Origin of the sequence: Pseudovibrio sp. Ad46, from assembly GCF_001623065.1 — a bacterium.
Classification (GTDB): Bacteria; Pseudomonadota; Alphaproteobacteria; order Rhizobiales; family Stappiaceae; genus Pseudovibrio.
Window position 1 is genome coordinate 285994 of the sequence record NZ_LMCG01000041.1, and the last position, 57004, is coordinate 342997.

Here is a 57004-nt window from a genome sequence, read left to right on the forward strand (position 1 = left end):
TTAGGCTTGCCCGTAAAGTCGTCAGGCTTCCCCCACCCCACTGGAGAATGCTTGTTCAACACCGCATCCAGACGTTTTCCGCAGTTGAAGATGTAAAAATTGCCATCAATCGGCTCACCTGTTTTCTTAAACAGCTCAAGTGGGAGAAACTGATGAACTCCCGGCTCAAACTCTTCCACCCGATCTTTGAAGCGCTGAGAGACTGCATTCAGTCCTGGCATGGAAAAGATATCGGGAATAACCTTTTTCTTTGTTTCCTCTTTTGCTTTGGTCGGGAAACGATTGGGATCAAGAATATTTCCACTGCTAAGCCCAAAAAGTGGCATATCTTGAGGTTCATCCAGAAACTCAAATTGAGGTTCTCTGCTGTTGTAATCTAAATTAATCAGGTAAGCCATTTACGCATTCCCCCGGTATGGTAAAACTTGGGCGCACCTGTCTTCTGGGCGCGCTGTATAGTATAAACGGATGGCCAATAAGAGGTTTCGGAACTCCCTACTTCAATAAATATGTTCTACCATAATACTTGCATTGTTAGGATAATATGGTGCGAAGCAGAAAGAAAAGATCATCTCTGATAAAGCGGTTTGCATCCAGCTGTTGCATTCTCTGCGGAATAAGATCAACTCGCGGCCTCTTTGGCGAAATAACTTGATTTCACAACGCTTTCTGTTTCCGAATGACTCGGAACGACTGTCGCAAATCCCTTGATGACCTCGCTACTGAACTTTCTGAGTTCCACCATTTCCTCTGAGTTATAGAAGGTCAGAGCAGCCTCAAAACTCTCGAATCTGTACATCACCATATTCGTGTAGGATGTTGATCCCGCAAGGGTTTTTATTGGGGTTGCGACGATCAACTCGCCACCATATTTTTCGATAATAGGAAGGGATCTGGGGCCGAGTTCCTCAATGCGCGACCTGTCGATAATATTGTAGTGGTGAAGAACATAACCAGCCATTTAAAGTATCCTGAAATTATAAAGTGAGGCGACGCCTACATAACTGCGCCTGTTAAGCAAATCTGGCCCATCTAAATGGTGTCGACCAGAACGGTGACTGTCTCTTCCAGCTCTGCCAAGGGCGTGCCACCGCGCACCATGACGCGCAGGCCGAAGTAACCTGCAGCCAATAGAATGGACTTTTGCTTTCGCAAAGCATCATCACTCTTGTATGGCTCGGAGACGGCGAGGGCGGTGTTGAACAGGTCTTGCGTGCTCTGGATACCTTCCTGCGCGTTGAGCTGGATCTGCTGATCATCATGGGCGTGCTCAATGGCGGAGTTGCACAGGAAGCAACCGCTGCGGTCGCCGTTGCGCACTGGCTCCAGCACTGCTGCAAACAGATCCACAAATCGCTGTTTTGCGTCCGGGGCCTTGCAGATCACCTGTGCGAGGTGGCTGATGTCCCGCTCGTGATAGAGCTTCAGCGCGCGCGCGTACATGGCGTCTTTATTGCCAAATTCCCGGTAGAGCGACTGCTTCTTCAGCTCGGTTATCCTCTCCAGGTCCTGCATGGAGGTGCCATGATAGCCTTTTTCCCAAAAAGCTCTCTGTATTCTGTCCAACGCAGTTTTGGGGTCAAATTCCCGAGGTCTCGCCATCACATTAATTCCCGCTCACAACAATGTTACCGATCAGTCCGTAATTTATTATGGACACATCGGTCCGTAATACATATACCTAAGTGCACAGGCTGGCAAGACCCGCCGCAACACACTACCAAATTCAACACAGGAGGTTGAAATGACTGATCTTACTCACGCGTCTGCCACTCAATCAGATGACAACGCCGCCCTGGGTGCTTTGTTCTCCGATATCGCAAAAAACGGAATCTTCGCCGCCCTTATTCTCGTGTTCCTTTGGTTTGGTGGCATGAAGTTTACGGCTTATGAGGCCGGAGCAATTCGCGGACTGGTCGAGAATTCTCCCTTTCTTGGATGGCTTTACTCATTCCTGTCCGAAGGAGCTGTGTCCAAACTCATCGGACTTACAGAGCTGACCATCGCGGCGTTACTCACCACCCGCTTCTTCGCGCCTAAATTCGCGGTCTTCGGTGCGCTTGGTGCAATCGGTACGTTTCTGTTGACCTTCAGCTTCTTCTTTTCCACGCCGGGCGTGTTCATTCCGGACACTGGCGTGCTGGCGATCTCCGTTATTCCGGGGCAGTTCCTTTTGAAAGATATCGTCCTGCTGTTCGCATCCGTGTTCGCCCTGGGCAACGCCCTCAGTGCTACTGCAAAATAAAAAACTCCTCACTGTGCACTGAAATGGGGGCGTCTATGGCGCCTCCATTGGGCTACCCGCAAAACGCCAGCAAGTACCGGCTTTTACCGCCCGCCTGTCTTCATTCTACTCCCCAACGCTTCCAGTGAAACCTCGATAAGTTTGAAGATCTTCTCCTCGGGCATGCCGAACTTTACCATCTCGTAGAGCCCTTCAAAAATGAGCATAAAGTACCCGGTTAGCAGCTCGATCTCGCCCGGATCTTTGAGTTCATTCTGGCATTGAACGAGCTTGTCGCGGATCTGATCTTCCCAATTGAACTGCAGCCCCTGAAACTGCTCCCAGAGCTCTTTATCCACGTAACCAAGATCGATAAGCGTCAGCCAGAAGAGGCCTTTCTCCGCTTTGATCTCATCGCAGCACAGCTCGGTAAATTCCATGAAAGCTGCTTGCATGGCGGAGTAGATATCGGAATGCAGAGCCATAACCGATTGCATTTGCTGGCTATATTTGAGGTAGTACCAACTGAGCGCCGCGACGACCAAGCCCTGTTTCGATGTAAATCGGCCTTCCAGAGCGGCAAGAGAAACGCCCACCGCCTCCGACACGTCTTTCATCGTGGCAGCTTTAATCCCCTTTTCCAAAAACACACGAATGCTCGTATCAAAAAGACTTTCGAGTTCGGGAATTGGAATGTCCGGTTTAACTGGTTCGTCCGAGCTCATTTTGAAACTATAGATTATTCAAAAATGCCCTCAACACAGATGCTCGGTTTTAGAAAAAGAAACGCAAATCCAATGAGTTGGATACATTTCAATTTATGCCAATTCCGTTGAACTCCGCCAGGCAGACTGCACAATAGGGCAGTTTTGTGCTGTTTGCCTTTAAATATTCAAAATGTAAAAATCAGCCTGTTGTTCTGTTTGCCTATGTCTATCATAGGTTGACTTAAGGTTATAGCGCGTACGTAGGGTTATAATATTTCGTAGGAGGCTAAGTATAGCACCCAATTTACTTGCGGCTGTTTGAGGCCAACTATCACTCTATGAGGCGGGAAGGGTATTCTTTGCAACTCGACCTACAGGTGGGTGCTTTTCGCATTCTGCGCTTCATGAATTGAGTCAATTGGAGGTTCAGATATGTCTATCAAAACAGTCGTCACCCTTACCGACACGTCCGGTGATCAGGTCGCATCCCGCGTTGCCGTTGAACTCTCCAAGCTGACAGATGCCTATCTGATTGGCGTCGTGCCCAACTACGAGACCTCCTACTACCTGTGCACCGCCGGGCCAATGCCGCCAGACTATGAACAGCGCTTGCAGGAGCAGTCCGCCGCGACACTCAATAAGTCATTGGAAGGCTTCGCAAAACACTTTGAGGGCGCGTGCATAGATGGTGAAACACGCGTCACAGACATCATCCTTGGCGGCACGTTTGACGAGCTGATGCATCTGGGGCGTTTGAGTGATGTTACCGTGATACGACAGGATGATCCTGCCAAGCCGGAACCGATGCGTGCTGCCATGATTGAGGCGATGGTGTTTGACACCGGTGTCGCGACGCTCATTGTGCCGCACGCCTATGAAAAAGCGTTTGCACCCAGAAACATAGCTGTGGCATGGGATGGCTCCGGCCCTGCCTCCAACGCAGCGCATGCCTCTATGTCCATGTTGCAAAATGCAGACACTGTCTCTGTTGTGATGATCACGCCGCATGACGAGCCAAAGCATTCAGAACTAACGGATATTCGTAGTTACTTCGAGCGCCATGGCGTCAATATCCATCTGGAAGTGATGAGCAACGTCTCCGGTTCCGTTTCAGCAGCTCTGCTGAGCACGATAGAACGTCTCAACGCGGATATGCTGGTGATGGGCGGATACGGCCACAGCCGGTTGGCGCAATACCTGTTTGGCGGGGCAACGCGCCGGGTGCTGCATGATATGAAGATCCCGGTTCTGATGACCCATTAAGGCATTTACCAAGGGGGCCTCACAGGCTCCCTTTTTTACTGCTGCATTCTCACTGAGTAGTTCCAATGATGTTTTCTACAAGCAATCCGGTGTGATTTTCCCAAAAGAACGCGGTTTGATTGCTTGATCACCGAAAACAAGTCAGTTTGGCGTCACCTTGTGCGGTCACCCTGCACCATACCTGACGACATAGACTGCGCGTGGCGTCGCGCGCTCAATATTGGAAGTTACACTGATGAAATTGAGAGAAACTGCCGGTTTAACGGGTCTTCTGGCAGTATTGATATTGATTGCTCTGCCAGCTCAGGCTGCCGCATTTTCCACGGCACAGGCCAAAGCGGACTTCCTTCACGGCCTCTGGCACCCGCTTGGCGGGCTGGACCACATCCTCACCATGGTTGGCGTCGGTGTTTGGGCTGCGCTGGTTCTGCTTAAGAAGCGCCTTGTCTGGCCGCTGGTGTTCACGCTGGTCATGTTCATGGCGTTCTGGGCTCGTTACATGGGTGTTGTTGTGCCGTATGTGGAGACGGGTATTCTGGCGTCTGTCATCGTGATCGGCCTGCTGGTGGCGTTCGCTCTGAAACTGCCTGTGGTGGTGGGTGCGCTGATTGTTGGCGTGTTTGCTGTGTTCCACGGTGCGGCGCATGCCACTGAGGCGAACGCGAGCAGCCTGTTGATCTATGCGCTCGGCTTTTCCGTTTCCTCTTTCGCGCTTGGCTTATCCGGCATCGGGCTTGGCTCGTTGACCGAATGGAACAGCGGACGCATGTTCCTGCGCGCGCTTGGTGCGGTTACAGCGCTGTTTGGCCTCTATCTGATGTTCGTTGCCTAGTGTCGCTTTAGGGCGACAGTTTTCAAGGGATTGCCCCGGTTTTGTGGCTTTCCCTTCGCAAACACACTCAGTTCTGCTTTCTTGAAGGTGCGGTTCCGACCGCGCCTTTTTTAATGCTGATTTTTTATGTGTGATTGCGAGTTTCAATGAGTGATGGCCGTTTGACGATAGCGCCCGAGGTGGTGCGCAAGATGCTTGATGAGCAGTTCCCCGCGTGGGCCGCCCTGCCTCTCAAGCGTGTTGAGAAGGATGGCTGGGACAACAACACGTTCCGCCTGGGCGATGAGCTGAAGGTTCGTTTGCCGTCTGCTGCGGGCTATGTTCCGCAGGTCGAGAAGGAGTTTAACTGGCTGCCAAAACTGGCAAAATACCTGCCCGTGGCGGTTCCTGCACCTGTTGCCCTTGGCAAACCAAATGCAGATTACTCATATCCGTGGTCGGTCTATCGCTGGATCGAGGGAGAGACAGCCTCTGCTCATTCTGTCCGTGATATGAACGAGTTTGCGAGAGATCTCGCGACCTTCCTGCATGCGCTCTGGGCTGTCGATACCACAGGAGCACCGGAAGCCGGAGATCACAACTGCTACCGTGGTGGTGATCTCAGCGTCTATGATGAGGAGACCCGTTTTTGCCTTTCTGGTGTGACTGACCTGATTGATGCCGACGCAGCGCTGATGATCTGGGAGCAAGCGCTTCGGTCCAAATGGGAGAAGCCTGCAGTTTGGGTACAGGGAGACCTCTCAAACGGTAATATCCTCACACGGGATGGCTGCGTCAGTGCCGTCATTGATTTCGGCTTATGCACGGTTGGCGATCCCGCCTGCGACTTAGTTATCACCTGGAAGTTCTTTTCCGGCGTCAATCGCGAGATTTTCAAAACTGCGGTCAACATCGACCAAAAAACCTGGGATCGCGCCATAGGCTGGGCTCTCTGGAAGGCAGTTCGCACGCTCTTCTACGCCAGAAAAGACAATATCGCTGAGGAACAAAGAGAAGCAAAAGCAGTGATTGAAGCCATCTTCTCAGATGCAAGACTTGTTACCACGAAGACTTAAGGTCCTGCCTTTAGGCTCTCTCTGATCTTGTGCAGTCAAACAGGAAGAGCAGCAATGGAAAGAGACTTTGAGTTGTTGTTGACCCAGCGCATGTGGGAGGATCCGGCATTCGCGAAACTGGCACAGCGCGATGCAGCTGCTGCGCTTAAAGAGCTGGGAGTGAAGGTTGATCCCAGCGTTAAAGTCCGGATCATCCAGCAGCGCAAAGACACGCTTTATCTGACTATTCCACCTGCCAAACAAGAGGGTGCACTTGATACAACATTGGATCTCAACCAGATGGATTTGTGGTCCAGCGGGGAGATGTTTGTCTGGGTTGCCTCGGTTTATAACAAGGTCAAGCTGCTCGGCATCCGCTCTTCCATCGCGAAAGGGAAGAGGGAAGCATGACAGACCGCGACAACAGCGATTTTGCGGAGCAAGACTACCGACGGATGATCAACGATCCTGCGTATCGCCAGCGTCTGATTGCAGATCCGAAAGGAACGCTTGGCGAAACAACGGGTTATGAGTTTGATGCAGGCGTACGCGTTGAGGTGATTGAGCAAGAGCCCGACACCATCTGCATGATGATCCCAATTAAGCCGGAGGGCTCTGCTGATGAGGTTGAGCAGGCGCTGCACAAATCTACCGAGCGCACGTATGACCTGCTGTTTTCCTCTGGCATCGGCGGGTATTTCATCCCGAGTGATGAGCTGAAATGGACTCTTCGAGTTGTGCGCCACAGTTGGATCAGCAAACTGGGGCTCAAGTTATGATCCCCAGTACACAAGCACATCAGTTCTGCAAGTTGGACTGATAGAGGGATCTCAGGTGCGGGATGAACTCGGTGCAGAAGGAGATGGAGACCTCCTCAGGATCGTAAAACGCGTTCGGCTCGCCACAGCTTTCCACCTTTACGATGACCTCGTTGGGCAGAGACATATCGTCTTTCAGGCTTTTGATTTCCTCAGAAAGCACGTGATTGATGACTTCTGCGTCCGCGCCAGTGCCCGCTTGAAAAGTCATCGCAACGCCGGAGCCTGGCTTCATCTCATCAAACACAGCGCCCCAACTGCTGGCAGCTTGCTCGTACTCAAACGGGCACATTTCTGCCCGGTCTTCCGGCAGCTCCAGGTCTGTAGCCAATTCCGCGCGCTTGTCCGGATTTGCTCCATAAAACAGGCAGATATGGTTGTAGTAGCGCTGCTGATCAGGTCCATGCAGATCCCACCACGCCACCTCTTCTTCTCCTTCGGGATCGTTGATGTAGCCAAACGCGCTGTCAAAGGCGAGCTCCTGCGCGGCCTCTTCCTCATAAAGCCAGTCAATCATCAGCACTGAGAGCACATCTGCGGCGTCTTCCTCCTGCCCGAAGATCGGCACCTGCATTTGGTCAATCACCGCATGGCCAACCTCGTGGTAAAAGATCGACAGGATGTTGGCCTCCACAAAGGCGTTCTCTGCTTCATCAGCCTGTGCACCAAGAGGAGACAGCAGCGAAACTGCGCAAGTCGCGGTGAGAAGAAGAGAACGTAGCATTGGCGGCCTTCCGTATGAGCACTTGAAATCTCTGAATAATCATTCCAATGCCATGTTTACGCAGGTTCGCCAAATCCTTTGTGCTTTGTGATACATCTGAAGGCCGTTAGCAGTGGAAGTTGAGCTTGTTGCCATCCAGATCGCGGCAGTAAGCTCCATAAAATGCTTCACCGCGCGGGCCGGGAGGGCCTTCATCTTTGCCACCCAGTTGCAGGGCGAGTGTATGCAGGGTCTCGACGGTTTCGCGATCTTCCACCCGCAAAGCCACCATGGTGCCGTTGCCAACGGATGCGTCTTCGCCATCATAAGGCGTGTTGAGGACGATGAGCGGTTTGCCCTCGCCAAAGCTCCAGGCATAGAGCCGGTTGTTTTCAAAGACCCGTGTTGCACCCATCTTCCCAAAAATGGCGTCGTAAAATGCACAGGCACGGTCTAAGTCGTTGGTACCTAAAGTGATATAGCCGATCATATGGTGTTCTGGTCCTAATAGATTGCAGTAAATGACAGAGTGTTCAAAATCAGCAGAGGTGAAGGTTTCGTTCCCCTGAGTAAACTACAGGGCAGGCCCCAAGTAAATGCAGAAGCGGTACAACCTGCCGCGCTTCGTCGCCCTAGGTGAAATACCTATTGCAATTCGGCAGGATCGCTGTTTGTTTCGGATTATCTAATATACGTTGAGCCTGGGAACTGCTGCATGCGAGGCTTTCTTCAGCGCATTGTTTGTGTTGTACTTTTTCTTGCTGTGCTGGTTGTACTCCAACTGACGGCCAGTCCGGTGTTTGCGCGCTCTGACATGGTGCGTGTTGGCATCCTGTCCTATCGCGGCAGTTTGGAAACCCAGCGCACATGGGCGCCGACCATTGAGCATTTACAACGTGAGCTGCCGGATGTGGAGTTCTCCTATCTGCCTCTGACCCTTCAACAAATCGCTGAACAGGCCGACCAGCTGGACTTCATCATCACCAATCCCGGCCACTCGTTTCAGTTGGAACGGATTGCGGGCGTCAGCCGCATCGCCAGTGCACGCTCTCACGTCAATAAGAATGAGATGCACGACCTCGGGTCGGTGATTTTTACGCGAACGGACAGTGGCATCACGGGGCTGACAGAGCTGAAAGGCGCAAGTGTGGGCGTGGTCTCGACAGAAGCTTTTGGCGGATATCTTGCTGCCAAACACAGCTTACAGCAAAGCCTAGGTGATGAGCCTGACTTACGCGTTAAACCACTGGGCTTTCCGCAGCAAACGGTGGTGGAGGCGGTGGTGAAGGGAGACGTGCAGATCGGCATTGTCCGCGCCTGTCTGTTGGAGAGCATGAGCGCTGCTGGCAAGCTGGACAAAACGCAAATTCGTGTTCTTGGTCAGCAGTATGACCCGGAGTTCGCCTGTGCCAGAACCACGGAACTTTATCCGGGTTGGGCGTTTTTAAAGGTGCCCGGCGTTTCGCCTCAGCTGGCAACGCGCATCACGCAGGCCTTGCTTTCTATGCCGGATGGCGCCTGCACGGATGAATGGCTCGGCCACGCCAATTGGATTGCGCCGGTTTCCTATGCTGCGGTTGAGCGTGTTTACCGGGATCTGGCGCTTTATCCCTACAACAAGGACCTGCGACAGATCCTGAAGGACTGGGTGGAGCGGAACTACTTTCTGCTTGGTGTGATTATCCTGCTCAGCGGAGCTTTTCTGCTGCATGTAGGGCACGTGGAATTTCTGGTCCGTCGTCGCTCACGCCAGCTGGAAACGGCCAGTGACAAGCTGGCGAACGCTCTGCAACGCAACCTGATGCTAGAAAGCGAGCTGGCCCATGCCGGGCGTGTTTCTTCCATGAACATCCTTGCCAGCAGTCTGGCGCACGATCTCAAGCAACCGCTTGGGGCCATCTCCACCTTCGCCCACAGTCTGCGGCAGCGGTTGGACCGTGGCACGGCGGATGAAGAAACGCTGCAAAAACAACTGACCCGCATCTCCGAGCAAGCCAATCGGGCCTCCGACTTCATCAACTCCATGCGTAGCTTCCTCAACAAGCAGCCAGAGACGCGGCGGCGTGTGGACCTGCGCGATTTGGTGGATGAAACGGTGATGCTGATGCGCACCTTCGCCGCCAAACATGCCTGTCAGCTGCAATGGCACTCTCCGCAAGAGCCTGTGTTCGTCTGCTGTGATGATGTGCAATTGCGGCAGGTCATGGTGGTTCTGCTGCAAAACGCGCTTGATGCTACGGTGGAAGCTGGCCTTGAGGACGGAGTGATCTCCATTCAACTGGAACAGACCGCAGAAGCCTGTGAGCTTAGGGTGTGCGATCAAGGGGCTGGTATTCCAAAAGAGCTGGAGGAGAAGGTGTTTGAGCCGTTTTATTCCAGCAAGGGCAGTCTGGGTTTAGGGCTGGCCACCGCGTTTAGCATTGTTGACAGCCACGATGGGGAGTTGACCCTGAAACCGATGCTTGATGAAGGCACATGCGCAACAGTGAGGCTGCCATTGAGCCGCTCACAAACTGAGGGAAACCATGACACAACAACCAGTTAAACCGCTTTATGGACCAGAGGCTGAGCCTGTGATCATCATTATTGATGATGATGACGCCATGCGGGAAGCGCTGGTGTGTCTGGTAGAGTCCGTCGGGTTGAAGGCTGTTGATTTTGAACGTGCTGATGATTTTCTGAGTTCTGATCTACGCCCTTGCGTTGGCGTCATCATCACCGACATGCGCATCCCCGGCACCAGTGGCCTCGGGCTTTTAGAGAAGCTGCGTGCCTCGGGCCAGCACTTGCCGGTGATCGTCATCTCTGCCTTCGCGAACCTGCGTGATGGCGTGCGTGCCATGAGCCTTGGTGCTGTCGATGTGTTGGAAAAGCCGTTTGATGAGCAAGGCCTGCTTGACAAACTGCAAGACCTGATAACAGAGACCCGAAACCGCGCCAGCCAATGCTGCCTGACAGCGCAGGCCAAAGTGAAGGTAGACCGCCTCACCAACCGCGAACGCGAGGTGATGGGTTATCTGGCACAAGGCCTGCAAAACAAAAGCATTGCCAATGCATTAGGCCTTAGCGTCAAAACCGTAGAAATCCACCGCCACAACGTCCTCACCAAACTGGAAGTGCAAACCCTCGTCGACGTTTACCAGCTCACCCAAAGTGCCGACCGCGCAACAGGGTCTGGCCGGTGTTGCGGCGTGGAAGAGGCTTAAAGGCGGATTTCGGAGCTTTGCGGTGCAAACTTTACTCAAAGTTTCAGGTTAACTTCAGGATAGCGTGGTGAGGTGCCGGGGTTACGAGGCGGCAACCAGGCGGCGTTTAAGACGCGCCTGAAGCACAACTGCAAACAACAAGTTGCTGCCATAAGAAGAACTGGCAGAAACTATGACTGATCAACAATATGTGCGCTCCGCCCGGATCCTTCACTGGCTAATGGCCCTTGGCTTTTTATCCATGTGGGTGACCGGCTACATCATGAAGCTGGACTCTCTGGAAGATACCCCCTTGGAAGAAAGTCTGTTTGACCTCCACATCTCTATGGGCGTGACCCTGCTGGGCCTGTTGTTGCTGCGCGTGGCTATCCGCTTGGTCAACAAACCGCCTGCATTGCCTGCGGGGCTGACTTCATGGGAAAAAATCGGCTCCCATCTGGGTCACCTGGGTCTGTACCTTCTGCCGCTCGTCACCATGCTGGTGGCATGGGCTGAGGTTGATTTTGGCGGGCACGGCGTAAAGTGGTTCACCATTGCAATGCCAAAGATTTTCCCAACAATGGAAACCCTTGCTGGTATCAATCTGGAAGACACCACGGCAACGGCGCATGAGCTGCTTGCATGGTCCTTGCTGGCGTTGGTTGCCGTTCACGTGGCTGCTGTTCTCAAGCACAAATACTGGGATGGTCACGACGTCATGGGCCGCATGAGCTTGCTCAGCAAAAAATAACAGGACGCGGGGGAGGGCTGATCGCAGCCCTAACGCCGAGGGCGCATTGGGGGCAGTCCCTCGGCATCCGCGTCACTTCCCTGCAAACCTGCTATGCTGTGTGCAGCGGAGAGGCTGGCAGATGATGCAAGGGCGGGTTGTGTTGCTCAATGGAGCACCGAGGTCTGGCAAAAGCTCGATTGCATCTGCACTGCAAAAGCAGGCAGATGAGCCCTGGATAAATCTCGGTGTGGACGTTGTCGTCAAGCACATGACCCCGGAACACATGAAGCCGGGGATAGGTCTGCGTCCGGGAGGGGAAAGGCCTGGCCTGGAAGACTTTGTCTCCCACTCCTATCACGCGCTTTACAAAAGCATCGCAGCTCATGCTGAGCTGGGCTTTGATGTCATCGCTGATCTCGGCCACCACAACAACTATGCGACGCTGGACGGCAACTGGGGGCATTATCTGAAGGAGTTGGAAGGGTTGGACGTGATGATCGTCGGCGTCTTTTGCCCACTGGCAGAGATTATGCTGCGCCGAGCTGGCAGTGATGGGAACTATCTCACGGCCAATGAGGAAGGCAAAATCCCGTTACCCGTCCTTCGCTGGCAGGAAGAGGTTCATAAGCCGGGGATTTATGATCTGGAACTGGACACTTCGGCGCTGAGTGCGGAAGAGTGTGCGGAACGAATTTTGAATGTGATTGCGTCAGGCGCAAAGTTTAATGCCAGAGACAAGCTTATAGCATCGCAGATATGAGCTGCTTCGTCTGCTGATCGACCGAGGTCAAGCGGGGGATGGCACTGTCGGGTTTGAGCAAGGTGCCAGGAGCGAGGACTGAGTTTGCGCCGACCTTGCTGTTGTCACCGATCAGGGAGCCAAATTTTCTCACACCTGTCGGTATCTCGTTGCCATCCTGAAGGAGCGTAATCTCTTTCCCAGCCCATTCATTGCGGTGATTGGCAACCACAACGCCGGCTTCCAGATTGACGTTTTCGCCTAAAATGGAATCTCCCAGAAACCCGAGACGGGCGAGTTTGGAGCCTTTGAACATGAAGCTGGACTTTACCTCACAAAACGGGCCAACCGCGCAGCCTTCATCCAGAAACACGCCTCCGCGCAAATAACTGCGGGAGGACACAAAGGCGTTGGGCCTGATGATCACTGCGTCTTTCAGTGTCGCCCCATCTTCCACCACGGCGCTTTCGTGAATAGCGATGCTGTTGGTGACGCGGTACGAGCTATCAAGGCGAGAGATCATGCCCTGAATGATGCTTGCAGCGTTTGTCGTCATTGCCCACGGTGTGTGTTCAAGTCCTGCGAGTGGTGAGTTCTCCCAGTTTGCAATGTAGTCACGCAACCGGATCATTGAGCCTTTCCTTGTGGCGGCATCTTGAGAACCAGCGCTGCAAGGAGGAAGCCGATCATAAGGCCGTTGAGCAGGTGCCACATGAAGTGGGTGCCGAAAGCGACGGAGAAGCAGAGGGCCATGTCCACGGTTCGGAACATCAAAGAGACTGCAAAGGTTGCCGTGGCGAGTGTGATATAGGCCCGAGCCGGGTGTTTGCGCAGGTGCATCAGCAGGGTTGCGATGAGCAGAGCGACCATAGCTGGCAGGTATTGCAGGGAACCGTTGAACGGATCAGGTCCAGCATCGATATCCGTCAGTACAGCATCCGAGCTGAACCAGAAAATGGCTGCTGTGATGCCCACAGCAATGGCACTGGCACGCAAGGTGCGGAACAGGTTTTCGCCGGTCGCACGATAGATCACCGTGACGATGTAAAAGGCTACAAAACTCCAGATCGGGACAACGTCCGCCAGCTCTGACCAAGTGTTCGCAAATGTATGAAACAGGAATGAGCCAACGCCAATAGCCGCTGCAAGCGCGATCAGCACCAGCTCTGCGATGCTCGGGTTGCCCCGTTTGCGCACCAGATAAAGCGCGATCAGAGCAGCCACAATAAAGCTGAGATTGCTGAGCGCATTCAGCGGTTCATTCCAGAACCCCGGTGCGGTTCGCTCGCAGTAAAGGTCAATATAGTCAGCAGGAAGCATCGCAATGTCTCAATGAAAGTCAGAGGCTGAAAGAGCAGAAAGACTAAATCTGTAAGTGTGCCGATTGTAGGGTGCGACCTGCAATATTCAAGGCATAATCATGGAGATGCCGGAGCCTGCCAGAACCAGATCAATCATCCGGTCATGCTGCTTGGAGCTGAGCTTGTTCAATATGGTTTTAGCCGCATAGGTGCCAAGGGTGATCGACCCGCCCACCAGCGCCCCACCAATGAGGATGTCCGTGCTCATGACATTGAGATAGCTGAAGGTCGCAGCCTTGGAGCCAAACACGAACAGGGAAGCCGCCGCTTCTGTTGCGATCAACGCGCTTTTGACGAGGTCGAAAGAGGAAAATACGGCAAGGCTCAGTGGGCCGGAAGAGGCGACTAGTCCGGTGATGAACCCGATGAGCGTTCCGCCAAACACAAGGTGGATTGGCTTGGAGCCGATGTTTTTGGAGCGCAGCAGATAGCGCACAGGAATGAGCACCAGAAAGAACAGGCCAAGGATGGTGCTGCCAACGGATTCCGGTATGGCAATCAACAGGTTCGCACCCAGAGCAGCCATGGGAATGCTCGGCAGCGCGTAAAAGAACACCGCGCGCCAGTTGATCTCACTCCACCACACAATCACGCGCCCGCAATTGGCGATGAGTGCGGCAATTGCCATGATGGGAATGGCCGCTTTGGTGCCAAACACAGCCACCAGAATAGGCAGCAGGATGATGGATGACCCCGTGCCAACAATGCCGGACAATACCCCGGCAAGCATGCCAGAAACGGCAATAATCAATATGCTCAAATGAGGAACCCTTGGAGAAAAGAACATTCTGAAAAATCTTCTGATCTGTATAAGAGCGACTGCCTCATGATGCAATTTGCTTGAAGAGAAGCTGCATTAAAAAATACAGCTTCGCTCCTCTAAACGGTTAAACAGAGTTTAGGCGGACAGGGTTGGGCGAGAGCGGAGAGACGCGCGCCTGATAGGTGGAATGAACTGGCACAGTAAAACGACCAGAAATCGGGCGGTCACCAGCTCCCGGTGCGGATCGCACCAACGGTATTGAGGCAATTGATGTTTCGCGATCGATGTCTCTCCAAACACCAGCGACCTGATGTTGAGGTTGCCAGACGCCTGATGGCACGGCCTGCCAGGCGGCGGTAAGATTGATAGCGGGCATGTTTGTTTTCCTTTATTCACCACGATCATTTGTTTGTGCAGCATGCTTATGACTGCTCTCCTATGGACGAATGAGACGCGCATCTGTGATGACTAAGGGCTTGGTCTCTGGTGTTGCTCCATCCATCTAGGGGAACTCCCCTAAGCCCGCAGATAACCTCCCCAATATTTTTGTTGCTGGCCTCCCGGTAGCTTGGGAACAACCCAAACCGTGACACTCCGGGGGGAGACATGAATTCAAGACGTGAGTTCCTCAAACTGGCCATGGCAGGCTCAACAGCTGCAGTGGCGACGCATGCATCTGCAAGCGCACAGGCAAAGCCCAAGCGCTGGGGCATGCTGGTGGATCTGCGCAAATGCATCGGCTGTCAGGCCTGCACCGTGGCGTGCACCATTGAAAACGACGTGCCCGCAGGCCAGCACCGTACCGCTGTCCCTATATACGAGCTGGATGGCCCGGATGGTCCAAGTCAGGCCGTGTTACCGCGCTTGTGCAACCATTGTGACGAGCCGCCGTGCATTCCGGTGTGTCCGGTCAATGCCACCTATAAAACCGAGGAGGGGGCTGTTGTGGTGGATGCCGAGCAATGCGTGGCCTGCGGCTACTGCGTGCAGGCGTGCCCTTATGAAGCGCGCTTCATCAACCACAAAACCGGCGTTGCAGACAAGTGCACGTTTTGTGTGCACCGCACGTCCGTTGGCTTGCTGCCTGCCTGCGTTGAAACCTGCGTTGGCAACGCCCGCGTGTTTGGTGATCTGAACGATCCGGAAAGCGAAATCCGCAAGCTGATGGCCCAGCATGAAACCAAGGGCCTGCGACCGGAATTTAAGACAGGACCAAACGTCTATTACATTGGGCTGGATGACAGGCTTGCTTCAACCGTAGCGGTTGGTGGCGGTGCCCGTGATCTGCGCCAAGGTCTTGAAATGCCTGCACATGGGGAGGTGTGAGTTATGCCTGCTGTTGATCTGATGTCTTTTGATCATGAAGCCGTTTGGCGGCCCTGGGCGGTCGCTTACTTCCTGCTGGTTGGAACGGGCGCAGGGGCTGCTTTGCTGCTGGCTTATGCTCGTCTTGTGCGCGTTGCAGAAGCCAAAGGCGCCCTGATTGTCGCCACCAGTTTTGCATTGGCCTCCGGTTTGCCATTGCTGGCAGACTTGCACCAGCCTGCACGTTTTATGCACTTTTACAGTGGTGCTGCACCCGGTTCCATCATGTGGTGGGGCAGCTGGTTCCTGCCGTTGTTTATCGCCTCCACGCTTTTGCTGGCATTCATGACTGGCCGTCGTGGCAACGCGCCCATGTGTTGCGGTGAACGCATGCTGACCATGGTTGTTGGCGCTCTGGCCCTCTGCATTTTAGGGTACACCGCTGGTGAAATGAGCGTGGTTGCCGCGCGTCCTGTATGGAACACATTCGGCTTCCCCGTTGTGCTTATTCTGACCGCCCTTATGAGCGGTGCTGGTGCCACCATGACCATTGATAGCCTCAATGGTGAGAAGGGTGATGGCCGTTACATGCTGGTGGTGACAGGTGCCGCAACTCTGGTCGCGTTTGGCCTTTGGATGCTGACCGACACCAACCTCTCAACTCTGGCGGCAGACTATGCCCCTGTTGGGTTGTTCGGTGCATTCATCATCGCAGGTGTCGTGGTTCCAGTGGTTCTGGCTGTGAGTGCAAAGGCCTCTTTGCTGCTGCGCGGTGTAAGCGGGGCGCTGGCCGTGTTTGGGGCATTGGCTTTCCGCTGGTCCACCTTCAACGGGGCGCAACTCATGTCCAAAACCGAGACCGCATTTTACGGCCATGAAGCCGCTTTGTCTCAGGACGCTCTGCGGACGCTTGCCGGGTCTGCTGGCCTGCTGATCCTCAGCCTGATCTTTGTCACGCTTCTCATCAACCTGCTGGCCGTGCGTGCCAGCAAGCAAACTCAAGCCTAAGGAGAGCCAGTTATGACTATTTCTCGCCGTGGTGTTCTTCAAGGTGCAACCGCTCTTGGCGCAGCTGGCGCTGCCTTCTGGGGCTTTGCTGAAACGGGCAAAAACTTCTATCAGGGCGTGCTGGGGGATGCGAAAGCCAAAGGCATTTCCGGAGGGGCGCTGCCACCGGAATATAAGGTTGATCCAACAACCGGAGAGGTGATCCTTAACCCCGATCAACGGGTCGGCTACACAATGTGCATGGGCTGCACCAGCGTTTGCGGCATCCGTGTGCGGGTCGACAAAGCCTCCGGCGATATTCTGCGCGCCACCGGAAACCCGTACAGCCCACTCTCCACCAATCCGCACATTCCATACGACACGCCCATCAAAGACGCGATCACCGGCCTGTCTGCCTATGATGAGCAAGGCCTTGCAGGACGCTCCACCGCTTGCGGTCGCGGCAACGCTGCCATCGCCAAGCAAAACAGCAAGGAACGCATTCTCAAGCCAATGAAACGCGTGGGAGAGCGCGGCAGTGGCCAGTGGAAGGAAATTTCCTGGGACCAGTTGATTGAGGAAACCGTTGAAGGGGGAGACCTGTTTGGGGAAGGCCAGGTGGAAGGCCTGCGCGCGATCCGCGACCTGAAGACCCCGCTTGATCCGGAAAACCCTGAGTACGGCCCTAAAGCCAACCAGCTGGTGGTGATCCCGGTCTTCAAAAACGGTCGCCTGATGATGGCTGCCCGCTTCGCCAAAATGGCTTACGGCACCCGCAACTTTGTGGGACACCGCTCCTACTGCGGCCTGTCCATGCGCGCTGGTTATGCGGCCATGCTGGACAATCTGAAAAAGCAGCCACACCTGAAGCCGGACTATCGCCATGCCAAGTACATGCTGTTCATCGGCACGGCCCCGGGCAATGCAGGCAACCCTTACAAGCTGCAGGGCACACTGATGGGCGCTGCCCGTGGGCGTGATGGGGTCAAGTACGCGGTGGTGGACCCTGTTCTCACCAACTCTCAAAACCATGCGTTTGGCAAGGACAACACATGGGTTCCTATCAGGCCGGGCACGGATGGTGCGCTGGTGATGGGCATGATCCGCTGGATCATGGAAAACGAACGATATGACGCCAAGTTTCTGGCTCAACCGTCCGGCGCAGCAGCTCAGACGGCAGGGGAGGCCAGTTGGTCCAATGCAACGCATCTGGTCATTGATGATCCAGAGCATCCAAAAGGCGGCTCATTCCTGCGGCAAGGAATGGTAACAGCTGATCTGGAAGAAGATGCTCAAAAAGCACCAATGTGCCTTGATGCGCAAACGGGAGAGCTTTCTCCTGCAAAGGGCCGCCCTGCCACACTGTTCCACCAGGGAACCGTGATACTTCTGGATGGTTCTACTGTGCCCGTAGCCACCAGCCTGAGCTTGCTGCGCCGGGAGGCACTGCACAAAACACTCGCCGAATATTCTGCAGACTGCGGCGTGCCGGAAGAGCGTATCATCTCTTTGGCACGCGACTTTACTAGCGTTGGCAAACAGGCAGCTGCCGACTGCCACGGCGGCACCATGCATGCAGCAGGCTTTTACACCGCCTATGCCATCGTCATGCTCAACGCGCTGGTGGGCAACCTCAACGCCAAAGGTGGCACCACAGCTGGTGGCGGTCGCTTCAAAGATGTGCAGAAAGGCCCGCGTTATAACCTGCTCGCCTTCCCCGGCAAGGTGAAGGTGAAAGGCGTTGATGCAGGCCGCGGTGGCTTTGCCTACGAGAAAACCAGCGAGTTCAAGCGTCTGACTGCGGGCGGCAAAAACCCATATCCAGCACAGGCACCATGGCATTCCTTCACCCAGCCCATGGGTGCACAATGGCTCACCTCTGTGTTGGAAGGGTATCCTTACAAAGCCAAAGCCGTGATCACATGGTCCTCCAACCCGGTCTACGGTGTTGCGGGCATGGAAAACGACGTCAAAGAGAAGATCAAAGACACCAAGCGCTTGCCGCTGTTCATCGCCATTGATCCATTCATCAACGAGACCTCTCGTTTCGCCGATTACATCGTGCCGGACCGTGTGTTCTACGAGGCATGGGGCTGGGCATCCGCCTGGGGCGGTGTGCCAACCAAGGTCTCCACGGCCCGCTGGCCGGTGGTGGATTGTCAGACCGGCAAAACACCGGATGGTCGCCACATGGACATGGACAACTTCTTCATCGATGTCGCCAAACGAATGGATCTGCCGGGTTTTGGCGACAAAGCCATACCGGATGCAGACGGCAACCTGCACCCGCTGCACCGCTCTGAGGATTTCTGGATGCGAGCCGGTGCCAACGTGGCGTTTGATGGCGGTGCGGTGCCGGAAAGTGATGACGCCGACATGACGATCACCGGTGTGGATCGTATCCGAGCAGACTTGGAAAGTACCCTGAAGCCAGACGAATGGCGCCGTGTTGCTTATGTTTACAACAGAGGTGGCCGCTATGAGGATGTGGCGAAAACATACAAAGGGGACACCTTCGCGCGGTCTTATAAGAAAGGCATTCAGGTCTGGAACGAGACTGTCGGCACCGCGCGAAACTCCATGACGGGTAAGAAGTTTGTTGGCTGCCCAACATGGCAGGCCCCAAGCTTTGCTGATGGAACTAAGGTGGACAAAGCCTTCCCGCCGGATCTATGGCCGTTCCGCGTTGTCAGCACTAAATCCCAGTTGCGCTCTTCCAGTACCGGAGGCAATCCGTATCTGGATGATCTCAAGCTCTCCAACGCCATTGCCATCAACACGGTAGATGCGGACCAGCTCTCAATCAAAACCGGAGACTGGATCACCGTCATCTCCCCAAGCAACCGTATCAGCGGGCAGGCCTTGGTTCGCCAAGGCATCGCACGGGGCGCCATCGGCATTGAGCACGGCTACGGCCACCGCGAGTTAGGCGCGCGCACCCACAAGATCGGAAAGGTCATTTTGGAAGGACATTCTGAGCGAGGCCTCGGCACTAACAGCAATGACCTGGGCTACACCGATCCAACGAGCAAACGACCAGCCCTGCTCGCCGACCCCGTCGTCGGCAGCATCGCCCGTCAGGCTCTCCCCGCGCGTATAGAAAAAATGAGCTAACCGAACTCCGGAGAATACCTAGGGTTCTCATAAAAAGAATACGCCAACAAAAACATCAGGCACTACCCCCAACGGTGCCTGATAACAACAAACAGCCAAAGCCAAACGCCCCACCAACCCGGTATGAGGCACATCTCGGGCAGAAAAACTCCGACAACCCTCGCCAAAGATGGTGGAGGTCTTTTTTTGTGGGAGAAGGGGTACGAGGTTACGTGAGGCGATTCTCCAATAATCATTGCAACATCACGAGAAGCTCAAGAAAACCAATCTTAAGGCTGGATACTGGGCAGGACCAAACTCTGCATGGCTCGATTTTTCTGCCTGAAGTGCAATCATTACAATGGTTTAAATAAACCAGTCCGTAGAAAAGATCAGCACCAAAGTTCATCAGGTTCAGACAAGACAACCGAGTCAGACTACCCCAAACTGTTTTTATGTAATCGGGTTCAATTCAATGGATACTCATCTTCGATTTTCAGTGCTTAATCGCGACTTGCCTGCTGCAAAAGATCGAACAGCAAAAGATCCAGAAATTGCACGCGAGATTCAGTACTACGAAGAAAATTTTAAGAACGTAGAGACCGTTGACGATCTTCTAAACGATTATCGCTTGTATAATTTCATGATGAAAACGATGGGCCTTGAAGACATGGCCTACGCGAAGGGCATGGTCCGAAAAGTTCTGACTGAAGGTACGTCAGACGAAAAAGCGCTAGCGAACACGCTAAGCGATGGTCGATTTAAGGAACTGGCTGAAGCATTCCCCTTTAATAAAGACGGAACCATTGAAGGTACGTTCGATTGGTCGAGTAAGAATGAAGCTCTGGATGAGAAAGTTGTCCGATATACAAATGTCCCAGGTGAAAAAGTTGAGGATGTTGACCGACTTGCCGATTACTATCTGCAAAAGATGCAGAGAAATGTTGGTTTGACGATTCAGCTTCTGGCGGATCCAGCCCTTTATAAAGTAGTTACAATAGCTTACGACATTCCTGAGGAAATCATCAATGGACCAAAAGAAGAGCGAGTTGAATGGTTTGATGAAAATCTTGATCTGGATGAGTTGAAAAAGCCTGCTGAACTTAAAGATGCGGTTGAGAAATTTAAAGATGGGCTGGAAGCGCAGCGCGTTGAGAGTACTAAAAATATTATAGAAAAATATATCCAAGTTAACTTTGAAGAAGATGAAGGTGAGCAGAACGAAGGCGTAAGACTTGCACTCAACTTTCAAAGAACGGCAAAAGATATCACGGATGCCTATGAGATTCTCGGCTCACCAGCTCTTTATCAAGTTGTAAGAACTGTTCTTGGTATGCCCCAGGAAATGGTCGGAACAAATATCGACAATCAAGCCGCGGTCATTAATGAAAAATTCGATGTTAAGAAATTTAAGAATCCTGCAGAGGTCGACAAGTTCGTCAAGAAGTTCGTAATTCTCTACGATGCGCAAAATGGAATTGGAACGGCTCCATCCGTGCAACTTTTCGCCAGTAATCCGGGCGTTGGGATCCCTGAGAACGTACTTACAGCGGTGAACGCTCTTAAGTTTGGTGGTTAGGCTAAACAATGGTGGCGTGAACGTGTCACCTTTCTGACTTCTAACGTTACAGAATGCACCCCTTGAGGCGGTTAAAGATCGTTAGCGGCTTCTCTTATTTGTTCGTTTGTCTCGTATTTTAGTGATGAGTGTTTAAAGCAATTTCATTGCACGATTTCTTTTTATTAAATATTCGCTCGATAGAGGGGTATTAGTGAAACATAATCTCATGGCGTAAGTGATATCCCGCATTAACTTATTTTAGTGCGCCAAGAGGTCCGTTATGGCTGGTTCCGATATCCCTTCCGGTTCAAATGAAACTGCTGGTACTCCAAAACAGTCCAGTCAGGTTGATGCATGGGCGAATGCTATGCTCAAAATTTGCAGTATTGATCCTTCTGAGGCCGATACTGTTTCCTCCTATGGAGATGAAGTGCCCGAGGCGCTTGAGGTATCGCTTGATACCGCGGAAGGCATTCAGAATGCAGTAGCGCAGTCCTATGTAGAATTCGGAAGTCTTACGGAAAAGGCCCATCTGATCATCGACAAGGAACAGCGCAAAATCTTCGATAATTTTGAGCAGAAAACCGATGATTACCTGAATGAAGCTGAACGTGCTGCTGAAGGGGAAGACATCGATGTGGCAAATGATTTCCTTGATAATGCAAAGCTCAGCATGAAGGGCATGAGCGAGGCACTTGATCGTGGTGTTTCAACAGCTCTCAAGCTGGACGGCTACGTACAGGAAGTCACCGCTCTGCTCAAAGAAGCTGGGACCTATTACAAACAGCGTAACAAGATCCCTTATGAAGAACAGCTTTCTGACCTTTTAAGCTACCAGACCATGGTGGAAACACTGGGGCAGGAAGCCAAGCTGCTCATTTCTGAAAATCGCGTTGCTGATGCTAAAACAGCCATCGAGCAGATGAAAGCCGCCATCGGCAACATGCCGAAGTGCTTTGAAACGCCAAAGAATGCCAAGACTGCGAAGAAAGCTACTGCGGATGATGTGGAATTCGGTCTGGTTTCCAAGGGCGCGCATGCGATGGAGGATGTTGAGTTCCTTGATGATGTGTTTGGTGAAGAGATTGCACTTGCTGAACGGCAGGATGCGATTTTTGCCCTGCACCAAAAGGTGGAAGAAGAGCACAAACAGGATCAGACAGGTTGGTCCAAAAAGTCTGTGACAGAGTTTGAAGATGCCTATCAAGTCGCGAAAAATGCTCTGGATGGCGGGCATAAAATGGCGACAGATCTCTGGCTTGATTCAGACGTCAAAAAAGCTCTGCCCAAGATTGATAGTTTGGTTGAAACCGGTCGAACCATGCACATGCGCATGAAGAAAATCAGTCTGACTGCGCAAGGGCATAATGATGCTGAAACAGACGAAATCATCTCCGCTGAGAAGGAAACAGCAGGAGATGTGCTTGAAAACCGTCTGGCACGGTTGAGGGGAGATCTGGAAAGTCTGAAGACTGCCATCAACACAAGCAATGCTAATTGGCGTCCGATTTGTCAGCGTGTGAATGGAAAGGACTTCGAAGAAGCCTTCAAAGGTGCGATCGCGAGTTACGAGGATGGTGTAACTTGTGCTGCCTCAAACATAGAAGACAAAGAAGCGCATTGCGAACAGCTCCAGCAATATGTCTCTCACGCTAAGTCTTATTTGGTGCAGATGCAGCAACTCTTTGCAAAAGCTCAGGAAACCCGCAATAACGACATTTCCGGTATCAACATCAAAGCAAAAGAAGCGACCGCTAAATTGCAGAATCTGGTGAAGCGTCGGCCTGAGATTCAGGCTTGGAGCGTTGATCTTGGAGCCTTCGATCAAGCCCGTACGCTCGCTGCAAAGGCGCTTGAAGCGCTCAATGTGGCCATGGCTGATAATAGCACGGCTGTAAGTGTTGCTGCGTTGAACGCGTTCAACAGCCAGATTGCTGATATGCAGGAAGCGTTTGATGTCGCAGCCGCTGAAATTGAACGGACCAGCGCGGACATTAAGTTCCGTCTCAAGAACGTGAAAAGTGTGTTTGCCAATCTTGCAGCCCGCAAAGAAGAGCTGAAGAAAAAGCCCAAGGAGTTTGCAGAGTTCTATAAGGCAAACAATGATGCCTTTACGTTGATTACCCAGGATCAGGTTGTTCTGTCCAATCGTGATAAGAAGGGCGTCGACGATCTGCTGGCAGGTGTCGAAGTGGCTCTTGGCAAAATGCGGGCCTTACTTGGCATGCCGGATGCTGGAGAAGGTGGGGTTCAAACTGATGCCTCTGGCCGTAGAGATGAGTTGCTTCAGGCCGTGCGAGACAGGTTTGGCCAACTGAAGCAGGTTGAAAAGTGGGCCAGAGAGAACCCTGAGGTTGAAGGCCACTATGCGGACATCGCAGACGCTCATGCCGATGCTCAGGAGCAAGCAGACACCTTTAAGGTCGGTCTCATCGAGCTTGGCAATATGGATCCAAAAGTGGTTGAAAACGCCTTGCGTGCCATTGATCAGGATCTGGATGATATGGACAACCTCTTCCAGGCAGCCAGAGAGCAGATGGAGCAGCTGAAAGGAGCTGAGGCGATTGAGGGGGAACTCAACGCGAAATCTGACCTTCTGGAACGCATCAAAGCGCATAATCCTCGTATCACCAAATATGAAGACAAAACAGGTCTGTTCCAGGACTTGGGTGAAAAGGATTTTTACAAAGGCATCATCGCCAATCTCAGAGACTGTCTGCTAACTGCCTCTGATTTCTATTTTCAGGATGAAGACGCCAAGGGTGAAGCGGAACTGGAGAAGGTTGAGGTCTACTACGACAGCCTTGATGAGGCACTCAAGCAAGCTGCTGCAACCCGAAAGGAAGTTGCAGGTTTTGAGCATATTCTCGACATGGCAAGCCAGTCACTTGCTGATTTGAATGCAAAAGAAGAGAACCTGAAAACCCGACCACAGCGCAATGCCTTTGTTGTGAATAGCGCTGAAGTGAAGAAGTTTATGGCGGATGTTTCCAAACATATCGGCCAGCAGGATATCAAGCCAATTCGCGAAATTATTCCAGCACTTGAAGCTGCAGTTCAGAAGATGGAAGAGGAGTTCCCAAAATCCAGAGGCGAGAAGTTGAAAGCCGCTTTGGGGAAGAAAAAGAAGGGAACCTTCGAAGACGAGTTGATTGCTATGCAGCAGCGGCAAGCAGCTGCTGAAGCAGCAAGAGCGGCTGAAGAAGAACGCCGCGCAAACTCTGACGAACATCTGAGCGCAGAAGAAAAACAAGCCAAGGCCAATAAGAAAGAAATCTGGGATATGGAGCAGATTGTCTTCAAAGCCTGTGAGTTGATGGTGGGGCTTGATAGAAAATTCGAGCCAGCGGAATCTGATCTGAGTAAAAGGGAAAAAGCCACCCGGAGTGCAAAAGAGAAGCAGAAGCTGGCTAAAGAAAGGGCTCCGCTTAAACAGTACTACACCAACAGAGAAGCCTTTAAGGCGCTCATTGTAGAGATTGGCGAGCTGCACCGTAACCTTAAGCTCGAGGAAGCCTGGAAGCTCATTCCCAAGATCAAGGCAGCCGCTTTGAAGATGGAAGAAGAGTATCCAAAAACACGATCTGAAAAAGCAAAAGCCGCACTTGGTAAAAAGAAGAAGAAAGACTTCTTCGGCGATGATGTGGAACCTAAGAGTGGCAAGAAGAAGTAGTCAGGCGGGTCTCAAAGAGGAGGCGTAGTAAGACTATGCCTCTTCCTCCAGTCGCTTTCGTAGGGCGTATTTGACGAGTTTGTTGGGTTTGGAGAGCAGGGACTTGAGGTGCCTGCTCTTTGAGATTTCGCGCTGGAGTTTGTAAAGAACCTCAGCACTTTCAGTGTCTTCAATCCGCATAGCCTGATCAAACAGAAGCCCGAAGGCCTGGCCCAGGGCTTTTTTGTTGAACTTTTCCTTATTGTTGAGCAGGAAGGCTTTGACTTGATCGATATCCATTGAGTTCAATGATTTACGATCCACAAAGGCCTTTTTGTTGCAGTAATAATCCTGTCGTGCGGAGATGAGGCGCTCGCGCACCAGCCGTTCATCAACGGCTTCCAGATCAAACTCATCTGCCATCTGGTCCACCGGATCACGGTGCCCGGCGCGGCGTTGCTGTACGCTGATTTCTGCAAGGCGGCTGATGTAAAAATGCTTCCAGAACCTGTTGGTCAGATCACGTTTATCCGGAAACCCGCGATAGGCGACAAGCCTCTCTGGCAAGTTGGCAAAGGAGTACCTGTCCTGCGCGCGTAACCAGAGGTCATAATCCTGACAGATCGTGAAGATTTCGCGGTAGCCTCCAAGGTCTACAAGTGCGCGGCGTCGCATCATCATGGAGGGGTGAACGAAGGTGTTCTGGCCGCGATCCAATTGCGCTTTAATCTCGAAATCATCCTCTGGGAACTCAAAGGATCCCATGACCCTGTCATGATCGTTGATATGATCGGCGAAGGTGCCGAGAAACGAAATGTCCGGGTTTTCTTTAAGGAATTCAATCTGCTTGGCAAACCGCTCTGGTCTGCACAGATCGTCGCCATCCATACGGGCGATGTAAACACCGCTGGCCTGTGAGATGCCAAAGTTGAGGGCGCCAGCCATGCCGAAATGGGGGGAATGCAACAGCTTGAACCGGTCATCAACAGAGGCGATGTCTGCACACACATCTTCCGATCCATCAGAAGAGTGATCGTTGATCATGAGCACTTCGAAATGAGGGAAGCTCTGGTACTTTATGCTCTGCAATGCAGGCAGCAGATATTTGCCGCAATTGTGAACCGGAAGAACGACACTGATCTCCACAATACCAACCTCATAGAGTGCTCGGGAATCTTCGAAAGGGCATGCGGGCCAAACCTAACAGCTTCCGCACCCGGTTTATTCCGGCAGATCTGGTTGGTTATAGACCGAGGTATGATTTGTTCTGAGGTGGCTAAGCATCAACCTCTCACTTCGCCCAACTGTGGCTTATTGCAGAAGAGGGAAGACAGGCTTTGCCAATCTCACAGGCTCACTTTAAGAGAAGAGAGACGATTCCAGCTGGTTGACCTGAGGCGATTTGAAATGCGCACCCTGAAAGAGATGTTTCTTGATCCAATCCTGAGCCTAAAGGATGCGCTGGAGAACCTCTCCCCTGCCAAGCGGATCACGCCGGAGATGATTGCGCTGCGCAACACGTCTGATATGGACCTGCTGTTTCAGGTCTGGAATGGCAACGGCGATGACCTTTCCATGTTCTCGACCGGCTTCCTTTCTCTGGTTGGAGAACAGGGGCTGAAACGGTCTTTGGAGGATGCACTTGCCGCTTACGGAGCAGCGCAAGAAATCAGCAAAGAAACGCAAAAAAACGCATTTCTCGTCAAAACAACGCACTTTAAGATCGTTGTCCTGTTGGAGCGGGAAAGATCCGGCAAAATCAAAGGCTTATTTATCAAGCCCGCGCTGTATCAGGTAGAAAACCTTGATGAGTGCCTGTCTCTGATGCAAGAGATCACAGGAACGTCCAGCCTTCTCATTCGCAAAGATGGTGTAGAATTTTTCAGCAAAAATGCAGATCAGCCCTTGGCGATTGGCCCAGCTTACAAGTTGTTTGTGATGCAGGAACTGGTGCGCCGTGTGAAAAGCGGCGAGCTGAAGTGGAACCAGAAGGTTCGACTGGAAAAAGACTTGGAATCCCATCCGGTTAGCAGTCTTTACGCCAAAATGAGCGGCGGATTGGTGACCCTGCAGGTGGTTGCACAGCACATGATGGCGGCCTCTGATAACTCCGCTGCTGATGTTGTTCTCAACCTTATCGGCACTAAGCCATTGGAAACGCGAGAAGAACGGACACCGTTCCTGACATCTCGTCAGTTTTATCAACTCAAGGCGGATCGTGATCTTGCCGAGAAATATGGTCAGGCGGATGTTGCTAAGCGCCGGAAAATTCTGGAGAAAATCGAGGAACGTTCACTGCCCGCGATTGAAGATGTGGCGGACCCATATCTCAGCGGAGTGGAATGGTATGCAAGCGCGGAAGAGCTCTGCGATGTGATCGGCGAAATAGCAGATGACAAGGCGATGCAGTTCAACCCTGGCCTCGCGGAAAAGACCGACTGGCAACGCATTGCTTTCAAAGCTGGAAGCGAGATCGGTGTTCTTAATTTTACCTATGATCTCAAAGGTTTGAATGGGACGCATTGGCAGGTTGCGGTGACGTGGAACCACGAGGATATTCTGCCGGAGGGCAAGTTGCTCGGCCTCACCAACGCGTTGTTGCAGGAGCTGAAAAAGCTATAGCTTGTGCTGCACCATGTCCTCGGGTTGCATCAGTTCAACGCGGTTGCCGAAGGGGTCATGGGTGGTTCTTCTCAGGAAGCCAATGAAGGTCGGGTCCTCTGAAACCTCATATCCCGCATCCCGCAGGTGCTCTGTGAGCTTCATGATATCATCCACCACGAAGGCTGGATGACCCACCTTGTTGGCGACAAACGGGTCTTGCACGCTCAGGTGCAGATTGACAGAACCTACTGAAAACCAACCACCTTGTTGGTGCCGCGCTATCTCAGGCCGCTCAATTTCTTCAAAGCCCAACAGGTCCACGTAAAACTCGCGGGCGAGCTTATCCCCGTCAGGCGCGATGGGAAGGTTGATGTGTTGCAAACCGAGAATGGTCATCTGCCGAGGCTCCTGTGCCGAGGTGAGCTTGCTTGATTAACTCACCCTCTAACACACACAGGATATCGTGAGGTTTTCGAAAACTCGAAGATTTTCTGTTTATTTATCAATGTCTAAAGCAGAAATTTGAATTCTATTCTGGCGTGCAGCACTAGCAGTCAGGCCGTCTTCTGCATCAACTCGATGCGGTTGCCAAACGGGTCTTCGGTGAACTTGCGGATATAGCCTGGCAATGGCTTGTCGTCCTTCAACACAGCGCCTGCTGTGGCCAGACGATCAACCGTTTCCTGAAGGCTATCAAACAAAAAGGCGGGATGGGCTTTCTTGTTTGGGGTGAACGGATCTTCCACGCCAACATGCAGGTTAACGCTGCCTGCGGTGAACCAGGCGCCGCCACGGCCTTGTAAAGACGCAGGTTTTTCGACTTCGGTAAAACCGAGCAGGCCGATGAAGAAAGCGCGGGCCGCCTCTTCCTGCCCTGCTGGCATGGTCATCTGGACGTGATCAAGTGCAATAATGCCCATATATATCCTCAATTATGGTTTTGGGAGGCGCCGCAACCATACGAGAAGGAAGCGGGCGCTATTTGAAAACAGGTGAGCGTTTTTCAAGAAACGCGTTCAGGCCCTCGGCATGGTTTTCCGAATTTCCAGCCCGACGCTGCATCTCCGCTTCCCGCACAAGCTGGTCTTCCAACGTACTATCAGCTGATGCATGAATGAGATGTTTGGTCATGGCATACGCCGATGTTGGGCCTTTGGCAAGTTTAGTTGCAACATCTAGTACCTCACCTTGAAGTTGGTCATCTTCAATGGCTTCCCAGATCAGGCCCCAATCAGCCGCGCGGTCCGCAGTCAGCGGCATACCAGTCAGCATCAACCCCTTGGCACGCACCTCGCCCACCATCCGTGGTAAGTGGAAGGACGCACCAGCACCAGGGACAAGCCCTAACTTGCTGAAAGCGTGTATGAATTTGGCACTCTTGGCGGCAAACACCATGTCGCAGGCAAAGGCGAGACCTGCCCCAGCACCCGTTGCAACGCCATTCACAGCGCACAAAACCGGCTTTTCCATCTGTCGGATTGCGTGAATAATCGGGCTGTAATGTTGTGTTAGAACATCACCCAAATCCGGCTTTTCGCCAGTGCTATCGGGCAGGATGTCGTTGAGGTCCTGTCCGGTGCAAAAGGCGCGGCCTGAGCCGGTGAGGATAACTGTGCGCACCTCAGAGCTGGTGTGGGCCTCGTTCAACGCGGATAACAAGTCCTGACGCATCTCTGGTGAGAGGGCATTGAGTTTGTCTGGGCGGTTGAGCGTTATTCTCAAAACACCACCAAGCTGTTCTTTTAAAAGGGTATCCTGCGCCATACTCTCTCGTCCCATGCAATCAGTTACTAAAATCTGCGGGGATACTACCGAATTGATCAGCCTGCGCCCATAAGCCATTTGGTCTTACCGGTGGGCTTTTGCGCACTCTATGATGTGTTGGATAAAAGCCCGTGTGCGTTTCGGTCTGTGCTTTCGGGCTGGGGTTACAATGTAAAGCGGTACCTCAGGGATCTGCAGTGTGGTTTTTAGGTGATGTAACTGGCCTTGTTCCACGTCATGCTCACAAAGAGAAATCGGCAACACAGCAACGCAATCCGTTGATAATGCGAGTTGTTTGGTCAAACGGAAGTTGGTGGTCTCTATCGTATGAGTGGAGGTTGTACCCACCGAGAACTCAGCTAGAAAGCCTCCCGGATCTCGAAGAGCGAAGGAGGCAATGTTGTCTTCTGTGATGAGCTTGTGCGGTTTGCGAGAGAATAGTCCAACAGGGTCATAAGTGTAGCGCTGCGCGATCAGAGTTTCTTCTCCCGGATGCCGCGCGCGGATCGCGAGATCGAAGTGATCTGCCACGAGATCCACCGGACTGTCGCTCATATCAACGTAAAACGAGACCTTGGGATGCAGCTTGCCAAAGCTGCTCAGCAGCGCTTCTAACGTTTCTGCCGGATAATCTGTTGGGACGGAAAGGCGAATGTTTCCAGAGAGTTCGTCTTTTTCTAGCAGGTCGCTTTCAGCTTTTAGAAGCGCTTCCAAGGCTGGCTCGCACTGCTGCAAAAACCGTTCACCCTCCAGCGTCAAAGAAACCCGCCGTGTGGTGCGGTGAAGCAGTTGCACGCCGAGCCGTTCCTCCAACGCTTGCACGCGAGCTGTAACCGTTGAACGGGGAATACTCAGATGCTCTGCGGCCTCAGTGAAGGAGTTCAGGCGAGCGACGTCAACAAAGGTTTGCAACTGGATGATGTTCGTCATTATGCAACTATATCGTTTAATGATGACAGTATTATCTGAATACTCCAGCCGCTCAGAGTTTGCTAGCCCTATGCTCCATACAGAGATAGGTGACAAGATGAACAGACGGAAATTTCTTGGTTTGAGTGGAACAACAGCACTGGTTTCTGCCGTTGGTTTGCCCTTACTGGCACATGCAAAAGCGAATAGCTCGTCAGAGGAAACGCTGTCGATACAGTGGCTTGGCGGCGCTACAATGCTCATCAGTTTTGATGGAGTGACGTTCCTCACGGATCCTGCCTTTGGCGTTGGGAAGCAGGCGATTGTGATGCCGAACCCGAATGAGATGTTTGATCTCGCCAAGGGACCCAATACCAAACCGCAACCAAGATTTGGGGCTTTACCTGCGTTTGATCTTGGAGCGGTGACTGCAACACTGATCAGTCATTCCCATCCAGACCATTTTGATGCAGCAGCAGAGGCGAGAATTGCATCTGACATGGCGATGATCACGACAGAGCCTGACAAGCAAGTACTTGCAAAGAAGGGCTTTTCCAATATCACCGCTCTGCCATGGGGCGAGCAAATGGTGTTCCCGACTAAGTCTGGTCAGATCACCATCACGGCAGTTCCCGCTGAGCATTCTGAGAATGTGGAGATCCTAAAGATCCTCGGGCCAGGTAATGGGTACTTCTTTGAGTTCGTGGCCGGTGATTATCGCAGGACCATGTACTGGACTGGCGATACCTTCCCGGTAGATGATGTGATGGCCAAAGTCCAAGCCCTTGGTGCCATTGACGTTCTTGTGCCGCATGTTGGCGGGGTGGGTGTGACGGGCGCTCTTGGGAAGATCAGCATGGATGCCGCAGATGTGGTGGATATGGTGGATCGCCTGAAGCCGAAACGTGTCCTGCCGATTCATCACTCCACGTTTGGGCTGTTCCTTGAACCGATCTGGAGACTGGTGCAGGCGATGGAGAGGCATGAAGCTGATCTTGATGTCATCGCAGAAGGCAGCACGGTTCAATACCAATAGATGAAGATGTATGTGCGATGACTATTATGAGTCATCGCGCATACTATCTAATAAATGGGCAATCAGAAGAATAAATAGATTAGCCTTATAGATTTCACTCAGTGAAACTGAAATGTATTCATATATGAATAAATGAGAATCTCTTGTTTACCTTGGTTCTGTTGCCTAGGATCACCCGGATAATATTATTATTTGGAGGGGTAAATGAATATTATTAAATCAATCGCGAGTATTGGCTCGGTTGTCAGCGTGTCTTTGCTGGCATTATCTCAACCCGCATTTTCCGGCGAAGTGATGGACCGCGTCATGGAAAGCAAGGTGATCCGCGTCGCGACCAACTCCGGATATCCGCCAGCTTCGTTTCTGAATGCTAATGGTGTGTTTGAAGGTTATGACATTGATGTTTCAAAAGAAGTCGCCAAACGTATGGGGGCAAAGGCAGAGTTCCTGAACCCGGCTTGGGAGGCCATTACATCCGGCAAGTGGGGCGGGCGCTGGGAGATGTCCATCGGTTCCATGACGCCAACACCTGCCCGCGCGAAAGTGCTCGATTTTCCAGCAGTTTACTATTACACGCCTGCTGCGTTTTACGTGCACAAGGACGCGTCTTATGAGACGGTTTCGGAGCTGAATGGCAAGCGCATCGGGGCCAGCACAGGTTCAACCTTCGAGTACTATCTTCAGCACGAGTTGGAGCTGGACGCGGCTTATTCTCCTGCGTTCGAGTTTGCGGTGACACCGGGTGAAGTCCGCACCTATGAGGCTGACAGCAACGTTCTGGATGACCTGCGTTTGGGAGATGGCAAGCGTCTGGATGCTGGTATCACTTCGGTCCCAACCATTTTGGAAGCGATCAAGGCGAACTATCCGATCCGTATTCTGGGAGAAGCGGTGTTCTTTGAGCCTTTGGCCGTTGTGACGTCTCGTGATGACCCTGAGTTTTCTCAGAAAGTCGGCGAAATCATTGAGGAAATGCGGGCAGACGGTACCTTGGTTGAGCTTTCCAAAAAGTGGTTTGGGGCTGACCTTGTAACCACGACGCACTAGTGCGGCTGGTCCTATGACACTTCTCGTGAACCTGTTTAGCCATGCGCCCTCCCGGCGCCTGGTTTTCTTCGCGGTACTGGCAGCGTTGCTCATGGCGTTTGATCTGAGCAGCGTTGGGCAATACCTGACGACCCTTCTGAACCTTGATGTGGCCCCTGATACCGCTTCCGTGCTGGCCGCATTCGCGATTTCTGCGGTGATCACAGCAGACGTAGTGTTCGTCTCCAAATTGCCAATGAAGGTGCAAGTGCCGATCTACTGGGCGCAGCTTCTGGCGCTGTTTCTGGGGTTCTTCTACTCGTTTGATCTGTCGTTTCCGTTCATTATCGAGCGGTTGCCGATCCTGCTTTACAAGGGGCTGTTCTACACGCTCTTTGTCTCGTTTGCGTCCATCATTTGCGCCAGCTTACTGGCATTTGTTGGCGCACTTGCCCGTCTGTCCAACTCAGGTCCAGCCTATGCGGCTTCAACGTTCTACGTCTCGTTTTTTCGCGGTACGCCGTTGTTGTTGCAGGCTTATCTGATTTATCTGGGTTTGCCGCAACTTGGCATCACACTGGATGCAATCCCATCAGGTATTCTGGCTTTGTCGCTCAGTTACGGGGCTTATATGACGGAGATTTTCCGAGGGGGCATACAGGCGGTTCCACGGCAACAGTCAGAAGCCGCCGCCGCTCTGGGCTTGCAGCCCTGGCAGGTCATGTGGAAGGTGGTTTTGCCTCAGGCAATCCGCATCATCATTCCGCCAACGGGCAACAACTTCATCTCTATGCTTAAGGACAGCTCGCTGGTGTCTGCCATGGGCATTATGGAACTCATGTATCTGGCACGGACGCTTGGGCGCTCCGAGTTCAAACACTTTGAGATGTTGATCAGCGCCGCGCTCATCTATTGGGCGGTTAGTTTCGTCTTTGAGATGATACAGGCACAGCTGGAGAAGCGGTATTCCGCACCGCAGAAGGTTGGGTAAGCAAAAGGAAAGAGGGCCACTCAGGCCTTCTTTCTGTCACGAAGCAAGTCATGACACTTGAGAGCGCAGTAATAGCCGATGGTGAAGAAGATGCTCATGGCAAGGACTTGTAGATAGAACCGGTCAAACGTGTTCCGGTGCAGTATCAGATTGAGTGCATGGCCTACGTAAACGCCAAACATCATCATGGAAATTGCGAAGACGTGTATGAAGGTTTTTGCGCTTTTGGAAGCCGGATGCCCTTTGCGGTGATCCGCGAAAAAGCAAGTTACAATACAGGCGCCCACCATGATGAGGGTCATCCAGTTCAGATAAACAGCAGCCAGTGTCAGGCTGTTCATCTGTTGCATTGCCAGGTTCTGGTCAATGGACAGGTCGATCTGGTGGCCTAAAATCATACCGAGCCCGCCATAAACAAACCCGCTCCAGAAATACGTGAAGAGGTAGCTGGGCATACCTGCGTTTTGCAGGCTGACCATGCCTGCAAAGAATATAGCGAGAATGAAAGCAACTTCAAATACATGAAGGGTATCTGGCCGCGTGATCATTGCCACCACAGCCAGCTGAAGTACGAGCATTACTCCATAACCAATGGGGTTGGTAAGCAGAAAATGGCTCAGAGAAAAGCTGCGCATTCGTTTTGGCTTCCGCTCGTTGTTAGGGCTGATGCCGTGTACCTCAGTCATGTGAACCCGATGTTGTCTCAATCCGTTATTGGTTGTTGTTCCAGTCGTCTTTTTCTTTCAGATCCCTGACGACTTTCACGTGCTGCATCATGCCGCCATCTTCATGGTAGAGCAGATGGCAGTGCAAAGGATACTTGCCGACGAAGTCCTTGAACCGCATGCAAAATTTCACATGCCCATGAGGTGGAACCTGAATGGTGTCCGCCCAGAACGGAAGCTCCAGCGTGTAATCCAAGGGGTCTTCGCCCTGAATCTCAAAGACATACATGGGGTTCACATGGATATGGATGGGATGCGGAAACTCGCTTTCATTCTCTAGCGTCCATTCTTCCACGGCGTCCAGTTCAACCCAATGATTGACCACCTCACAGCCGCCAAACTGGCCGTGGTCGATGGTGACGTTCACCCCGCGGTAGTACTTGTCGGGATTGTCCAGCGTATTCGCCTGGAAGGTCAGCGTGCGTTTGTTCGTTACTTCTTCTGGGCCAATTGGTTCCAGCAGTCCACCACGTAGGCTTTCAGGGAAAGGCGGTGGAGTGGTGCGCTCAGCTGTTTCGCTCGGCATGTAGATCGCTGCGCCGATCTCTTCGCCGCGCTCCACCTCAATGGCAAAGAGTGGCGGGTTGTTGTGGTACTTGTAATGCGGAATAAACTGGTATTCGACCGAGTCATTTTGCACGTAATAGAAAGCTCCGGGCGTGGCTGCCTCGCTGATTTTCAGCAGGATAGACGCGCGGTTCGCAGGGGCAAGGCTGATGCCCCCCTGTCTGCGGTAGTTGTCAGTGGGGTTGCCGTCATACCCGTAGATAAACATCTGCCCGAAGAACGGGCATTCGAAGTTGATCGACGAGCGTGTGGTCGCGTTCAACAGGCGCAGATTGATCAGCTCTCCCGGCTTTACCTTGATGATCGGGCAATACTGGCTGTTGACCGTGATGTTGTATTCACTGTTGGGGAACTTGGCGACCTGCTTCTGGTCCTCCACCTTGCCCTCAGCGTTGACGGCAATGTTCTGGAACACCATGCAGTATTCCTTCACACCCATCTCTTTGAGCTGATCATCAAACGCGCCACGCACGATAATCATACCAGCCATGCCGCTGCCAACCTGCAAGGCCACGGACCCGTGCTTGTGCGGGTGATACCAGTAGACCCCCGGAGGGTGATCCGCTGGAATGTCGTACTCGTAGTCATAGGCTTCGCCGGGGCGAATGGTCATGCAGACGTTATCTCCGGGAGACTCCGGCGTCACGTGCAGGCCGTGTGTGTGGATGTTGTAGTTGTTGAACCCGTAAGGGAAGTTGATGTCATCAGGCTCGGTCTGGTCCTGCTCCGGCAACTTGTTGTGTGTGTGGATCTGCAGCTTTGAACCTGGCCTGATCTCAATGGTTGGGCCAGTCAGAGTGTTTCCAGCTTCTTTGGTAAGATCGCTTGTGAAGACCCGGGTGTAGGTTGGGACGTTGTGAGGCTTTTCAAAGCTGAAAACATTGTTGGTGTCGTATTCAACATCCAGAGTGATTTCCAGATGCTTTTTTTCAGGATCCATTACGTAAGCTGGCGGGTTTTTGATAGGGCTCAGGAAGGAAAAAGGCTTCGCCTCACTCATGTAGCGGTTCCTCACGTCGGCAGCACTCAAGTGCTTGTTGGTTTTGATTTCAACCTACTGAGGATGGGGGAGTGGTGGAAACGTTGCTTGGCAACGGGGTTAAGGTTCCGTTAGGTAAAAAGGTCGGTTCCAATCTGACCTTACGTTTATTCCCTAAACGCGCACTCCGTGCAGCTCTGGTCGGGCGCCAACTTGCCGTTGCCGGGAAGTAAATGCCTGAAACGGAATCTCTTTCTCCAATTTAGAACGATTATTTATTGTGGGAAGTCTACGTATTTTTTGCCTTCGCGTGACCTATGTCAATTTAGCTGGGATATCACCACATGCGGTTGCATTTCTGTGAAATTTCTACACACATCAAGCTATTGAAATATATGCTAATATTAGCCTTTCATGAGGCGCTCACAATAACTTGACGATGGTCAATGTAAGAAGCTCGAGGGCAAGCTTACATAACGATGCCGGGTAAGGTTCGTTTCTATTGGAGTTTATGGTGTCGTTTAAATCAATTCTCCGTTTTTTGGCCAGTATCGCGCAGAAATGCGCAGTCAGCGCCGTGGCTGTAAGCGCTCGTAAGAAGCCAGCAGCATTTGATGACAACACTCTCAATTATGAAGGTGCCATCAAAGACGAACCCCTGATTGCTCCTTGGGGCAAGTTCTATGTCTCTAACACCTTAAAAGACATCGGTTCGGCAACACTCCAGATCACCAGAGGGGCGCGGATTGCCCCTCTATTTTCGCCAGTTTCGATTTGAGGAATGAGTTATGAGAGGCATTGGTAAGGTCAGTCTGATTGGCGCAGGACCGGGTGATCCGGATCTCCTGACAGTGAAAGCTCTGAAGCGCATTCAGGACGCTGAAGTCGTTGTTTACGATCGTCTGGTCTCTCAGGAAATTATGGATCTGGTTCCACCTAAGACAGCTCTTTATCCTGTCGGGAAGAAGCCGAAGAGCCATCCTATTCCTCAGGAAGAAATCAACCAGTTACTCGTTGATCTCGCCAAAGAAGGTAAGCGTGTTGTGCGCCTTAAAGGTGGGGATCCGTTTATTTTTGGCCGCGGCAGTGAAGAAGCTGCTGAACTGGTCATTGCCGGCGTCGACTATGAAGTCGTGCCAGGTATCACAGCTGCGCAAGGCTGTGCCTCAAGCCTAAACCTGCCACTCACGCATCGCGGCCTTGCAACGGGGCTAAGATACGTAACCGGGCATTGCCAGAAAGATGTACCCCTCGATCTGGATTGGGCCAGCCTTGCGGACCCTAACACCACCCTCGTGATCTACATGGGCCTTGCCGCCATCGCCGAGATTTCTACCAAGCTGGTAGAGCACGGCATGCCTGCTGATATGCCTGCTGTTGCGATCTCGAAAGGCACCACATCGGAAGAGCAGAAAGTGTTCGGCACACTCACCACAATCGGTGAGCAGGCCAAGGCAGCTAAACTACCAGCGCCGACACTGTTCATGATTGGTGATGTTGTGGGTCTAAAAGACTCTCTGGAGCTGCCGTCCTTCTCCGGCAGTGAGGCAAAATGGGGCGATAGACCTCATCTGGAGGTTATCAATGGCTAAGACAGAGCGGAGTGTGCAAAACCCGCTGCGTTCTTTTCTGAAGGCTGGGGTGCTGGCGCTTCCGTTGCTGACTGGAGCGCCCCTTGGGGCTCTTGCCGATGAAGAGGCCCTCAAGATCATTGATCGCGAAAAGCTGACAGACTTCGTGCAGCAGGACTGTGGGTCCTGCCACGGTCTGACACTTGAGGGCGGTCTTGGAGGGCCAATCCTTCCAGAAAATCTGGAACATATGGACTCTGATGTCATTCAGGAAGTGATCCTTGGCGGATTGCCGGGAACGGCAATGCCACCATGGCGCGGCTTCCTCACCGAAACTGAAGCGGCCTTCATTGCGGAAGGTCTTAAAACAGGAGCATTCAAGTGAAGACGTTTTTTGCTGCCGCAGCCTTAGGTGCGGGTCTTTTATTTGCTTCTGCAGCCAGTTCTGAAGACCTGCGCGCCACGGGCGATTTGGGTCTGATTATCGAACGAGCCACAGGAACAGCCCTGATTGTCGAAAGCACAGACCGTACTGTGCTGGCTCAGGTAGAGGGTTTGGGCAACCTCTCGCACGCCTCTGTTGTTTACTCGCGAGACGAGCGCTACGCCTATGTGTTTGGCCGCGATGGTGGCTTGTCCAAAGTGGATATGCTCACTGGCAAGCTTGTTGGCCGCGTTATGCAGGCTGGCAACTCCATCGGCGGCGCCATTTCTGATGATGGTAAGCTGATCGCCGTCGCCAACTACAAGCCGGGCGGCGTGAATGTATTTGACGCGGAAACTCTGGAGCTGGTCTCCGAAGTGCCTGCGATTTATGACGAAGTTGGCAATCAGTCCAAGACCATTGGACTTGTGGATCTGCCCGGTCGTCGCTTTGCTTTCTCCCTTTGGGATGGTGAGCAAACATGGATTTTGGACTATTCCAAGAGCCTGAAGCCTGAGATCACCAAACTCGAAGACATTGGCGTCTTCCCATACGATGCGCTGGTTACGGGCGATGGCCGCCACTACATCGTTGGCCTGTTTGGTGAAGACGGTCTGGCTCATGTGGATCTTTGGAAAGAGCCTCTGACAGTTGAACGCATCATGGATGGCTACGGCAAGGGGGAAGAGCCTCTTCCGGTCTACAAGATGCCCCATCTGGAAGGCTGGGCGAAAGCCAACGGCATGTACGCACTGCCTGCCATTGGCCGCCACGAAGTGCTGTTCATGGATGAGCGTGACTTCACTGAAGTCGATCGCGTAAAGGTACATGGTCAGCCGGTGTTTGCCATGGCGCGTCCTGATGGTCGTCAGATCTGGGTGAACTTTGCGCCTCCACACAACGATACCATTCAGGTGATCGATATTCTGGACCGCAAGATCATCAAAACGATGAAGCCGGGACCGGGCGTGTTGCATATGGAGTTCACTCCGCGCGGCAACGAAGTCTGGATGTCCGTTCGTGACAAGAATGAAATTCATGTCTACGACACAACGGATTTCTCCCTGAAAGAGGTTCTGCCAGCGGAAAAACCAAGCGGCATCTTCTTTACTTCACGTGCACACCAGCTGGGGCTTTAGGTCCCGGCTTTCCCAGGGCGGCACTGGCCGCCCGAGCGATTGGGGAGTTTGCGATATGAGCGCACAGCTGAGTGATATTGATCTCGTATTGGTGGACAAGTGGCAGCATAATTTTCCGCTTGTCCCTAAGCCATTCAATCTCATAGCCCGGGAAACCGGGGTGGACGCTTTAGACGCGATCAGCAGTTACGAACGGCTGGTCGCAAATGGCGTCATTTCGCGCATTGGCGCGGTATTGGCTCCAAATACAGTGAGCGCGAGTTGCCTGGCCGCAGTGTCAGCGCCTCCACACTTTGTGGAAACGGCAGCGCAGCTCATCAACGATGAGCCGGGGGTCAACCACAACTACCTGCGTGAGAATGATCTCAATATCTGGTTCGTGGTTGTTGAACGGGATCGGGCGACGTTAGAGGCCACGCTCGCCCGTATTGAGCAGAACACCAATCTGGTCGTTCATGCTTTTCGGATGGAAAAGGCTTTCCACCTGGATCTGGGGTTTTCTTTGACAGAGCAGCGGCTGGAAAAGAAGACCCCCGTACTCCCGCCGGTCGATATGTCGGTTCTGGAGCCTGGTGACATCAACCTGCTGGAAAAACTGTCTGATGGCATTCCTCTTTCGGACCGCCCTTTCCTGCGCATTGCGCTGAAGCTGGGGCGCTCGGAAACCACCGTGCTTGAACGGCTGAAAGTGCTGCAGGATTCTGGCATCATTCGCCGGTTTGGTGTGGTCGTGCGGCATCGGTCCATCGGTTACAAGGCGAATGCGATGACGGTCTGGAATGTTCGTGATGAGCATATTGATGACGTTGGCGCCATATTCTCTGCAGACCCGATGGTGAGCCTTTGCTACCAGCGCAACAGAGAGATGCCGCTTTGGCCGTACAACCTGTACACCATGACCCACGCGAACAGCCGTGAAGAGGCGCTGGAGGTCATCAACCGGCTTTCCACCACGGCCACGCAGCACGTGATGAGCAGCGACGTGCTGTTCTCCACCAAGTGCTTCAAGCAGCGTGGTGCCCGTCTGTCTCGCAGTGTTGGAGTAAGTGCATGAGCACAGATATTGCCCACCTCAATGAACCTGCCAAGGTGCATCTGGATGATCTGGACCGCAAGCTGATCAACCGCTTGCAGGACGGCCTTCCGGTTGTCTCAAAGCCGTATGCGGCGGTCGCAGAAGAACTGGGCATTGCAGAAGACTTGCTGCTTGAGCGCCTGCAATGGCTGCTTAAGACGCGTATCCTCACTCGTTTCGGGCCAATGTTCGACATTGCTCAAATGGGCGGGGCCTTCTGTCTGTGCGCTATGGCTGTACCGGAAGAGCGCTATGACGAGGTGACTGAACAGGTGAACTCGTTGGAAGAGGTGGCGCACAACTATGCCCGTGATCACGAGCTGAATATGTGGTTCGTGCTTGCCACGGAAACCCCTGACGAAATTGAGAGTTGCGGGAACCGCATTGAAGAGCTGACCGGAATCCCGGTCCGGCAGTTCCCGAAAGAACGCGAGTTTTTTATTGAGTTTAAGGTTCCAGTATGAGCACGCATAGTATCGAAGAATTCTCCGAATTTGACCGTGCTCTGGTGGCTGCGCTGCAAGAAGGTTTGCCGCTAGTTTCCGAGCCATATGCGCAGATTGCCCATCAGCTTGGCGTGAGCGAAGAGCTGGTGCTGGAACGCGTTGCTTCCATGAAAGAAAACGGTGCAATTCGTCGTATTGCGGCTGTGCCAAATCATCGCGCCCTTGGCATGCGTGCCAACGGCATGTCCGTCTGGAATATCGTTGATGAGGACGTTGAACGCATTGGACAAATGATGGGTTCTCTGGACTTTGTGTCCCACTGCTATCAGCGCCCAAGATGGCTACCCACATGGCCGTACAATGTCTTTGCCATGGTGCATGGAAAGACTCGCGAAGAGTGTCTGACTTTAGTCAAGGAAATAGAGGCGCTCATAGGGACATCATGCAATGGAAATGATGTCCTGTTTTCGACAAAAACCCTGAAAAAAACAGGACTTAGACTTCGTCGCAGAGGGGAGAGCCCGCGTGTTTCGTCTGACCCATTATCTCAAAGCTCTAGCGGATCCGTATCCACTTCCACCAGCGCGTAAACCTGCTGGTCCGGTTGTTATCTGGAACTTGATCCGCCGTTGTAATTTGAAGTGCAAGCACTGTTATACAACCTCAGGCGATGTAGATTTTCCCGGCGAGCTTTCAACCAAGCAGGCCTATGAGGTTATTGATGACCTGAAGGGCTTCCGCGTCCCGGTTATCATCTTCTCTGGTGGTGAGCCGCTGATGCGCCCGGATATGCTGGAGCTGTCGGCCCATGCCAAGCAGCTTGGCTTCTATACCGCCCTGTCCACCAACGGCACGCTTATCGACAAAGATATGGCGCGTAAGATTGGTGAGATCGGTTACGACTATGTCGGCATCTCACTGGATGGCATTGGCAAGGTGCATGATGACTTCCGCGGCATGGATGGCGCGTTTGACCTGTCCTTGCAGGCTGTGCGTTACCTGCGCGAGGAAAACGTGAAGGTTGGCCTGCGCTTTACATTGACAGAAGACAACGCCGATACGCTGGATGACTATCTGGACCTGTGCGCCCGCGAGAAAGTAGACAAGATCTACCTGTCTCACCTTGTGTATGCAGGCCGCGGCAACAAAAACCGTGGTGAAGATGCGCACCTGAACGTGACCCGTAAAGCCATGACCCACCTGATTGAAAAGGCGTGGGAAGATGTGCTGGCTGGCAAGTCTAACGAATACGTGACCGGCAACAACGATGCGGATGGCATCTACCTGTTGCAGTGGGTGCGTGAGAACATGCCGGAAAAAGCTGGGTATCTGGAAGATATGCTGGAGCGCTGGGGTGGCAACGCCTCTGGTGTAAACATCGGCAACATCGATAACACCGGCAAAGTGCATCCGGACAGCTTCTGGTGGCACTACACAATCGGCAACGTGAAAGAACGCAAGTTCTCGGAGATTTGGCAGGATGTATCCGATCCGGTCATGGCTGGTTTGAAGCAGACCCCGCGCCAGATCAAAGGCCGCTGCGGATCTTGCCAATACTTCAACATCTGTAATGGCAACACGCGCGTACGCGCGCTGCAGCTGACGGGCGACCCTTGGGCGGAAGATCCATCCTGTTACCTGACGGATGAAGAGATCGGCCTTGGGGATGCAAACCACCAGCGCGTTGAAACAACACCATTCCGGGGAGCTCGTCATGAAGCCAAACACGTTTATGCCTAAACTCGCCGGAGTTTTGCTGGCAACCTGCATGTTGGCAGGCGCTGCGGAAGCACGCGGTAAAAAGCTTGAGCTCTATCCGGTCTCTGATGCCACAAAGGGCACCTATCAGGAGCTTTGTGCAGAGTGTCATGGTGGCGACCGCTTAGGCGGCATCGGCCCTGCGCTCATTCCGGAAAGCCTGAAGCGTCTGCGCGTAAGTGCTGCGACGTCGACCATCAAGGATGGTCGTGTTCACACCCAGATGCCAGCCTTCGGTGATCAGCTCAACGATCAGCAGGTTGCTGATCTGGTGAACCTAGTAAAGACCCCATTGGGCGCGATGCCGGTGTGGGGTGAAAAGGAAATCAACGCGACCCGCGTGTTCAACGAGGACTACAAGCCCGTTGAAAAGCCGGTCTATGAATCCGATCCGCTGAACCTGTTTGTGGTTGTGGAGACCGGGGATCACTACGCCACCGTCATGGATGGCGATACGTTTGAGCCGCTCACCCGCTTCAAAACCCAGTTTGCACTGCATGGCGGCCCTAAGTTCACACCGGACGGACACTACGTGTTCTTCATGTCCCGTGATGGCTGGATCACCAAGTACGATATGTGGGCGCTGAAAGTGGTTGGCGAAGTGCGCGGCGGCATCAATGCCCGCAACATCGCGCTCTCCCGCGATGGCAAGCACATTGCACTGGCGAACTACCTGCCACATTCTCTGGTGATGTTGTCTGCTGAGGACCTCACCGTTGAGAAGATCTTTGATGCAGAGTCTTTGGGCGGCGAAACCACACGTGTTTCTGCAGTTTATCAGGCACCAGAACGTGACAGCTTCGTTGTTGCCATGAAGGATGTGCCTGAAGTCTGGGAAGTGGCAACCAATCCAAAGGCAGAGCCTGAGTTTGATGCCTATGTCGATGCCGAAAACTACGGCAAGGATGGTGCGAAGCCAACCTCCGAAGGTTTGTTCGCTCTGCGCCGTATTCAGGTTGATGCGCCGATGGACGATTTCTTCTTCGACCAGTCCTACAAACACCTGATGGGATCGTCTCGGGACGGGAAGAGCGGTGTCGTGGTGGACATGGATGAAGGCGCGACCATTGCCAAAATCGATCTACCCGGCTTCCCGCATCTAGGCTCCGGCATCAGCTGGGAGTGGCAGGGGAAACCAGTGATGGTGACGCCGCATCTGAGCGAGAGCAAGATTTCTGTGATCGACATGTCCAACTGGTCCGTATTGAAGACACTTGATACGGCGGGTCCGGGCTTCTTCATGCGATCTCACGAAAACTCCAAGTACGCTTGGGCGGACGTGTTCTTTGGTCCAAACAAGGACCAGATGTACGTGATCGATAAAGAAACGCTTGAGATCGTAAAGACGCTGAAACCGCTCCCGGGTAAAACCGCTGCTCATATCGAGTTTGACCGTGATGGCAGCCACGCCATTCTCTCTATCTGGGAAAATGACGGCATGATCATCATTTATGATGCGAAAACGCTTGAAGAAGTGAAGCGCATTCCAATGAGTAAGCCATCTGGAAAGTACAATGTCTGGAACAAGATCACGTTCTCCGCTGGTACAAGCCACTAGCGACCTGGCACTTGTTCTTGCTGCTCATGGAGATTTGGGCGGCAAGGGCGCCGACAATACACCAGGCCACGTTCGCCTGAAAAATGCTCTCGCGCCCTTACTGCCCGAACTGGATGTGGTGAGTGGGGTGATGAAAGGAACCCCGCCGCTACAGGAAGTAGTCGAAAGCCTCCCGCACGAGCGCGTGCTTGTGCTTCCTCTCCTCTTAAGTAACGGCTACTTCTGCAAAACAGTCCTGCCTCGCCGATTGGGGCTGGACCCAAACCTGCAACAACAGAAAGAAGGTGCATGGCAAAATCTGAACCGAGATGGGCAGTATATCAAGCTGTTACCCCCGCTTGGTGTATTGCCCTTCCTACCTGATCTGGTTTCACAGAGTATTCAAAGTACTCTGGCACCAAACAGCAAAAGCACGTTGTTAAAGCCGGAACTCGACCGGGAAGTGCTAATTGTTGCTCATGGCTCGACTGTCGGACCGGAATCACGGCTTTGCGCGCTTCAACTCAAAGAGCGTCTGGAAGCTCGTTACGGTTACAAGCAACTTCGCGTGGCATTCCTCTCCGAGGAACCTTTCGTCGAAAAGGCTGTCCTGACGCTTTCCGAAGATGCAACCGTTGTTCCGCTGTTTGCCAGTGGAGGCCTACACGGCCAGGAAGATATCTCCAAAATTATGGGGAGCGCTCCTGCGGGATGTAAACTTGCACCGGTAATTGGCTGCGAGCATGCATTGGCTCAGCACCTGGTCAGCTATCTGCAAGAAATTGGCTTAACTCGTGGCTTCGCTAACCAAAGAGTTTCAGTGCTACGAGATTTGCCCGCACAGCCTACAAGGGCTGTTCTGAGATAACTCTGATTTTTGAGTGAGATGTTCAGGCAATTTGATCGCCTGAACTCCGTCACAGATTTCGTATTAAGCAGGCACATCTTTCTTAGAGAAGTACCAGTCAACGTATTCATAACCAGTTGATTTACGTGTTTCAGCCAGATCCGCTGTTGCTGGCGGTGGCACGATTACTTTGTCACCAGGCTGCCAGTTTTCTGGAGTTGCAACACCGTGTTCGGTAGATGTTTGCAAGGCTTTGATCAAGCGTAGGAACTCATCAACTGAACGCCCGTTGGTCATTGGGTAGTAAACCATCGCCCGCAGAATTCCTTCAGGATCAATAATGAAAGTTGCGCGAACAGCAGAAGTGTCTGAGGCTCCAGGCTGGATCATGCCGTAGGCTTTGGCGACTTCCATTGAGAGGTCGGCAATGATCGGGAAGGGTATGTGAACGCCAAACTTCTCCTCGATGTTTCGCATCCACGCGATGTGTGAGTAGTGACTGTCGATAGACAGGCCAAGCAATGCTGTATTGAGCTTGCCAAAGTCTTCTGCTGCATTCGCAAAAGCAATGAATTCGGTTGTGCAGACAGGCGTAAAATCAGCTGGATGTGAAAAGAGAACCAGCCATTGGCCTTTGTAATCACTCAATGATTTGGTGCCATCAGTCGTCGGAGCAGTAAAATCTGGTGCTGGTGTGTTCAGCTGCGGCAATGTGATGATAGTTTCTTCTGACATTTATTTTCCTCGGGCTCAATTGATTTGATAAATGCACAATATCGATCTACATTAATTAGTGAAATTGATTAATGATAATACAGTGATCTATAAAGCATATGAGTCATCTACCAAGCCTTCGCCAGCTGGAATTTCTGGTGGCACTTGTTGAAGAGCAACATTTTGGGAAGGCAGCAGAAAAATGTAATGTGAGCCAGTCAGCTCTGAGCACAGCGCTCAAAGAGCTGGAACAGAATCTTGGTGTTCATCTGGCGGAACGAACCAAGCGTTCTGTCACGATTACACCTCTGGGCAACTCACTGGCTGATCGCGCACGTCACATCCTGCTCGATACAAAAGCCTTTGTAGATTTTGCTGCGGCAAACTCTAAGTTCCTGTCTGGAGACATGAAACTGGGGGTGATTTCTACAGTTGGACCTTATCTGCTTCCTGGGATTATGCCGCAGCTTCGGAAGAAGTTTCCGGAACTTCGCCTCTTTATCAAAGAGGGCATCACCCATGACCTGTTGGCTGCATTACAGAGCGGGCATCTGGATGCCGTTTTGCTGGCACTCCCATTTGAGATTGGCGACCTTGTTCATTTTCCATTGTTTGAAGATGGATACAAACTGGCTGTCACACCTCAACATCCGCTTGCAAACCGGCAACATGTAGAAGGGCAGGACCTGACAGATACCAAGATGATGTTGCTGGAAAAAGGGCATTGTTTACAACAGCATGCCCTGTCTGCATTTTTACCCGACGGCCCGGTTCAAGACAGTTCATTTGAGGCGACTAGCCTCTCCACTCTGGTGGGTATGGTGGCAGAAGGGCTGGGAACTACACTTCTGCCAGACGTCGCGATTACTGCAGGACTGACGGATAACTATGATGTGTGCCTCATCGATGTAGATAAGGCACTGCCAAGAGAAATAGCGCTTGTATGGCGAAAAAGCTCACCACGGGGAGAGGAACTACAACATCTTGGCGAGTTCATCAAACAAGCCTATGAGGGATGAAAACCCAGGCGTGGACAAGCGAATAAAATCATTTTAGCGCAATATCTTAGCCGTGGCTTGAATGCATGACCACTGTGCGTTCCTGCTCTACCAATGTGCGCAGAACCTGAACGTTGGAAATGATTGCCCGGTTCTGTTTGACCTCGACGCCATAGCTTTTCAGCTTCTGGAACGCGCGAGACAGGCTTTCCGGTTTCATACCCAGACGACCCGCGATGAGTGCTTTGTCGTAGGGCAACACCAATGTGCAGGAACCAGCAGGTTCTGTGCTGAGGTTCAGCAAGAATTCGGCAACACGCTGTGCACCGGTATGCGTCTTCAGTCCTTCAATCTGCAACACAAGTTGATGCAGATGCATGGACAAAGACGACATCATTGCCAGCGCGATGTTCGGATCTGCTGCGATTGAGTTGGCCAGGTGGGCCACTGGAATGCAAAGCACCACACTATCCGTAACCGCTTCACCAGAGGCTGGATAGTTTGAGTTTGTAAAGGCAGCTCCTTCAGCGAAGGTTTGCCCACGGGTGAAGACCCCTACAACGGCTTCATCACCGCTGCTTGTCGCGCGAAAAACTTTGACCCATCCTTCCAGCACGATAAAGAACGCGTCTGCCTTATCATCCTGAAAAAAAATCATCTCACCGCGCGAGACAGATTTTTTGGTGGCACCCCGAAGCAGCTGTTCTCTTGCCTCGGTACTCAACCGTTTAAGCAAGGGAATTTCAGCGAGCTTCTCCACTTCACTGCTAACTATTGTAGTAGACATTTTTACAGACCTCTCCCACGATCAACCCAATCGTACTGTTGCGTAGATGAAGGACGTTGATCTAACGCAAGTGTTTTTGCGCAATTGGCACCTTGCAGTTGTCCTTTTGAAAGCAAAAAGGACCTAACGAAAATCAAGGAAGTAGAGAACTCAGAGGATTAGGGTCCACTATAGGGAAGGTTTTCACTCAGTTCACTGAGCGAATAAACTTGCCTTTTTGGCTCAATAATATGTTTAAAACTGTCCTCTGGAATGTTTTTTACCCGTTTTTGACGGTGAAACGAGCCTGTTCGGTGGCGAAGGCGCGTCCGGAATGGGATACGGGCAACGGTTGCGTCTTCACCATCAAGTCCCGAAGCCGGCTAATATTTTCCGGAAATCATGAGATGGTAAGGCGCAGATATTTGCACCCTTAGCAGCACGTCGAACTTGGAAATCTGAGTTGCCTTGACATTGAGCCCCTGAGGTTTAGGCTGCGTATTCCTAATGTGTTTCAGAGGAGATTTGATGTCCCGGATCTGAGGGTTCAAACGAAGAACCCCTATGCATGCTTTCAACCTTAAGACCGTGCCATTTGTACGGCTGGTTCTGCACGCCTTCATTTTCCGAACATCAAGCGCCGATTAACGGCACTCTTCAGGACATAGAAATGATCCGCAAATTTGAAACTCGCGACACCGAGTCCATTGTTGACGTCTGGCTCAAGGCCAGCAAACTCGCTCACCCTTTTCTGAACGATAGCTTTTTAGCTCATGAAACCGACAACATCCGAAACATGTATCTGCCTAATGCAGAGACATGGGTTGCTGAAATGAACGGCGCTGTCGTCGGATTTATTTCATTGCTTGGCAATGAAGTGGGCGGACTGTTTGTGCATCCTGACTTTCACGGGCGCAAGCTCGGGAAGGCTTTGATGGACAAGGCCACCTCGCTTCATGACAGCGTTGAACTGGAAGTCTTTAAGCACAATCCAATCGGGCGTGGCTTTTATGCTCGCTACGGCTTTGAGGAAATGCATGAAGACTTTAATGAGGATACGCAGCAGTTGGTCATCCGGCTGAAGTACTCCGCCGCGGTTTAGGTGGAGCAGAAGGAGAGGGTGCCTTGCACTCTCTCCAAGTCTTGGTGTTAGCGATGGTTTTTGCGGCCTTCAGACACCTTCATAAAAACCAAAGCCATCACAACGGCCATGCCCACATGTCCGAGGAATGAGGACTGCGTATAAGCGCCAAAGTCCATCATGAAGCTTCTGCCAATAAAGGGCGCGAGCATACCTTGCGCGATGTACCAGAGGAGCACACCAGCAACCACGCCAGAAATCCAAAACCGAAGTCTGGTCACTTGATGCACTGCAAGCACAGCAAGCGGAAAGACAATTGCGCCAACGGAAAAGTGGATCAGGAAGGCAAGGCCGTATGGAATGGAGAGCCCGATTAACTTGTTCGCCAGTGCTGTAACGAGATACGCAGGTTCCAGAACAGGCCCAAACAGAAGCGGTGAGACAAACCAGGCATAAGCTTCAAAGGCGGTTTCGCCAATGACACCGGCCAGCAGCAGTGTGGGCAATACGGTTACGAACGAGGAGGCAGGAGGAACAGATGTATCCAGGGCCATTGGGAGATCCTTAAGAAGCTCGATGGGGAAACGCACAAATCGAGATATGTGCAGTGAGCACTTCTTTAGGTGTGAGTTTGGAAAGGGGAATACAAGACAGCTCCGTTCCCAGTTTAATCACATTACGTTCACCTGAATGAGAGCCATTGGGCCGGAAACTAATGCCGTCGTCTTCCCCGCACGTTGTGCTCGCTTCATGCATCAATGCAAGATTCTCAGGAAAAAACTCAGTTTTCAGGAAGTTCCAAACAAAATGCACAATGATCTGGACGCCACGTCATTGTTCGGGGGGCTCTTGGAGATGTATATAATTGCTATAAGGTTTTAGTAAAAGCACGTATAAATTGAGTTGATTTTACGAGGACATATTTTGAGTGAGGTGGATCTCATTGACGGAGCGCCAAGAGCGGAGATTTCTCAGCCTATTCCTCAGGCTGTGTTTTCCGTTGATGGCGTTGCGCCAGATGAGCGCTTCCCTCTCTGGAAGGAAAGTATCTCCTTCATGTTTCAGGTGGAAGCAGACCATGCCGTCAGGTCTGATGAATTCACTGCAGAAGTAGATGCGCATATGTTCGGGCAAATTATTCTGGCCCGGACAAAAAGCAGAAAGCAGTTTTGGGAAAGGAGTGAGCTGACTATCGCAAAAGATGGGATGGACCACTTCATGATCCAACTGTTTGAAACAGGAGACATGATTTTCGAGCATGACGGTGCACAACATTCTGTCGCACAGGATGGCCTCATCATTTTTGATTTAGCCAGGACATCAAAATCCTGGACCAATACATTTTCAAACCTATCCCTGATTATTCCCAGGGAGTTGCTCGAACCTAAGCTGGTTTATCCAGATGGGCAGCATATGCGGAGATTGCCTGCCGCGCAGCCCATGGTTCAGCTTCTTTATAGTCATATTAAAACGTTGAAAGAGTTGTCGGGTCAACTGAGCTTGTCACAAGCTGCAGATATTAACCCGGCAACGATTTCACTCGTTACGGCCTGTTTGAACAGCACGTCTGAAGGTGTGGTTCTGATGGAGGCAAACAGCCATGCCGCACAAATTATGCTGGCAAAACGAACAATCAGTGAGCACCTGTCGAACCCGGATCTGTCACCAGAAACTGTGGCCATAAAAGCAGGTATCTCACGTTCAAAGCTATATGAGATGTTCCGCAATTACGGCGGTGTGAAAAGTTTCATTCTGGAGCAACGTCTCAAGGGCGCAATGATGGCACTCATCAGCAACAGCAATGCCCACCGCTCCAACTCGGAAATCGCGTTTTCCTTCGGTTTTACCTACGAGAGCACCTTCAGCCGCGCTTTCAAAAAACGCTTCTCCATGACCCCATCCGAAGCCCGAAACTCCGCTGGCATCGCCTGGACCAGGGCCATGAGCACCCCAAATGTAGACCGCCGCTACGAAGACTGGGTGAAGTATTTGTGAGAGGTAACTGGCGACGGGTTGTCTCCGCCGCCTTGACTTACTCTTATGCGACGGCAACGTCTTGTGGGCGGACGAACCAGCGGAGTTCTTCTACTTTTTGCGGCTGAATGACGTTGTAGCGTTCCTCAGTGCTGTGGTTACGCAGAAGTTCGGCTTCAGCTGCTTTCATTGTCTCAGCCAGAGAAGGGCGCTCTGATTTTTCTGCGGCTTCTGGCAGTGCGTTGAAATCGAGTGTTTCGAGAGATGCTGCGAGTTCTGTTTTTCGGTTTTGGTAGCGCCAGACAGCGCCGTTTTGGTCGAAGCGATAGAATGGCAGCAACTTCCAGCCATGCTCCGCAACCAACTCAATAGCCCGCACCAGATATTCGAAGGTGTCTTCATCAATAAAGTAGTTGAAGTTGAGGCGGATCCAACCCGGACGCAGGATCATGTGTCCTTCCACCAGTTGCTCCTCCAGTGCTTTGCTGTAGTGCATGTCCATGCCAAGCAAGGTGTGACCGTATGGACCTGCGCAGGAGCAACCACCACGAGCCTGAATGCCGAACAGGTCGTTGAGCAGCGCCACAATGAAGCTGTAGTGCAGGTCTTTGCCTTTATGGGTGATCTTCAGCGAGGTGATAGACAGGCGTGGCGCCGCAGTGTTGCCGAGTATCTCGATGTTCTCGCAGTTTGACCAACGTGCTACAGCTCTGGAGACAAAGCTCTCTTCCCGACGTTCAATCTCATCGGTACCAACGGCTTGCTGAAGCTTAAACACCAGTCCCGCCCGCACAGATTCAATGATAGCTGGTGTACCACCTTCTTCGCGGCGTTCTGCGTCAGCCACATAACGATGGTCTTCCGGTGTTACGTACATGACGGTGCCGCCGCCCGGCATTGCTGGCACTCGGTTCTTTAGAATTGCGTCGTTGACGATCAAAACGCCCGGTGTGCCCGGTCCGCCGACAAATTTGTGTGGTGACAGGAAGATAGCGTCTTTGGCGCAGTCGCCGTGTTCATCCTGAGCACCAGCCATATCAATGCCTACATATGGAGCCGCCGCGGCGTAGTCCCAAAAGGAGAGCGCGCCGTGCTTATGAAGCAGGCGGGCGACGGCGTCGACGTCGGTTTTGACGCCGGTGACATTTGAGGCCGCCGAGAAGCTGCCAATCTTGAGGGGCCGATCTGCGTATTTGATCAGCTGTTTCTCAAGATCATCCAGACAGACCTGACCGCCTTCGCAAAGGGGAATGGAAACCACGTCCGCGATGCTCTCGCGCCATGGCAGTTCGTTGGAATGATGTTCATAAGGGCCGATGAAGACGACGGGGCGTTCTTTCGCCGGTATCTGCTGTTCAAACTTGTAGCGTGCGCTCAGGTCTGCAGGCAGTTTCAGGTTGAGAATATCGATCAGTTTATGGATCGCGGAGGTTGCACCGGAGCCGCAAAAGATCACGGAATGATCGTCGGTGGCGTTAACTGACGAACGGATCTGCTGACGGGCCTGCTCGCGCAGCGCTGTGGTTTGTGCACCTGTGTAGGAGGTCTCTGTATGGGTGTTGGCATAGTAAGGCAGAACGTGATCGCGGATGTAATCCTCAATCATGCTCAGCGAACGACCTGAGGCTGTGTAATCCGCATAAACCAATGGCTTACGACCAAATGCCGTGGCAATGGCTGCGTCTTCACCGATCACTGATTTTCTGATTTTATCGATCAAATTACACATGCTTGCCCCGTCCCTTTATTCCGTCTCATCAGATTTTTGTTATGGCGAACACACTCTAAATTCGCCTAGTTTGCTGAAAAGATTGAATATAAGAAACTACATACTACAAAGATAAGTCAAGTTAGAAAATGATACTCTAAATGAGATAAAATATAGAATTGGTATGATTTTGCTCAAGCAGGTGCCTGCCCCTCGCCATGAACCCGCAAAAATCGTGATTTTGATAATTAAATTTTAATTGTATCTATGGATTCGCAGTGCGCCTTTGTGAAATATGAGTCGCGCAGGAGCCAAACTGTGTTTAAAAGCATCCCGAGTTATGCACAGCACTGGGTAACTTCCTGTCGCCTTGGCATTGATATGCAACGCGAAGTTGAAAAAAAATTCACAAAAGAAAATATTATTCGAAATAATATGCGAAAAGTGAAAAATTGATCAATACGTCCTTTACGTCACCCTCCACATCGAGAAAACTGTCGATGCATGCTCCAGAAAATCTTTCGGGCATCTAGCAAAAAATAATCGTTCGTCTTGGCTCCCGGCTCAAAACTGGGAGGAGAGTGACGGACTCGGATAAGATGAACTGTAACGGGGTTGATACATGTTCAATTTCTTTCCTCGATTTAACTTCTACTCGATCAGCGTAAACTTTGGCACGTGGTGGGATGACGTCATCACGGGTACCGACGGTATTGATTGGGTCTGGGGTTTCAACGGTAACGATACCATCTCCACATATGCTGGAAATGACTGGATCCGGGCAGGTAAGGGCAATGACCTTATCTTTGCTGGCGAAGGCAACGATCGCATCAGCGCAGCTGGTGGCGACGATGTCATCCATGGTGGTGCAGGCAATGACAGCATCAATGGTGGTCGTGGTTTCGATACAGCCGTTTATGAAGGCTCAATCGATGACTATTCATTCCAGCAGCGTGGTGGCTGGTGGAATCCAAAGACCAAAGTCATTGCAAATGACGGCTCTGAAAAAGACACCTTGATGAATGTCGAGGCAGTTCACTTCGCAGCTGATGACTACACTTACTATTTGGATGGTCGCAACAACGAGATCCGCGCTGGTGAAGATGCTGTTGCATCCGGCGATGAGGGTCTTGTGATTGAGGCTGCCACTCTGCTGGAAAACGACAAGGATTATGACGGCGACACGCTGACAATCACTGAAGTTTCCGCAAGCAGCGCTTCTGGCGCAACCGTCTCTCTTGAGAACGGTCAGGTCTCCTACAACCCAGGCAATGTTTTTGACAGCCTGCGTGAAGGCGAGACTGCAGAAGATACCTTTACTTACACAGTCACCGACGGCAATGGCAGCACCAAAGACGTCACCGTTACTGTGACCGTGACTGGTTCCAATCAGGCTCCGGTTCTATCTGTCGCTTCTGACGTTTCCGTTGCAGAAAACACCACTGAGGTGGCGACTGCATCTGCAACCGACGTAGACAACACAGATCTGTCCTATTCCGTTTCTGGTACTGATGCAGAGCTGTTTGAAATCGACGCTGAAACCGGTCAGCTGAGCTTCAAGACAGCACCTGATTTTGAAGCCCCAGCAGATGCTGATGGCGACAACGTTTATCAGGTTGAAGTCACTGTCACCGACGCTGATGGCGGCACCGACACGCAGAGTGTTGCCGTCACTGTTGAAGACGAAAACGAAGTTGTGCGTGACGTAATCGCGTTCGACATGGTCGACTCTCAAAATCAGGGCCTGGTGAGCTTCACCAACACTGCGCCTGATTTCTCCAGCGTTGCTGATGGCTTCGGCAAGTTCACTGCAGACAGCGCGCCGTTCTCACTGGTCGATTCCACCAATGGCGGCTTTGAGAATGACGTTCTGGGTATCATCGATGAAGCCACCAACTCTGGTGAGTTCTTCGGCGTAACCGACAGCATCAACAATGACAATGATGGTGAACTGACAGCGTCCTGGACCTTCGACATTGCAGGCTACAAAGATCTGGGTCTTTCCCTTGATCTTGGTGCAATGGGTGATTTTGAAGGCACAGACACCTTTGTGATCCGCTACTCCATTGATGGTGGTGAAGAGCAGGTTCTGTACTCCTTCACCTCTGACAATGACGGTGCACAGACCTACACCCTCGCCAGCGGCAAGACTGTTGATCTGGATGATCCGCTCACTGATGCAGACGCAGGCGTTGTGCTGACCAACCAGCTGCAGACCCTCGTGTCTGATCTGGAAGGCACTGGCTCTGAGCTGACCATCAGCGTTGAAGGCAAGTCAGACGGAAGTTCTGAAGCGTTTGCGTTGCAAAACCTGAAGATCCTGGGCAACCCGGCTGTTGTGCGCGAAACCTTCGCGTTTGACATGGTGGACTCACAGAATGATCGTCTGATCGAGTACACCAGCACTGCACCAGACTTCACCAGTCCTGCAGACGGCTTTGGCAAGTACACCGCTGCCGATGCTCCGTTCTCGCTGGTCGATTCCACCAATGGCAGCTTCGAGAATGATGCAATCGGCGTTATCGATGAAGTCTCCAACACTGGTGAGTTCTTCGGTCTGACCGATACCGTCAACGACGATAATCCTAATGGCGACCCACTGGTCGCGACCTGGCGCTTCGACATCTCAGATTACAGCAATATCAGCCTGTCTCTGGATGCTGGTGCAATGGGTGACTTCGAGTCTGATGACACCATCTCCATCCGCTACTCCATTGATGGTGGCGAAGAGCAAACTTTGTTCGCCTTCACCTCTGACAATGACGGTGCTCAGTCTTACACTCTTGCCAGCGGTAAGGTTGTTGATCTGAATGATCCAATGGTTGAAACCAACTCTGGCCTTGTTCTTACCAACCAGCTGCAAACACTTGTTGCTGATCTGGAAGGTTCAGGCTCCGAGCTGACCATCATCGTTGAAGGCTCTGCAAACGGCAGTAATGAAGCATTCGTTCTGCAGAACCTGCAGCTGGAAGGCGACACCACAGGTGGCGGCGGTACGTCCACAACCTACGCTATTGCAGCAGAAGCTGACTCCAAAGCTGAAGGCGACAGCGGCGTAACCTCCTTCGAGTTCACAGTGACCCGTGATGGTGATCTGTCTGAGGCTGGCACTGTTGACTTTGCTGTTGGCGGCGATGTTGATGCAGCTGACTTCGGTGGCACTCTGCCATCTGGCAGCATCGAGTTTGCAGCTGGCGAAACCACCAAGACCATCACAGTCAACATCACTGGCGATGAAACAACCGAGCTGAGCGAAGCCCTGTCTGTGACCTTGAGCAACCCAACGGGTGGCAAGATCACAACCAAGAGCGTAACCAGCACTGTTGTGAACGACGATACCGCGCCTACGCTCATCTCCACCATTCAGGGTGACGGTGCAGAATCCGGCATGGTTGGTGAGTTCGTTTACGTCAGCGCGCTTGTAACAAGTGTGACCAGCAGTGGTTTCTATCTGCAGGAAGAAACAACTGACAGCGACGGCAACTCCGCTACCTCAGAAGGTATCTTCGTTTACACCGGCGCGGCTCCAACCGTTGCAGTTGGTGATGAAGTGTCCTTCGGTGGTACTGTTGCAGAGTTTGGTGGCCAGACACAGCTGACAAACATTGGTGATTTGAGCATCCTGTCTTCCGGCAATGATCTGCCAGAATACATGCAGGTACTTCTGTCTCCAACAAGCCAGCAGAACCTGGAAGCTCTGGAAGGCATGCGCGTCAGCGTTGGCTCCGGTACAGACGATGCCCTGACAGTCATCGAAAACTTCAATTTTGACCGCTACGGTCAGATAACAGTTTCCGCTGGCGCCCAGTATCAGGCAACCCATCTGTACGATCCGCAGGATGAGCTTGACCAGATCATCGAACATCAGGAAATGAACCAGAACAACCGCATCCTTATCGATGATGGTTCTTCTGAGCAGAACCCTGACGAGTTCACCTACGTGCCAGTTACCGAAGAAAACGGCGACAATGGCAATGGGTATCTGGATAGTGGTGATGACTTCTCTGAAGGGGCAACTCTGCGTCTTGGCACAGAGATCGACGCGCCGATCGAAGGCATTCTCACCGAAGGCTTTGATGGTCATACTCTGATCGTTGACGGCCAGATTTCCATCGATGAAAGCACCAACTCCGGTGCCCGTCCTGACCAGCCTGCTGATGTGGGCGGTGATCTGAAAGTGTCCAGCTTCAACGTGCTGAACTACTTCACCAGTCTTGGTCAGCGCGGTGCGAGCTCTGAGGCAGATCTTGCCCGTCAGACCGACAAGATCGTCAAGGCAATGCTTGATATCGATGCGGATGTCTTTGGTCTTCAGGAACTGGAGAACAACGGCTTTGATGATGCCTCTGCAATCAGCGCTCTTGTTGATGCACTGAATGCGGAACTGACCGCTCAGGGCCGGACTGATGAGCTTTACACCTTCGTGAACCCGACTGACGGGGCTCCGATTGGGTCTGATGCCATCACCACCGGTATGATCTACCGTCCAGGCAAGCTGACTGTCATTGAGACAGAAACCTACACCTATCAGGAAACAAGTGCGGATGCGACATACGCGATTGCGGATCGTCTGCAGGACTTTGCTGATCGTTCATATGTAGGTGACTTCCAGCGTAACCGCCCAACCGTTGCAACCACTTTTGAGGATGCAAACGGCGAGCGCTTTACCCTCGCGGTTAACCACTACAAGTCCAAGGGTCCAAGCGGCCTGAGCGATCTGGTGGAAGACATTCAGGGTAAACTGGATGCAGGTACCATTCCGGCAGCTGATGTTGACCAGGTACAGGCAGATCTGGATGCCTTGATCGCTGATCCAAACTACGATCAGGGCGATGGGCAGGCCTTCTGGGCTCAGGCACGTGAAGATGCAGCAAAAGAGCTGCATGAGTGGCTGAGAACGGAATATGCAGGTGCGGGTCTTGATCCGGACATCCTCGTGATCGGTGATTTGAACACCTACGGCAAAGGCGACTCCGTACAGGAACTGGTAGAGGGCGGCGATATGACCGATCTTCTGTCTCAGTACCTGGGCGATGAAGCTTACAGCTTCGTGTTTGATGGTCAGCGTGGTTCTCTGGACCATGCCCTGGCATCCGACAGCCTTGCTGATCAGGTGACCGGCCTTGCTGAGTGGCACATCAATGCTGATGAGCCAGACCTGCTCAGCTACAACAGCCGCTTCACCGATGCTGGTTTCTACACTGACGACCAGTACGGCGCGTCCGACCATGACCCACTCGTCATCGGCCTGGACCTCAGCAGCCCAAGCGAAATGCTCGTTTAAGCAAAAAAGAAGGCCTTCGCAGGTATGCGAGGGCCTTTACAAGAATAGAAAAAGCGGCTCCCAGAGCCGCTTTTTTGTCGTAGGAAAGCAATCCAAAACTTATGCTAATAATTATAGATCT

At 52.3% G+C, this 57004-nt stretch carries 54 protein-coding genes (1 of these 54 cut by a window edge); 33 read left to right on the forward strand and 21 right to left on the reverse strand.

Annotation, left to right across the window (positions count from 1 at the left end):
- The 3 genes from PsAD46_RS10540 to PsAD46_RS10550 form a co-directional block, all read right to left on the reverse strand.
- A protein-coding gene (locus PsAD46_RS10540) for a DUF1629 domain-containing protein (RefSeq protein WP_063292931.1) crosses the window boundary here: on the reverse strand, positions 1-398 show its 5' portion. Its footprint begins 244 nt before the window's first position; only the first 398 of its 642 coding nucleotides appear in the window; it begins with the start codon at positions 396-398; its stop codon lies beyond the left edge, outside the window.
- 224 nt (positions 399-622) lie between these two features.
- Positions 623-961: a DUF1330 domain-containing protein gene (locus PsAD46_RS10545; RefSeq protein WP_063292930.1), complete on the reverse strand. Its 339-nt coding sequence runs from the start codon at positions 959-961 to the stop codon at positions 623-625.
- Between the two features lie 71 nt (positions 962-1032).
- Positions 1033-1602, reverse strand: coding sequence for a TetR/AcrR family transcriptional regulator (locus PsAD46_RS10550; protein WP_208981777.1), 570 nt, complete (start codon positions 1600-1602; stop codon positions 1033-1035).
- Between the two features lie 142 nt (positions 1603-1744).
- On the opposite strand from PsAD46_RS10550, the gene PsAD46_RS10555 reads away from it, so the two are divergent.
- A complete protein-coding gene (locus PsAD46_RS10555) occupies positions 1745-2245 on the forward strand; it encodes a DUF417 family protein (RefSeq protein ID WP_057462307.1) in 501 nt (166 codons plus the stop codon).
- Between the two features lie 83 nt (positions 2246-2328).
- Here the strand turns inward: PsAD46_RS10555 and PsAD46_RS10560 are convergent, their stop codons facing one another.
- On the reverse strand, positions 2329-2949 hold the full coding sequence (locus PsAD46_RS10560; RefSeq protein ID WP_063306791.1) for a TetR/AcrR family transcriptional regulator: 621 nt from the start codon (positions 2947-2949) through the stop codon (positions 2329-2331).
- A gap of 414 nt (positions 2950-3363) precedes the next feature.
- Here PsAD46_RS10560 and PsAD46_RS10565 point away from each other — a divergent pair, with 414 nt between their 5' ends.
- From PsAD46_RS10565 to PsAD46_RS10585, 5 genes are all read left to right on the forward strand, one after another.
- Complete coding sequence (locus PsAD46_RS10565) at positions 3364-4194, forward strand: universal stress protein (protein WP_063306792.1); 831 nt, start codon at positions 3364-3366, stop codon at positions 4192-4194.
- Positions 4195-4429: 235 nt separating this feature from the next.
- Positions 4430-5026 carry a HupE/UreJ family protein gene (locus PsAD46_RS10570; protein WP_063292926.1) on the forward strand — a complete coding sequence of 199 codons (597 nt, stop codon included), beginning with the start codon at positions 4430-4432 and terminating at the stop codon, positions 5024-5026.
- A gap of 146 nt (positions 5027-5172) precedes the next feature.
- Positions 5173-6081 carry an aminoglycoside phosphotransferase family protein gene (locus tag PsAD46_RS10575; RefSeq protein ID WP_063306793.1) on the forward strand — a complete coding sequence of 303 codons (909 nt, stop codon included), beginning with the start codon at positions 5173-5175 and terminating at the stop codon, positions 6079-6081.
- Between the two features lie 54 nt (positions 6082-6135).
- The gene (locus tag PsAD46_RS10580) at positions 6136-6471 is read left to right on the forward strand and encodes a hypothetical protein (protein ID WP_063306794.1); all 336 of its coding nucleotides are present in this window, start codon (positions 6136-6138) and stop codon (positions 6469-6471) included.
- Positions 6468-6839: a nitrile hydratase subunit alpha gene (locus tag PsAD46_RS10585; RefSeq protein ID WP_063306795.1), complete on the forward strand. Its 372-nt coding sequence runs from the start codon at positions 6468-6470 to the stop codon at positions 6837-6839. Before PsAD46_RS10580 ends, PsAD46_RS10585 begins: the two co-directional genes overlap by 4 nt.
- A gap of 19 nt (positions 6840-6858) precedes the next feature.
- On the opposite strand, the gene PsAD46_RS10590 is transcribed toward PsAD46_RS10585, so the two are convergent.
- Together PsAD46_RS10590 and PsAD46_RS10595 are read right to left on the reverse strand one after the other, a co-directional pair.
- Entirely contained in the window at positions 6859-7602 is a 744-nt protein-coding gene (locus PsAD46_RS10590; protein WP_063306796.1) for a DUF4344 domain-containing metallopeptidase, read from the reverse strand.
- 106 nt (positions 7603-7708) lie between these two features.
- Positions 7709-8071, reverse strand: coding sequence for a VOC family protein (locus PsAD46_RS10595; protein ID WP_063287930.1), 363 nt, complete (start codon positions 8069-8071; stop codon positions 7709-7711).
- Positions 8072-8296: 225 nt separating this feature from the next.
- Here PsAD46_RS10595 and PsAD46_RS10600 point away from each other — a divergent pair, with 225 nt between their 5' ends.
- The 4 genes from PsAD46_RS10600 (at position 8297) to PsAD46_RS10615 (ending at position 12259) form a co-directional block, all read left to right on the forward strand.
- Positions 8297-10126 (forward strand): sensor histidine kinase, encoded by a 1830-nt coding sequence (locus PsAD46_RS10600; protein WP_063306797.1) that lies wholly within the window; start codon positions 8297-8299, stop codon positions 10124-10126.
- The gene (locus PsAD46_RS10605; RefSeq protein ID WP_057462317.1) at positions 10107-10787 is read left to right on the forward strand and encodes a response regulator; all 681 of its coding nucleotides are present in this window, start codon (positions 10107-10109) and stop codon (positions 10785-10787) included. Before PsAD46_RS10600 ends, PsAD46_RS10605 begins: the two co-directional genes overlap by 20 nt.
- Positions 10788-10959: 172 nt before the next feature.
- Positions 10960-11517, forward strand: coding sequence for a cytochrome b/b6 domain-containing protein (locus PsAD46_RS10610; RefSeq protein ID WP_063306798.1), 558 nt, complete (start codon positions 10960-10962; stop codon positions 11515-11517).
- A gap of 121 nt (positions 11518-11638) precedes the next feature.
- Entirely contained in the window at positions 11639-12259 is a 621-nt protein-coding gene (locus tag PsAD46_RS10615) for a phosphotransferase (protein ID WP_063306799.1), read from the forward strand.
- Here the strand turns inward: PsAD46_RS10615 and PsAD46_RS10620 are convergent.
- From PsAD46_RS10620 to PsAD46_RS10635, 4 genes are all read right to left on the reverse strand, one after another.
- Positions 12240-12869 carry a hypothetical protein gene (locus tag PsAD46_RS10620; RefSeq protein WP_063306800.1) on the reverse strand — a complete coding sequence of 210 codons (630 nt, stop codon included), beginning with the start codon at positions 12867-12869 and terminating at the stop codon, positions 12240-12242. The two genes, PsAD46_RS10615 and PsAD46_RS10620, sit on opposite strands and share 20 nt — an antisense overlap.
- On the reverse strand, positions 12866-13558 hold the full coding sequence (locus PsAD46_RS10625) for a ceramidase domain-containing protein (protein ID WP_063292920.1): 693 nt from the start codon (positions 13556-13558) through the stop codon (positions 12866-12868). The genes PsAD46_RS10620 and PsAD46_RS10625 overlap by 4 nt, the downstream gene beginning before the upstream one ends.
- Before the next feature lie 87 nt (positions 13559-13645).
- Entirely contained in the window at positions 13646-14359 is a 714-nt protein-coding gene (locus PsAD46_RS10630) for a sulfite exporter TauE/SafE family protein (RefSeq protein WP_193776934.1), read from the reverse strand.
- A 127-nt stretch (positions 14360-14486) separates the two neighbouring features.
- Positions 14487-14738, reverse strand: a complete 252-nt coding sequence (locus tag PsAD46_RS10635; protein ID WP_063292918.1) for a hypothetical protein — start codon at positions 14736-14738, stop codon at positions 14487-14489.
- Positions 14739-14968: 230 nt separating this feature from the next.
- Here PsAD46_RS10635 and dsrO point away from each other — a divergent pair, with 230 nt between their 5' ends.
- The 5 genes from dsrO to PsAD46_RS10660 all read left to right on the forward strand — a co-directional run bounded on the left by dsrO (position 14969) and on the right by PsAD46_RS10660 (position 24981).
- On the forward strand, positions 14969-15688 hold the full coding sequence (dsrO, locus tag PsAD46_RS10640; protein ID WP_063306802.1) for a sulfate reduction electron transfer complex DsrMKJOP subunit DsrO: 720 nt from the start codon (positions 14969-14971) through the stop codon (positions 15686-15688).
- Between the two features lie 3 nt (positions 15689-15691).
- The gene (nrfD, locus tag PsAD46_RS10645; RefSeq protein WP_063306803.1) at positions 15692-16675 is read left to right on the forward strand and encodes an NrfD/PsrC family molybdoenzyme membrane anchor subunit; all 984 of its coding nucleotides are present in this window, start codon (positions 15692-15694) and stop codon (positions 16673-16675) included.
- A gap of 12 nt (positions 16676-16687) precedes the next feature.
- On the forward strand, positions 16688-19768 hold the full coding sequence (locus PsAD46_RS10650) for a molybdopterin-dependent oxidoreductase (RefSeq protein WP_063306804.1): 3081 nt from the start codon (positions 16688-16690) through the stop codon (positions 19766-19768).
- A 454-nt stretch (positions 19769-20222) separates the two neighbouring features.
- Positions 20223-21326: a DUF1217 domain-containing protein gene (locus tag PsAD46_RS10655; protein WP_063292914.1), complete on the forward strand. Its 1104-nt coding sequence runs from the start codon at positions 20223-20225 to the stop codon at positions 21324-21326.
- Positions 21327-21588: 262 nt separating this feature from the next.
- The gene (locus PsAD46_RS10660) at positions 21589-24981 is read left to right on the forward strand and encodes a hypothetical protein (RefSeq protein WP_063306805.1); all 3393 of its coding nucleotides are present in this window, start codon (positions 21589-21591) and stop codon (positions 24979-24981) included.
- Between the two features lie 33 nt (positions 24982-25014).
- On the opposite strand, the gene PsAD46_RS10665 is transcribed toward PsAD46_RS10660, so the two are convergent.
- A complete protein-coding gene (locus tag PsAD46_RS10665; RefSeq protein ID WP_063306806.1) occupies positions 25015-26106 on the reverse strand; it encodes a glycosyltransferase in 1092 nt (363 codons plus the stop codon).
- A gap of 261 nt (positions 26107-26367) precedes the next feature.
- Here PsAD46_RS10665 and PsAD46_RS10670 point away from each other — a divergent pair, with 261 nt between their 5' ends.
- The gene (locus tag PsAD46_RS10670) at positions 26368-27582 is read left to right on the forward strand and encodes a serine hydrolase (protein WP_063306807.1); all 1215 of its coding nucleotides are present in this window, start codon (positions 26368-26370) and stop codon (positions 27580-27582) included.
- Here PsAD46_RS10670 and PsAD46_RS10675 read toward each other — a convergent pair.
- The 4 genes from PsAD46_RS10675 to PsAD46_RS10690 form a co-directional block, all read right to left on the reverse strand.
- A complete protein-coding gene (locus tag PsAD46_RS10675) occupies positions 27577-27960 on the reverse strand; it encodes a VOC family protein (protein ID WP_057462329.1) in 384 nt (127 codons plus the stop codon). The two genes, PsAD46_RS10670 and PsAD46_RS10675, sit on opposite strands and share 6 nt — an antisense overlap.
- 158 nt (positions 27961-28118) lie before the next feature.
- Positions 28119-28484, reverse strand: coding sequence for a VOC family protein (locus PsAD46_RS10680; RefSeq protein ID WP_063306808.1), 366 nt, complete (start codon positions 28482-28484; stop codon positions 28119-28121).
- 58 nt (positions 28485-28542) lie between these two features.
- The gene (locus PsAD46_RS10685; protein ID WP_057462331.1) at positions 28543-29328 is read right to left on the reverse strand and encodes an enoyl-CoA hydratase-related protein; all 786 of its coding nucleotides are present in this window, start codon (positions 29326-29328) and stop codon (positions 28543-28545) included.
- An 84-nt stretch (positions 29329-29412) separates the two neighbouring features.
- Positions 29413-30258, reverse strand: coding sequence for a LysR family transcriptional regulator (locus tag PsAD46_RS10690; RefSeq protein WP_063306809.1), 846 nt, complete (start codon positions 30256-30258; stop codon positions 29413-29415).
- A 97-nt stretch (positions 30259-30355) separates the two neighbouring features.
- Between PsAD46_RS10690 and PsAD46_RS10695 the strand changes: the two genes are divergently transcribed.
- From PsAD46_RS10695 to PsAD46_RS10705, 3 genes are all read left to right on the forward strand, one after another.
- Positions 30356-31273 (forward strand): MBL fold metallo-hydrolase, encoded by a 918-nt coding sequence (locus tag PsAD46_RS10695; protein ID WP_208981778.1) that lies wholly within the window; start codon positions 30356-30358, stop codon positions 31271-31273.
- 204 nt (positions 31274-31477) lie between these two features.
- Positions 31478-32320, forward strand: coding sequence for a transporter substrate-binding domain-containing protein (locus tag PsAD46_RS10700; RefSeq protein WP_063306811.1), 843 nt, complete (start codon positions 31478-31480; stop codon positions 32318-32320).
- Between the two features lie 13 nt (positions 32321-32333).
- Positions 32334-33290, forward strand: a complete 957-nt coding sequence (locus tag PsAD46_RS10705; RefSeq protein WP_063306812.1) for an amino acid ABC transporter permease — start codon at positions 32334-32336, stop codon at positions 33288-33290.
- Positions 33291-33310: 20 nt separating this feature from the next.
- On the opposite strand, the gene PsAD46_RS10710 is transcribed toward PsAD46_RS10705, so the two are convergent.
- A complete protein-coding gene (locus PsAD46_RS10710; protein WP_063306813.1) occupies positions 33311-33976 on the reverse strand; it encodes a hypothetical protein in 666 nt (221 codons plus the stop codon).
- A 25-nt stretch (positions 33977-34001) separates the two neighbouring features.
- Positions 34002-35582, reverse strand: a complete 1581-nt coding sequence (locus PsAD46_RS10715) for a multicopper oxidase domain-containing protein (RefSeq protein ID WP_063306814.1) — start codon at positions 35580-35582, stop codon at positions 34002-34004.
- A gap of 493 nt (positions 35583-36075) precedes the next feature.
- Here PsAD46_RS10715 and PsAD46_RS10720 point away from each other — a divergent pair, with 493 nt between their 5' ends.
- Genes PsAD46_RS10720 through PsAD46_RS10765 form a run of 10 tightly spaced genes read left to right on the forward strand, consistent with a single transcriptional unit; the run spans position 36076 to position 44379 of the window.
- A complete protein-coding gene (locus tag PsAD46_RS10720; protein WP_153040725.1) occupies positions 36076-36339 on the forward strand; it encodes a hypothetical protein in 264 nt (87 codons plus the stop codon).
- A gap of 10 nt (positions 36340-36349) precedes the next feature.
- Positions 36350-37153, forward strand: coding sequence for a uroporphyrinogen-III C-methyltransferase (cobA, locus tag PsAD46_RS10725; protein WP_057463311.1), 804 nt, complete (start codon positions 36350-36352; stop codon positions 37151-37153).
- Positions 37146-37517 (forward strand): cytochrome c, encoded by a 372-nt coding sequence (locus PsAD46_RS10730; RefSeq protein ID WP_057463310.1) that lies wholly within the window; start codon positions 37146-37148, stop codon positions 37515-37517. The genes cobA and PsAD46_RS10730 overlap by 8 nt, the downstream gene beginning before the upstream one ends.
- On the forward strand, positions 37514-38695 hold the full coding sequence (locus PsAD46_RS10735) for a cytochrome D1 domain-containing protein (RefSeq protein ID WP_057463309.1): 1182 nt from the start codon (positions 37514-37516) through the stop codon (positions 38693-38695). Before PsAD46_RS10730 ends, PsAD46_RS10735 begins: the two co-directional genes overlap by 4 nt.
- Positions 38696-38750: 55 nt before the next feature.
- The gene (locus tag PsAD46_RS10740; RefSeq protein ID WP_063306815.1) at positions 38751-39749 is read left to right on the forward strand and encodes an Lrp/AsnC family transcriptional regulator; all 999 of its coding nucleotides are present in this window, start codon (positions 38751-38753) and stop codon (positions 39747-39749) included.
- Positions 39746-40234 carry an AsnC family transcriptional regulator gene (locus PsAD46_RS10745; RefSeq protein ID WP_193776935.1) on the forward strand — a complete coding sequence of 163 codons (489 nt, stop codon included), beginning with the start codon at positions 39746-39748 and terminating at the stop codon, positions 40232-40234. Before PsAD46_RS10740 ends, PsAD46_RS10745 begins: the two co-directional genes overlap by 4 nt.
- Positions 40231-40806: an AsnC family transcriptional regulator gene (locus PsAD46_RS10750; protein WP_057463307.1), complete on the forward strand. Its 576-nt coding sequence runs from the start codon at positions 40231-40233 to the stop codon at positions 40804-40806. Before PsAD46_RS10745 ends, PsAD46_RS10750 begins: the two co-directional genes overlap by 4 nt.
- Positions 40742-41956, forward strand: a complete 1215-nt coding sequence (nirJ, locus tag PsAD46_RS10755; RefSeq protein ID WP_063292899.1) for a heme d1 biosynthesis radical SAM protein NirJ — start codon at positions 40742-40744, stop codon at positions 41954-41956. The genes PsAD46_RS10750 and nirJ overlap by 65 nt, the downstream gene beginning before the upstream one ends.
- Positions 41931-43532: a nitrite reductase gene (locus PsAD46_RS10760; RefSeq protein ID WP_244272095.1), complete on the forward strand. Its 1602-nt coding sequence runs from the start codon at positions 41931-41933 to the stop codon at positions 43530-43532. Before nirJ ends, PsAD46_RS10760 begins: the two co-directional genes overlap by 26 nt.
- Positions 43489-44379 (forward strand): CbiX/SirB N-terminal domain-containing protein, encoded by an 891-nt coding sequence (locus PsAD46_RS10765; protein ID WP_084404385.1) that lies wholly within the window; start codon positions 43489-43491, stop codon positions 44377-44379. Before PsAD46_RS10760 ends, PsAD46_RS10765 begins: the two co-directional genes overlap by 44 nt.
- Before the next feature lie 63 nt (positions 44380-44442).
- Here the strand turns inward: PsAD46_RS10765 and PsAD46_RS10770 are convergent, their stop codons facing one another.
- Positions 44443-45093 (reverse strand): peroxiredoxin, encoded by a 651-nt coding sequence (locus PsAD46_RS10770; protein WP_063292898.1) that lies wholly within the window; start codon positions 45091-45093, stop codon positions 44443-44445.
- Between the two features lie 98 nt (positions 45094-45191).
- On the opposite strand from PsAD46_RS10770, the gene PsAD46_RS10775 reads away from it, so the two are divergent.
- Complete coding sequence (locus PsAD46_RS10775; protein ID WP_063292897.1) at positions 45192-46091, forward strand: LysR substrate-binding domain-containing protein; 900 nt, start codon at positions 45192-45194, stop codon at positions 46089-46091.
- Positions 46092-46137: 46 nt separating this feature from the next.
- Here PsAD46_RS10775 and PsAD46_RS10780 read toward each other — a convergent pair whose 3' ends face one another.
- Positions 46138-46857: a Crp/Fnr family transcriptional regulator gene (locus tag PsAD46_RS10780; protein ID WP_208980901.1), complete on the reverse strand. Its 720-nt coding sequence runs from the start codon at positions 46855-46857 to the stop codon at positions 46138-46140.
- A 649-nt stretch (positions 46858-47506) separates the two neighbouring features.
- On the opposite strand from PsAD46_RS10780, the gene PsAD46_RS10790 reads away from it, so the two are divergent.
- Positions 47507-47938 (forward strand): GNAT family N-acetyltransferase, encoded by a 432-nt coding sequence (locus tag PsAD46_RS10790; protein WP_063292896.1) that lies wholly within the window; start codon positions 47507-47509, stop codon positions 47936-47938.
- A 47-nt stretch (positions 47939-47985) separates the two neighbouring features.
- Here the strand turns inward: PsAD46_RS10790 and PsAD46_RS10795 are convergent, their stop codons facing one another.
- Positions 47986-48471, reverse strand: a complete 486-nt coding sequence (locus tag PsAD46_RS10795) for a hypothetical protein (RefSeq protein WP_063306817.1) — start codon at positions 48469-48471, stop codon at positions 47986-47988.
- Between the two features lie 379 nt (positions 48472-48850).
- Between PsAD46_RS10795 and PsAD46_RS10800 the strand changes: the two genes are divergently transcribed.
- A complete protein-coding gene (locus PsAD46_RS10800; RefSeq protein WP_244272100.1) occupies positions 48851-49912 on the forward strand; it encodes a helix-turn-helix domain-containing protein in 1062 nt (353 codons plus the stop codon).
- A gap of 43 nt (positions 49913-49955) precedes the next feature.
- Here the strand turns inward: PsAD46_RS10800 and PsAD46_RS10805 are convergent, their stop codons facing one another.
- Positions 49956-51620: an aminotransferase class V-fold PLP-dependent enzyme gene (locus tag PsAD46_RS10805; RefSeq protein ID WP_063292894.1), complete on the reverse strand. Its 1665-nt coding sequence runs from the start codon at positions 51618-51620 to the stop codon at positions 49956-49958.
- A gap of 601 nt (positions 51621-52221) precedes the next feature.
- On the opposite strand from PsAD46_RS10805, the gene PsAD46_RS10810 reads away from it, so the two are divergent.
- Complete coding sequence (locus tag PsAD46_RS10810; RefSeq protein ID WP_063306818.1) at positions 52222-56883, forward strand: ExeM/NucH family extracellular endonuclease; 4662 nt, start codon at positions 52222-52224, stop codon at positions 56881-56883.
- Positions 56884-57004: the final 121 nt, after the last annotated feature.

Bases quoted from the DNA above. Each gene is read 5' to 3' on its own strand.
- PsAD46_RS10605 (WP_057462317.1), top strand. From the start codon at position 10,107: ATGACACAACAACCAGTTAAACCGCTTTATGGACCAGAGGCTGAGCCT.
- PsAD46_RS10750 (WP_057463307.1), top strand. From the start codon at position 40,231: ATGAGCACGCATAGTATCGAAGAATTCTCCGAATTTGACCGTGCTCTG.
- PsAD46_RS10650 (WP_063306804.1), top strand. From the start codon at position 16,688: ATGACTATTTCTCGCCGTGGTGTTCTTCAAGGTGCAACCGCTCTTGGC.
- PsAD46_RS10595 (WP_063287930.1), bottom strand. From the start codon at position 8,071: ATGATCGGCTATATCACTTTAGGTACCAACGACTTAGACCGTGCCTGT.
- PsAD46_RS10620 (WP_063306800.1), bottom strand. From the start codon at position 12,869: ATGATCCGGTTGCGTGACTACATTGCAAACTGGGAGAACTCACCACTC.
- PsAD46_RS10795 (WP_063306817.1), bottom strand. From the start codon at position 48,471: ATGGCCCTGGATACATCTGTTCCTCCTGCCTCCTCGTTCGTAACCGTA.
- PsAD46_RS10610 (WP_063306798.1), top strand. From the start codon at position 10,960: ATGACTGATCAACAATATGTGCGCTCCGCCCGGATCCTTCACTGGCTA.
- PsAD46_RS10625 (WP_063292920.1), bottom strand. From the start codon at position 13,558: ATGCTTCCTGCTGACTATATTGACCTTTACTGCGAGCGAACCGCACCG.
- PsAD46_RS10775 (WP_063292897.1), top strand. From the start codon at position 45,192: ATGAGTCATCTACCAAGCCTTCGCCAGCTGGAATTTCTGGTGGCACTT.
- PsAD46_RS10600 (WP_063306797.1), top strand. From the start codon at position 8,297: ATGCGAGGCTTTCTTCAGCGCATTGTTTGTGTTGTACTTTTTCTTGCT.
- PsAD46_RS10565 (WP_063306792.1), top strand. From the start codon at position 3,364: ATGTCTATCAAAACAGTCGTCACCCTTACCGACACGTCCGGTGATCAG.
- PsAD46_RS10765 (WP_084404385.1), top strand. From the start codon at position 43,489: ATGTCTGGAACAAGATCACGTTCTCCGCTGGTACAAGCCACTAGCGAC.
- PsAD46_RS10585 (WP_063306795.1), top strand. From the start codon at position 6,468: ATGACAGACCGCGACAACAGCGATTTTGCGGAGCAAGACTACCGACGG.
- nrfD (WP_063306803.1), top strand. From the start codon at position 15,692: ATGCCTGCTGTTGATCTGATGTCTTTTGATCATGAAGCCGTTTGGCGG.
- PsAD46_RS10770 (WP_063292898.1), bottom strand. From the start codon at position 45,093: ATGTCAGAAGAAACTATCATCACATTGCCGCAGCTGAACACACCAGCA.
- PsAD46_RS10715 (WP_063306814.1), bottom strand. From the start codon at position 35,582: ATGAGTGAGGCGAAGCCTTTTTCCTTCCTGAGCCCTATCAAAAACCCG.
- PsAD46_RS10615 (WP_063306799.1), top strand. From the start codon at position 11,639: ATGATGCAAGGGCGGGTTGTGTTGCTCAATGGAGCACCGAGGTCTGGC.
- PsAD46_RS10695 (WP_208981778.1), top strand. From the start codon at position 30,356: ATGAACAGACGGAAATTTCTTGGTTTGAGTGGAACAACAGCACTGGTT.
- PsAD46_RS10590 (WP_063306796.1), bottom strand. From the start codon at position 7,602: ATGCTACGTTCTCTTCTTCTCACCGCGACTTGCGCAGTTTCGCTGCTG.
- PsAD46_RS10550 (WP_208981777.1), bottom strand. From the start codon at position 1,602: ATGGCGAGACCTCGGGAATTTGACCCCAAAACTGCGTTGGACAGAATA.
- PsAD46_RS10780 (WP_208980901.1), bottom strand. From the start codon at position 46,857: ATGTCTACTACAATAGTTAGCAGTGAAGTGGAGAAGCTCGCTGAAATT.
- PsAD46_RS10740 (WP_063306815.1), top strand. From the start codon at position 38,751: ATGAGCGCACAGCTGAGTGATATTGATCTCGTATTGGTGGACAAGTGG.
- PsAD46_RS10675 (WP_057462329.1), bottom strand. From the start codon at position 27,960: ATGACCATTCTCGGTTTGCAACACATCAACCTTCCCATCGCGCCTGAC.
- PsAD46_RS10555 (WP_057462307.1), top strand. From the start codon at position 1,745: ATGACTGATCTTACTCACGCGTCTGCCACTCAATCAGATGACAACGCC.
- PsAD46_RS10730 (WP_057463310.1), top strand. From the start codon at position 37,146: ATGGCTAAGACAGAGCGGAGTGTGCAAAACCCGCTGCGTTCTTTTCTG.
- PsAD46_RS10680 (WP_063306808.1), bottom strand. From the start codon at position 28,484: ATGGGCATTATTGCACTTGATCACGTCCAGATGACCATGCCAGCAGGG.
- PsAD46_RS10575 (WP_063306793.1), top strand. From the start codon at position 5,173: ATGAGTGATGGCCGTTTGACGATAGCGCCCGAGGTGGTGCGCAAGATG.
- PsAD46_RS10545 (WP_063292930.1), bottom strand. From the start codon at position 961: ATGGCTGGTTATGTTCTTCACCACTACAATATTATCGACAGGTCGCGC.
- cobA (WP_057463311.1), top strand. From the start codon at position 36,350: ATGAGAGGCATTGGTAAGGTCAGTCTGATTGGCGCAGGACCGGGTGAT.
- PsAD46_RS10810 (WP_063306818.1), top strand. From the start codon at position 52,222: ATGTTCAATTTCTTTCCTCGATTTAACTTCTACTCGATCAGCGTAAAC.
- PsAD46_RS10710 (WP_063306813.1), bottom strand. From the start codon at position 33,976: ATGACTGAGGTACACGGCATCAGCCCTAACAACGAGCGGAAGCCAAAA.
- PsAD46_RS10660 (WP_063306805.1), top strand. From the start codon at position 21,589: ATGGCTGGTTCCGATATCCCTTCCGGTTCAAATGAAACTGCTGGTACT.
- PsAD46_RS10570 (WP_063292926.1), top strand. From the start codon at position 4,430: ATGAAATTGAGAGAAACTGCCGGTTTAACGGGTCTTCTGGCAGTATTG.
- PsAD46_RS10760 (WP_244272095.1), top strand. From the start codon at position 41,931: ATGAAGCCAAACACGTTTATGCCTAAACTCGCCGGAGTTTTGCTGGCA.
- PsAD46_RS10745 (WP_193776935.1), top strand. From the start codon at position 39,746: ATGAGCACAGATATTGCCCACCTCAATGAACCTGCCAAGGTGCATCTG.
- PsAD46_RS10685 (WP_057462331.1), bottom strand. From the start codon at position 29,328: ATGGCGCAGGATACCCTTTTAAAAGAACAGCTTGGTGGTGTTTTGAGA.
- PsAD46_RS10670 (WP_063306807.1), top strand. From the start codon at position 26,368: ATGCGCACCCTGAAAGAGATGTTTCTTGATCCAATCCTGAGCCTAAAG.
- PsAD46_RS10805 (WP_063292894.1), bottom strand. From the start codon at position 51,620: ATGTGTAATTTGATCGATAAAATCAGAAAATCAGTGATCGGTGAAGAC.
- dsrO (WP_063306802.1), top strand. From the start codon at position 14,969: ATGAATTCAAGACGTGAGTTCCTCAAACTGGCCATGGCAGGCTCAACA.
- PsAD46_RS10580 (WP_063306794.1), top strand. From the start codon at position 6,136: ATGGAAAGAGACTTTGAGTTGTTGTTGACCCAGCGCATGTGGGAGGAT.
- PsAD46_RS10560 (WP_063306791.1), bottom strand. From the start codon at position 2,949: ATGAGCTCGGACGAACCAGTTAAACCGGACATTCCAATTCCCGAACTC.
- PsAD46_RS10655 (WP_063292914.1), top strand. From the start codon at position 20,223: ATGGATACTCATCTTCGATTTTCAGTGCTTAATCGCGACTTGCCTGCT.
- PsAD46_RS10700 (WP_063306811.1), top strand. From the start codon at position 31,478: ATGAATATTATTAAATCAATCGCGAGTATTGGCTCGGTTGTCAGCGTG.
- PsAD46_RS10690 (WP_063306809.1), bottom strand. From the start codon at position 30,258: ATGACGAACATCATCCAGTTGCAAACCTTTGTTGACGTCGCTCGCCTG.
- PsAD46_RS10790 (WP_063292896.1), top strand. From the start codon at position 47,507: ATGATCCGCAAATTTGAAACTCGCGACACCGAGTCCATTGTTGACGTC.
- PsAD46_RS10705 (WP_063306812.1), top strand. From the start codon at position 32,334: ATGACACTTCTCGTGAACCTGTTTAGCCATGCGCCCTCCCGGCGCCTG.
- PsAD46_RS10635 (WP_063292918.1), bottom strand. From the start codon at position 14,738: ATGCCCGCTATCAATCTTACCGCCGCCTGGCAGGCCGTGCCATCAGGC.